At 41.8% G+C, this 57,671-nt stretch carries 61 protein-coding genes and 1 riboswitch (2 of these 62 cut by a window edge); of the genes, 21 read left to right on the plus strand and 40 right to left on the minus strand.

Features of this window, described 5'->3' with window-relative positions; all coding sequences use genetic code 11:
• On the minus strand, nt 1-218 hold the start of the coding sequence (locus NSQ52_RS17995; protein ID WP_039165390.1) for a glycosyltransferase family 2 protein. 553 nt of this gene lie to the left of the window's left edge; only the first 218 of its 771 coding nucleotides appear in the window; the start codon lies at nt 216-218; its stop codon lies beyond the left edge, outside the window.
• A gap of 175 nt (nt 219-393) precedes the next feature.
• Here NSQ52_RS17995 and NSQ52_RS18000 point away from each other — a divergent pair, with 175 nt between their 5' ends.
• The 3 genes from NSQ52_RS18000 (at nt 394) to NSQ52_RS18010 (ending at nt 2,642) form a co-directional block, all read left to right on the plus strand.
• Entirely contained in the window at nt 394-1,068 is a 675-nt protein-coding gene (locus NSQ52_RS18000; protein WP_024719479.1) for a YIP1 family protein, read from the plus strand.
• A gap of 282 nt (nt 1,069-1,350) precedes the next feature.
• Entirely contained in the window at nt 1,351-1,893 is a 543-nt protein-coding gene (gene gerQ / locus NSQ52_RS18005) for a spore coat protein GerQ (protein ID WP_007497781.1), read from the plus strand.
• Between the two features lie 131 nt (nt 1,894-2,024).
• Nucleotides 2,025-2,642: a cupin domain-containing protein gene (locus tag NSQ52_RS18010; protein WP_019743221.1), complete on the plus strand. Its 618-nt coding sequence runs from the start codon at nt 2,025-2,027 to the stop codon at nt 2,640-2,642.
• Between the two features lie 41 nt (nt 2,643-2,683).
• Here the strand turns inward: NSQ52_RS18010 and NSQ52_RS18015 are convergent, their stop codons facing one another.
• The 3 genes from NSQ52_RS18015 to NSQ52_RS18025 form a co-directional block, all read right to left on the minus strand.
• Complete coding sequence (locus NSQ52_RS18015; RefSeq protein ID WP_003215282.1) at nt 2,684-3,055, minus strand: DUF423 domain-containing protein; 372 nt, start codon at nt 3,053-3,055, stop codon at nt 2,684-2,686.
• A gap of 67 nt (nt 3,056-3,122) precedes the next feature.
• Nucleotides 3,123-4,433: a purine/pyrimidine permease gene (locus NSQ52_RS18020; protein ID WP_041507947.1), complete on the minus strand. Its 1,311-nt coding sequence runs from the start codon at nt 4,431-4,433 to the stop codon at nt 3,123-3,125.
• 33 nt (nt 4,434-4,466) lie between these two features.
• Nucleotides 4,467-4,799, minus strand: coding sequence for a YwdI family protein (locus NSQ52_RS18025; RefSeq protein ID WP_008343634.1), 333 nt, complete (start codon nt 4,797-4,799; stop codon nt 4,467-4,469).
• A gap of 172 nt (nt 4,800-4,971) precedes the next feature.
• On the opposite strand from NSQ52_RS18025, the gene NSQ52_RS18030 reads away from it, so the two are divergent.
• The gene (locus tag NSQ52_RS18030; RefSeq protein ID WP_144667599.1) at nt 4,972-6,330 is read left to right on the plus strand and encodes an aldehyde dehydrogenase; all 1,359 of its coding nucleotides are present in this window, start codon (nt 4,972-4,974) and stop codon (nt 6,328-6,330) included.
• 26 nt (nt 6,331-6,356) lie between these two features.
• Here NSQ52_RS18030 and NSQ52_RS18035 read toward each other — a convergent pair whose 3' ends face one another.
• Nucleotides 6,357-7,043: a uracil-DNA glycosylase gene (locus tag NSQ52_RS18035; protein ID WP_047945809.1), complete on the minus strand. Its 687-nt coding sequence runs from the start codon at nt 7,041-7,043 to the stop codon at nt 6,357-6,359.
• Nucleotides 7,040-7,867, minus strand: coding sequence for a glycosyltransferase family 2 protein (locus NSQ52_RS18040; RefSeq protein WP_024719483.1), 828 nt, complete (start codon nt 7,865-7,867; stop codon nt 7,040-7,042). The genes NSQ52_RS18035 and NSQ52_RS18040 overlap by 4 nt, the downstream gene beginning before the upstream one ends.
• 127 nt (nt 7,868-7,994) lie before the next feature.
• On the opposite strand from NSQ52_RS18040, the gene NSQ52_RS18045 reads away from it, so the two are divergent.
• Both NSQ52_RS18045 and NSQ52_RS18050 read left to right on the plus strand, forming a co-directional pair.
• Complete coding sequence (locus tag NSQ52_RS18045; protein ID WP_008343646.1) at nt 7,995-8,300, plus strand: general stress protein; 306 nt, start codon at nt 7,995-7,997, stop codon at nt 8,298-8,300.
• Between the two features lie 126 nt (nt 8,301-8,426).
• A complete protein-coding gene (locus NSQ52_RS18050; RefSeq protein WP_008343648.1) occupies nt 8,427-9,236 on the plus strand; it encodes a bifunctional hydroxymethylpyrimidine kinase/phosphomethylpyrimidine kinase in 810 nt (269 codons plus the stop codon).
• Between the two features lie 44 nt (nt 9,237-9,280).
• Here NSQ52_RS18050 and NSQ52_RS18055 read toward each other — a convergent pair whose 3' ends face one another.
• The 6 genes from NSQ52_RS18055 to NSQ52_RS18080 all read right to left on the minus strand — a co-directional run bounded on the left by NSQ52_RS18055 (nt 9,281) and on the right by NSQ52_RS18080 (nt 15,239).
• Nucleotides 9,281-10,357: a chitobiase/beta-hexosaminidase C-terminal domain-containing protein gene (locus NSQ52_RS18055; protein WP_342473708.1), complete on the minus strand. Its 1,077-nt coding sequence runs from the start codon at nt 10,355-10,357 to the stop codon at nt 9,281-9,283.
• 155 nt (nt 10,358-10,512) lie between these two features.
• A complete protein-coding gene (locus NSQ52_RS18060; protein ID WP_008359596.1) occupies nt 10,513-10,767 on the minus strand; it encodes a hypothetical protein in 255 nt (84 codons plus the stop codon).
• A gap of 187 nt (nt 10,768-10,954) precedes the next feature.
• A complete protein-coding gene (locus NSQ52_RS18065) occupies nt 10,955-12,412 on the minus strand; it encodes a sucrose-6-phosphate hydrolase (protein ID WP_058337070.1) in 1,458 nt (485 codons plus the stop codon).
• 19 nt (nt 12,413-12,431) lie between these two features.
• Entirely contained in the window at nt 12,432-13,820 is a 1,389-nt protein-coding gene (locus NSQ52_RS18070; protein WP_008345474.1) for a sucrose-specific PTS transporter subunit IIBC, read from the minus strand.
• Nucleotides 13,821-14,075: 255 nt separating this feature from the next.
• On the minus strand, nt 14,076-14,909 hold the full coding sequence (locus tag NSQ52_RS18075; RefSeq protein WP_041507953.1) for a PRD domain-containing protein: 834 nt from the start codon (nt 14,907-14,909) through the stop codon (nt 14,076-14,078).
• A 51-nt stretch (nt 14,910-14,960) separates the two neighbouring features.
• Entirely contained in the window at nt 14,961-15,239 is a 279-nt protein-coding gene (locus NSQ52_RS18080; protein WP_024719488.1) for a hypothetical protein, read from the minus strand.
• Nucleotides 15,240-15,740: 501 nt separating this feature from the next.
• Between NSQ52_RS18080 and NSQ52_RS18085 the strand changes: the two genes are divergently transcribed.
• On the plus strand, nt 15,741-18,164 hold the full coding sequence (locus NSQ52_RS18085) for a S8 family serine peptidase (RefSeq protein ID WP_024719489.1): 2,424 nt from the start codon (nt 15,741-15,743) through the stop codon (nt 18,162-18,164).
• 320 nt (nt 18,165-18,484) lie between these two features.
• Here NSQ52_RS18085 and NSQ52_RS18090 read toward each other — a convergent pair whose 3' ends face one another.
• The 3 genes from NSQ52_RS18090 to NSQ52_RS18100 form a co-directional block, all read right to left on the minus strand.
• Complete coding sequence (locus NSQ52_RS18090; RefSeq protein WP_326241849.1) at nt 18,485-19,489, minus strand: LLM class flavin-dependent oxidoreductase; 1,005 nt, start codon at nt 19,487-19,489, stop codon at nt 18,485-18,487.
• Nucleotides 19,490-19,543: 54 nt separating this feature from the next.
• Nucleotides 19,544-20,293, minus strand: a complete 750-nt coding sequence (gene nfsA / locus NSQ52_RS18095; protein WP_017368283.1) for an oxygen-insensitive NADPH nitroreductase — start codon at nt 20,291-20,293, stop codon at nt 19,544-19,546.
• Between the two features lie 110 nt (nt 20,294-20,403).
• Nucleotides 20,404-21,615 (minus strand): FtsW/RodA/SpoVE family cell cycle protein, encoded by a 1,212-nt coding sequence (locus NSQ52_RS18100; protein WP_008345489.1) that lies wholly within the window; start codon nt 21,613-21,615, stop codon nt 20,404-20,406.
• Nucleotides 21,616-22,090: 475 nt separating this feature from the next.
• Here NSQ52_RS18100 and NSQ52_RS18105 point away from each other — a divergent pair, with 475 nt between their 5' ends.
• Complete coding sequence (locus NSQ52_RS18105) at nt 22,091-22,354, plus strand: spore morphogenesis/germination protein YwcE (protein ID WP_008345491.1); 264 nt, start codon at nt 22,091-22,093, stop codon at nt 22,352-22,354.
• Nucleotides 22,355-22,431: 77 nt separating this feature from the next.
• Here NSQ52_RS18105 and qoxD read toward each other — a convergent pair whose 3' ends face one another.
• The 8 genes from qoxD to NSQ52_RS18145 form a co-directional block, all read right to left on the minus strand.
• Nucleotides 22,432-22,812, minus strand: coding sequence for a cytochrome aa3 quinol oxidase subunit IV (gene qoxD, locus NSQ52_RS18110; RefSeq protein ID WP_007497818.1), 381 nt, complete (start codon nt 22,810-22,812; stop codon nt 22,432-22,434).
• 1 nt (nt 22,813) lies between these two features.
• Nucleotides 22,814-23,431 carry a cytochrome aa3 quinol oxidase subunit III gene (gene qoxC, locus NSQ52_RS18115; protein WP_007497820.1) on the minus strand — a complete coding sequence of 206 codons (618 nt, stop codon included), beginning with the start codon at nt 23,429-23,431 and terminating at the stop codon, nt 22,814-22,816.
• Nucleotides 23,431-25,389 (minus strand): cytochrome aa3 quinol oxidase subunit I, encoded by a 1,959-nt coding sequence (gene qoxB / locus NSQ52_RS18120; protein WP_007497822.1) that lies wholly within the window; start codon nt 25,387-25,389, stop codon nt 23,431-23,433. Before qoxB ends, qoxC begins: the two co-directional genes overlap by 1 nt.
• Before the next feature lie 27 nt (nt 25,390-25,416).
• The gene (gene qoxA / locus NSQ52_RS18125; protein ID WP_089374137.1) at nt 25,417-26,373 is read right to left on the minus strand and encodes a cytochrome aa3 quinol oxidase subunit II; all 957 of its coding nucleotides are present in this window, start codon (nt 26,371-26,373) and stop codon (nt 25,417-25,419) included.
• Between the two features lie 513 nt (nt 26,374-26,886).
• Entirely contained in the window at nt 26,887-27,969 is a 1,083-nt protein-coding gene (locus NSQ52_RS18130) for an aminopeptidase P family protein (protein ID WP_035389879.1), read from the minus strand.
• A 7-nt stretch (nt 27,970-27,976) separates the two neighbouring features.
• Nucleotides 27,977-29,497: a UDP-glucose--hexose-1-phosphate uridylyltransferase gene (galT, locus tag NSQ52_RS18135; RefSeq protein ID WP_342473716.1), complete on the minus strand. Its 1,521-nt coding sequence runs from the start codon at nt 29,495-29,497 to the stop codon at nt 27,977-27,979.
• 31 nt (nt 29,498-29,528) lie between these two features.
• Complete coding sequence (gene galE, locus NSQ52_RS18140; RefSeq protein ID WP_017368288.1) at nt 29,529-30,521, minus strand: UDP-glucose 4-epimerase GalE; 993 nt, start codon at nt 30,519-30,521, stop codon at nt 29,529-29,531.
• Nucleotides 30,521-31,705 carry a galactokinase gene (locus NSQ52_RS18145; protein ID WP_342467662.1) on the minus strand — a complete coding sequence of 395 codons (1,185 nt, stop codon included), beginning with the start codon at nt 31,703-31,705 and terminating at the stop codon, nt 30,521-30,523. The genes galE and NSQ52_RS18145 overlap by 1 nt, the downstream gene beginning before the upstream one ends.
• A 175-nt stretch (nt 31,706-31,880) precedes the next feature.
• Between NSQ52_RS18145 and NSQ52_RS18150 the strand changes: the two genes are divergently transcribed.
• Nucleotides 31,881-32,726: an AraC family transcriptional regulator gene (locus NSQ52_RS18150; RefSeq protein ID WP_008345501.1), complete on the plus strand. Its 846-nt coding sequence runs from the start codon at nt 31,881-31,883 to the stop codon at nt 32,724-32,726.
• A gap of 34 nt (nt 32,727-32,760) precedes the next feature.
• On the opposite strand, the gene NSQ52_RS18155 is transcribed toward NSQ52_RS18150, so the two are convergent.
• Nucleotides 32,761-33,018: a hypothetical protein gene (locus NSQ52_RS18155; RefSeq protein WP_008345502.1), complete on the minus strand. Its 258-nt coding sequence runs from the start codon at nt 33,016-33,018 to the stop codon at nt 32,761-32,763.
• A 26-nt stretch (nt 33,019-33,044) separates the two neighbouring features.
• Complete coding sequence (locus NSQ52_RS18160; RefSeq protein WP_342474121.1) at nt 33,045-33,428, minus strand: GtrA family protein; 384 nt, start codon at nt 33,426-33,428, stop codon at nt 33,045-33,047.
• 455 nt (nt 33,429-33,883) lie between these two features.
• Here NSQ52_RS18160 and NSQ52_RS18165 point away from each other — a divergent pair, with 455 nt between their 5' ends.
• The 3 genes from NSQ52_RS18165 (at nt 33,884) to NSQ52_RS18175 (ending at nt 35,673) form a co-directional block, all read left to right on the plus strand.
• Nucleotides 33,884-34,024, plus strand: a complete 141-nt coding sequence (locus NSQ52_RS18165; RefSeq protein ID WP_008345506.1) for an anti-repressor SinI family protein — start codon at nt 33,884-33,886, stop codon at nt 34,022-34,024.
• Between the two features lie 298 nt (nt 34,025-34,322).
• Nucleotides 34,323-35,012 carry a class I SAM-dependent methyltransferase gene (locus tag NSQ52_RS18170; protein WP_342473718.1) on the plus strand — a complete coding sequence of 230 codons (690 nt, stop codon included), beginning with the start codon at nt 34,323-34,325 and terminating at the stop codon, nt 35,010-35,012.
• Nucleotides 35,005-35,673 (plus strand): glycosyltransferase family protein, encoded by a 669-nt coding sequence (locus NSQ52_RS18175; protein ID WP_342473719.1) that lies wholly within the window; start codon nt 35,005-35,007, stop codon nt 35,671-35,673. The genes NSQ52_RS18170 and NSQ52_RS18175 overlap by 8 nt, the downstream gene beginning before the upstream one ends.
• 341 nt (nt 35,674-36,014) lie before the next feature.
• Here NSQ52_RS18175 and NSQ52_RS18180 read toward each other — a convergent pair whose 3' ends face one another.
• Nucleotides 36,015-36,299, minus strand: coding sequence for a hypothetical protein (locus NSQ52_RS18180; protein WP_342473720.1), 285 nt, complete (start codon nt 36,297-36,299; stop codon nt 36,015-36,017).
• Nucleotides 36,289-37,416 carry an aspartate phosphatase gene (locus NSQ52_RS18185; RefSeq protein WP_342473721.1) on the minus strand — a complete coding sequence of 376 codons (1,128 nt, stop codon included), beginning with the start codon at nt 37,414-37,416 and terminating at the stop codon, nt 36,289-36,291. The genes NSQ52_RS18180 and NSQ52_RS18185 overlap by 11 nt, the downstream gene beginning before the upstream one ends.
• Before the next feature lie 741 nt (nt 37,417-38,157).
• On the opposite strand from NSQ52_RS18185, the gene NSQ52_RS18190 reads away from it, so the two are divergent.
• From NSQ52_RS18190 to NSQ52_RS18205, 4 genes are all read left to right on the plus strand, one after another.
• Nucleotides 38,158-38,829: a hypothetical protein gene (locus tag NSQ52_RS18190; RefSeq protein ID WP_047946595.1), complete on the plus strand. Its 672-nt coding sequence runs from the start codon at nt 38,158-38,160 to the stop codon at nt 38,827-38,829.
• Nucleotides 38,830-39,164: 335 nt separating this feature from the next.
• The gene (locus tag NSQ52_RS18195; protein WP_342473723.1) at nt 39,165-39,479 is read left to right on the plus strand and encodes a DUF485 domain-containing protein; all 315 of its coding nucleotides are present in this window, start codon (nt 39,165-39,167) and stop codon (nt 39,477-39,479) included.
• Nucleotides 39,476-41,014 carry a cation acetate symporter gene (locus NSQ52_RS18200; protein WP_327871989.1) on the plus strand — a complete coding sequence of 513 codons (1,539 nt, stop codon included), beginning with the start codon at nt 39,476-39,478 and terminating at the stop codon, nt 41,012-41,014. Before NSQ52_RS18195 ends, NSQ52_RS18200 begins: the two co-directional genes overlap by 4 nt.
• A gap of 302 nt (nt 41,015-41,316) precedes the next feature.
• A complete protein-coding gene (locus tag NSQ52_RS18205; RefSeq protein WP_017360152.1) occupies nt 41,317-41,655 on the plus strand; it encodes a DUF4288 domain-containing protein in 339 nt (112 codons plus the stop codon).
• A gap of 25 nt (nt 41,656-41,680) precedes the next feature.
• Here the strand turns inward: NSQ52_RS18205 and NSQ52_RS18210 are convergent, their stop codons facing one another.
• The 4 genes from NSQ52_RS18210 to NSQ52_RS18225 all read right to left on the minus strand — a co-directional run bounded on the left by NSQ52_RS18210 (nt 41,681) and on the right by NSQ52_RS18225 (nt 44,574).
• Nucleotides 41,681-42,055 carry a nuclear transport factor 2 family protein gene (locus NSQ52_RS18210; protein ID WP_008345523.1) on the minus strand — a complete coding sequence of 125 codons (375 nt, stop codon included), beginning with the start codon at nt 42,053-42,055 and terminating at the stop codon, nt 41,681-41,683.
• Nucleotides 42,056-42,168: 113 nt separating this feature from the next.
• Nucleotides 42,169-42,858: a thiamine phosphate synthase gene (gene thiE / locus NSQ52_RS18215; protein ID WP_058337078.1), complete on the minus strand. Its 690-nt coding sequence runs from the start codon at nt 42,856-42,858 to the stop codon at nt 42,169-42,171.
• Nucleotides 42,845-43,669 (minus strand): hydroxyethylthiazole kinase, encoded by an 825-nt coding sequence (thiM, locus tag NSQ52_RS18220; RefSeq protein WP_135009544.1) that lies wholly within the window; start codon nt 43,667-43,669, stop codon nt 42,845-42,847. The genes thiE and thiM overlap by 14 nt, the downstream gene beginning before the upstream one ends.
• Before the next feature lie 17 nt (nt 43,670-43,686).
• On the minus strand, nt 43,687-44,574 hold the full coding sequence (locus NSQ52_RS18225) for a LysR family transcriptional regulator (RefSeq protein ID WP_008345526.1): 888 nt from the start codon (nt 44,572-44,574) through the stop codon (nt 43,687-43,689).
• A 165-nt stretch (nt 44,575-44,739) separates the two neighbouring features.
• On the opposite strand from NSQ52_RS18225, the gene NSQ52_RS18230 reads away from it, so the two are divergent.
• Both NSQ52_RS18230 and NSQ52_RS18235 read left to right on the plus strand, forming a co-directional pair.
• A complete protein-coding gene (locus NSQ52_RS18230) occupies nt 44,740-45,123 on the plus strand; it encodes a CidA/LrgA family holin-like protein (RefSeq protein ID WP_008345527.1) in 384 nt (127 codons plus the stop codon).
• Nucleotides 45,117-45,797 carry a CidB/LrgB family autolysis modulator gene (locus NSQ52_RS18235; protein ID WP_096882026.1) on the plus strand — a complete coding sequence of 227 codons (681 nt, stop codon included), beginning with the start codon at nt 45,117-45,119 and terminating at the stop codon, nt 45,795-45,797. Before NSQ52_RS18230 ends, NSQ52_RS18235 begins: the two co-directional genes overlap by 7 nt.
• 37 nt (nt 45,798-45,834) lie before the next feature.
• Here NSQ52_RS18235 and NSQ52_RS18240 read toward each other — a convergent pair whose 3' ends face one another.
• Nucleotides 45,835-47,016 (minus strand): class I SAM-dependent rRNA methyltransferase, encoded by a 1,182-nt coding sequence (locus tag NSQ52_RS18240; RefSeq protein ID WP_019743483.1) that lies wholly within the window; start codon nt 47,014-47,016, stop codon nt 45,835-45,837.
• Between the two features lie 117 nt (nt 47,017-47,133).
• Between NSQ52_RS18240 and NSQ52_RS18245 the strand changes: the two genes are divergently transcribed.
• The gene (locus NSQ52_RS18245) at nt 47,134-47,517 is read left to right on the plus strand and encodes a VOC family protein (RefSeq protein ID WP_008345541.1); all 384 of its coding nucleotides are present in this window, start codon (nt 47,134-47,136) and stop codon (nt 47,515-47,517) included.
• An 86-nt stretch (nt 47,518-47,603) separates the two neighbouring features.
• Here NSQ52_RS18245 and NSQ52_RS18250 read toward each other — a convergent pair whose 3' ends face one another.
• The 3 genes from NSQ52_RS18250 to NSQ52_RS18260 form a co-directional block, all read right to left on the minus strand.
• On the minus strand, nt 47,604-48,332 hold the full coding sequence (locus NSQ52_RS18250; protein WP_007497858.1) for an amino acid ABC transporter ATP-binding protein: 729 nt from the start codon (nt 48,330-48,332) through the stop codon (nt 47,604-47,606).
• The gene (locus NSQ52_RS18255; protein ID WP_024719504.1) at nt 48,329-48,973 is read right to left on the minus strand and encodes an amino acid ABC transporter permease; all 645 of its coding nucleotides are present in this window, start codon (nt 48,971-48,973) and stop codon (nt 48,329-48,331) included. The genes NSQ52_RS18250 and NSQ52_RS18255 overlap by 4 nt, the downstream gene beginning before the upstream one ends.
• Nucleotides 48,974-49,043: 70 nt before the next feature.
• The gene (locus NSQ52_RS18260; RefSeq protein WP_007497862.1) at nt 49,044-49,808 is read right to left on the minus strand and encodes a transporter substrate-binding domain-containing protein; all 765 of its coding nucleotides are present in this window, start codon (nt 49,806-49,808) and stop codon (nt 49,044-49,046) included.
• Between the two features lie 529 nt (nt 49,809-50,337).
• Between NSQ52_RS18260 and NSQ52_RS18265 the strand changes: the two genes are divergently transcribed.
• The gene (locus tag NSQ52_RS18265; RefSeq protein ID WP_212359576.1) at nt 50,338-51,423 is read left to right on the plus strand and encodes a tetratricopeptide repeat protein; all 1,086 of its coding nucleotides are present in this window, start codon (nt 50,338-50,340) and stop codon (nt 51,421-51,423) included.
• 19 nt (nt 51,424-51,442) lie between these two features.
• The gene (locus NSQ52_RS18270; RefSeq protein ID WP_017368302.1) at nt 51,443-51,592 is read left to right on the plus strand and encodes a hypothetical protein; all 150 of its coding nucleotides are present in this window, start codon (nt 51,443-51,445) and stop codon (nt 51,590-51,592) included.
• Nucleotides 51,593-51,642: 50 nt separating this feature from the next.
• Here the strand turns inward: NSQ52_RS18270 and NSQ52_RS18275 are convergent, their stop codons facing one another.
• The 5 genes from NSQ52_RS18275 to NSQ52_RS18295 all read right to left on the minus strand — a co-directional run.
• Complete coding sequence (locus NSQ52_RS18275; protein ID WP_007497867.1) at nt 51,643-52,275, minus strand: GTP pyrophosphokinase family protein; 633 nt, start codon at nt 52,273-52,275, stop codon at nt 51,643-51,645.
• 93 nt (nt 52,276-52,368) lie between these two features.
• Nucleotides 52,369-53,382, minus strand: coding sequence for an ABC transporter permease (locus NSQ52_RS18280; RefSeq protein ID WP_017368303.1), 1,014 nt, complete (start codon nt 53,380-53,382; stop codon nt 52,369-52,371).
• Nucleotides 53,379-54,875 carry a sugar ABC transporter ATP-binding protein gene (locus NSQ52_RS18285; RefSeq protein WP_056704098.1) on the minus strand — a complete coding sequence of 499 codons (1,497 nt, stop codon included), beginning with the start codon at nt 54,873-54,875 and terminating at the stop codon, nt 53,379-53,381. Before NSQ52_RS18285 ends, NSQ52_RS18280 begins: the two co-directional genes overlap by 4 nt.
• Before the next feature lie 72 nt (nt 54,876-54,947).
• Nucleotides 54,948-56,066, minus strand: a complete 1,119-nt coding sequence (locus NSQ52_RS18290) for a sugar ABC transporter substrate-binding protein (protein WP_007497873.1) — start codon at nt 56,064-56,066, stop codon at nt 54,948-54,950.
• 173 nt (nt 56,067-56,239) lie between these two features.
• A riboswitch (SAM riboswitch) is annotated at nt 56,240-56,349 on the minus strand.
• 117 nt (nt 56,350-56,466) lie between these two features.
• On the minus strand, nt 56,467-57,671 hold the 3' portion of the coding sequence (locus tag NSQ52_RS18295) for a right-handed parallel beta-helix repeat-containing protein (RefSeq protein WP_342473727.1). It continues 223 nt past the right edge of the window; the window shows 1,205 of its 1,428 coding nt (coding positions 224-1,428); the start codon falls outside the window, past its right edge — the gene reads right to left on this strand; its stop codon occupies nt 56,467-56,469.

Here is a 57,671-nt window from a genome sequence, read left to right on the forward strand (position 1 = left end):
GCCGTTCTTTCCTCCAACGTTTTCACCCCGCTTTGGATAAAATGGATGCGTGGATCTTTACGGAAAGGCTCAATAGCAGCAAGGGTTTGTTCGTTTGATCCATCATCCATGATAAAAAGTTCAAAGTCTGACAAGGTCTGCTGCAGCACCGCTTCAATTGATCTGCCAACGTAGGCCGCTTTGTTGTAGCTCGTCATAATGACCGTTACTTTCGTCAATGTTTTCACCTCGGTCTCTTTTAAACTATGGTTATCATATGTGTCTCCTCTTAAAGAGACTGTAGAGTGACCTATTTTTTATAAAATTGGATTTTTTTCATGATCTATCTTTGAAAAACGTAAAAATTTTGGTAATATAAGTAATCATTTATGTGTATTAAAGGAGTAAAGAACATTGGAGTATATGAAGAGTGATCTCTCCCAAGAAGAGGAAGCAAAAGGTTTTTTTCGATTCTTTAAAATTTTTGTCGCGACAAAAACGATTATTCGCTCATATGAACATACCTCTATTCCCATGTGGCTGATGATACTCCTTGCAAGTATCGCTGGTACTAGCTGGATGTACGAAGGGTATTTTAGTGAGTATATGGGCAATCATATTCCATATCCTTTTATTCTGTTACACGGAGCAGGTTTTGGTATTTTAGTAGGCAATTTCCTTCTATTTTTCGGTTCATTCATTTTACAGTGGTTAGGGCGACTGTTTTTTGGCAGTAAAGCGCCGTATCGAGATGTGCTCAAAGCTTGCACACTGACGGTTATTTTTCCTTCCACCTTATTTGCTCTTACTTGGATTTTTACTGTGGGGTTGCTTGGTCCGTATACATTTGTGAAAATCTCACCCTATTTAGACCAGCACTATGAATTATGGTATTATCTCAGTGTTTTACCACTGGTTGATGCGTATACCAAGACATGGATATTTGGGATGGCTGTTTTAGGCCTTGTCGCTGTGATGAAGCTGAGAATATGGCAGGCCTTTATCATTGCCATCACACCGATCGCCTTATTTTTTCTCATCATGACCCTTCTCTATGACGTCCAGCGGGCTATGAATTGGTTGATGTAAACAGGCATTCCTTAGATTGTTGGAAACCTTTGCAGTCTAGGAAGGACGAGCATCGGCGCGGAGCGAATTTGACATTCGTGAGCACCGAAGCGCAGGACTGACACCGAATGCGAGGGTTTGTCTACACGCTGAGGAACTGCACAAAGCAGTTCCTTTTTTTCGTTCAATGTACATATTCTCTCTTCCTGTCTCATAGTGTGAAAGAGAAAAAGAATGCTATGGAAACAACAGGCGCTTTTCTGCCTTCTGTTTAGAACACCATGAGGAAAGAGGAGGAACGTTATGAAATTGAAAAATCAATTTGGGCAAGGTTCGGGTTTCGAAGGTCAAGATTTTCGCCAGCAACAATATGGAGCAAATCCGTATCCTGCGCAGCAGATGGGTTATTCAGTCCCTCCCCAAACGCAGGGTCAAATGCAAGGTCAAATGCAGCAGGGGTATTCGCCAATGCCGTCTACTGGTACTTCACAAGGAGGCCAAGGTGGGCAAAGTGGCGGGCAGCCCTATCAAATTCCTTCGGGACCGATTTATCAGCAGAACGTCACCGGTCAGCTGCCGCTTGAGCAGTCCTATATTGAAAATATTTTACGATTAAACCGCGGCAAAGTAGCCACGATCTATATGACGTTTGAGGCAAGTAAAGAATGGAACTCTAAGATTTTTAGAGGGGTCATTGAGGCCGCAGGACGTGATCACATTATCATTAGTGATAACAAAACTGGGACACGATACTTATTGTTAACAATCTACCTTGATTACATTACGTTTGATGGGGAAATTCAATATGACTATCCATACTCGATGTCTACGTATTCTCCGAGATAACCTCAAGGTCCTATCAGCAGCAAGGTGCAGACGCCCTTGCTTTTTTCTTTTGTCTAGGTTTTTGACACACCTTCGGGGGAAGGCTCATAAGATGCCTAGTAGTTTTTATTAAACGCCTAGAGGTGACATCAATGACTGTTGAGCTGGATTATACATCGCCGAATGTCAAATATTCATTTGATCTGAACCAAAGCCCCCTTGTGAAATATGATCAACACAACCTGATTAATGTTTTAGGAAAAAAACAATTAAATTCGCTCGATCAAGTATCTCTACTGGATATATATTTGAGTAAAAGCAAAGTAGTAGAGCCTCATTATCATCAAAATGCCGCCGAGCTTGTTTATTGTATCGCCGGCTCTGCTGCTGTATCCATGTTGAACCCTTTTACAAAAAAGCTGTCCACCTACACCATTACCCCTGGGCAGGTAGCCAATGTGCCACAAGGCTGGTGGCATTATGAAGTCGCCTTGCAGGACAAAACCCATTTGTTAGCCATTTTTAACGCATCGACGCCAGAAGTCATCTTAGGTTCAGACCTTCTAACCCTCACGCCTTCACACATCATGGCACATACTTATTGCATGAACGAAACGCAGTGGAAGCAGGCGACGCAGCCTGTGAAACCTGGTGTGTTTATCGGACCTTTCTGCCACCGGGAGGAAGAGACACAAACGCACCCTGTCCCCCCTTCCCACTATGTACCTTATTATCAAGCACCTCCGAACTATTCTCCTTATTGGAGTTAAGAAAAAAACCGATGCCCTTATGAGAGCATCGGTTTTTTATCTTATAAATTTTTTGCTGCTGCAATCACTAGCATGATCCAAGAAGCGATAAATGCCACTCCGCCAATTGGTGTAATGGCACCTAGAATCTTCACCTGAGTCAAGGCAAGCACATAAAGGCTTCCTGAGAAGAAAAGAATGCCTGCCAGCATCACCCAGCCAGCGGTCGGCACTAGAGAAACACCTGACAGCTTATCTGCCAGAAAGGCGACAATAAATAGGCCAATTGCATGGAACATCTGATATTGAACCCCTTTATTCCATATCTCAATATACTTTTCAGGAATTTTCCCTTCCAATCCATGTGCACCGAAGGCTCCAAGACCAACCGCAAGCATGGCGTTAATGGCACCTAATATGAAAAATAGTTTCATTCGTCATTCTCCTTATCTCATCAATTATGTTTATCATAGCGCGGGTCTTATCCAACATTCAACTTTCCTATGATGCTGACACGAGATTGTCGGATTTCTTCTTCTTTCGCAGTAGCACTTGATCGACCACAATCGCAATCAGTGTGCCAAGCACAAGACCATTGCTCAATAAAGAAATCAGCACAGGATGCATGCCTTTCAATGCCCCCTGCGGCACAAACATTGCGCCCACACCCGCTAAAACAGCGATGCCAAGCACAAATCGAATGCGCGGGATGTCTTCTTTTTCATACTGATCGAATTCAGACATAGCAATCCCAATCATAGAAGAGAACACCACAAAGTTCACAGCCAGCCCCACAGGAGAAGGCAATGCAGAGAAAAAGCTCATCAATAATGGAAATAAACTAATGAGGACAATGAGCAGACTGCCAATAAAAAATGGCTTTCTCGATGGAATTTTGGTTGTTTGTATAAAACCCGCTGCCCCTGAAATAGGGACAGGCGCAATCGCACCAATCAGTCCGCTTAGCAAATGACCAAATGCGGCGACAAAACCAGCCGGTCTGGCTCGTTTCCGCTCACGCAGTTCACCAAATGCCTTCACGGAACTTTCCACAATTCGAATACTTGCCAGCATATTCACAATGAGTAAGATCGTAATAAAAAAGGACGTGACAAGCAGTCCACTGTCAAAGACCGGCATGCCAAACGGAAACAGTTTTGGAAACTCAATGATCTGCTCAGGAATGCGAACTGGCTTCGCTAGTCCGAGTAAAGCAAATAACAGCCAGCCGCCTGCAAGTGCGAATAACACAGAAAACTGTCTTAAATAATGCCATTTTGAGCGGCTGATCATGAAGGTGATGACAATAATCAAGATCGATAGACAAAAGACAAGCCCATCTACCTGATTTCCCCGATAGCCGATCCCCATTAGCCCTTTCATGATTGGCTGACTTAACTGCACAACAAGTAGCAGCAAATAAATACCTGTGACAACCGGCGTAAATAAAGACGCAAGCCAATTAATGATTTTAAAGAGACTAAAAATAAAAAAGAACGCAGCACTAAAAATTAACGCCCCTTGTAATGCTTGCAAGGTTTCAGGATATGTGGCAAAAATCGTCCCTGTCATGCCTGCATAAAGGGTATATACCCCCCACCACAGCCCTGCTGGACTTTCATTGATCGGCAGCATATGACCGCATAAACACTGCACCATCGCCACAAGTCCAAGTGAAAAGAATGTACTCTGAATCAGTTCAGCCGACTGCACTTGATTTAATTCAAATGCTTGTGCAATCGCAATCGGCACAGCAATAGAAGCTGCGATAAAAAATGCCATCCACTGAATGGCGCCCAAAAATAGTTTCAACCCGATCACCTTCCCTTTGTCGTGACAAGACCATTAAAAATCAAAAATAGAGTCACCGTTGCCATCTTTCTCTTGTTGACCCTCTTCTTTATGCTGAAATTTCTTTGCACCGCTAGTGCCCATCAATTTCTCTAGCATGGCTTGATCCGTAGACACAGCCGGTGCAGATGGTGTCTGTATAGATGGAGGTGGTGAAATGACCGAAGACTGCGGCATTTGCACCTGTGATGATGTGTCGAGAATGACATCACATAGTGAAGAGATGACCGCCGCTTGACGTTTCACCTCTTCATCATTTCCACTTTGTTTTGCTTTTTGAATGGCTTCCTCCATTTTTTGAAGCAGACTTGATATATGAATATTCAAGGGTAGACCCTCCAATCTAAAAAATTCGTTTTCCAACATTATTTTACCAAATGAACAAACCGAATGGGTTCCTTTTTTCAAAGCTGTGTGCTTCTGATCCTCTTATTTGACCCTTACCCAAGATTCACACATAATAAAAAAGAAACAATATCGTCTTTGAAAGGACTGAAAGATGAGCAAACTCACTGAACTCATTCACAAACAAAAAAACGTGCAAACACCAGCGGTTCAAGATCGAATCCGCCTTCTTAACGATTTGAAAAAAGCCATTAAACATCATGAAAAGGACATATTACAAGCCTTAGCCCATGATTTACATAAATCCGAGCAGGAAGCCTATACAACAGAAATTGGCATGGTATATGAAGAGATCAATCATACCGTCAAACATCTTCACAAATGGGCCAAACCATCTCGCGCGAAAACACCTCTGACCCATATCGGATCGAAAAGTATGATCATTAAGGAACCGTACGGAAGTGTTCTGATTATTGCCCCTTGGAACTATCCTTTCCAATTGGCCCTTTCGCCATTAGTTGGAGCCATTTCTGCCGGAAATGCCGTTACTTTAAAACCGTCAGAATTAACGCCGCACGTCTCAAACGTGATTGGCACGATTGTGGAAAGCGTGTTTCAAGAAGATCTTGCAGCGGTCGTTGAAGGCGGTGTGGATGTCAGCACAGAGCTTCTGAAACTGCCTTTTGATTATATTTTCTTTACTGGAAGTGTAGCCGTCGGCAAAGTCGTCATGGAAGCGGCCGCAAAGCACCTCACACCTGTCACACTTGAGCTCGGCGGAAAAAGTCCATGCATTGTCATGCCTGATGCAGACATCAAGCTCGCTGCGAAGCGAATCACCTTTGGTAAATTCACGAATGCTGGTCAAACATGTATTGCACCAGACTATTTACTTGTTCATGAATCGATCAAAGAGGACCTATTGCGTGAAATGACTACCTGTATCCGTGACTTTTACGGGGACCAGCCTGAAACAAATCCGCATTTCGGAAAAAATGTCAGCCAGCGTCATTTTGATCGGCTTTCACAATTTCTCTCAAATGGTACGATTGTGACAGGTGGACAGCGTAATGAACAAGAGCTCAAAATCGCACCGACCATTCTAGATCACATTACATGGGAAGATCCTGTGATGCAGGAGGAAATTTTCGGACCTATTTTGCCTGTCATCACATTTGACTCTCTTCAAGAGGCAGCTGACATGATTAAGGCAAGACCGAAGCCGCTCGCTCTTTACTTATTTACAACCAATAAAGAAACAGAAGACTATATTCTAGACAACCTCTCATTTGGCGGGGGCTGCATCAATGATACACTGATGCATGTCGCCACTCCATATTTACCATTTGGAGGCGTTGGTGAAAGTGGTATCGGACGATATCATGGAAAAGAAAGCTTTTTCACCTTTACACATGAAAAAAGTGTCCTGCGCCAGACCAATCGCTTTGATTTTTCTTTCCGATATCCAAATGCGAAAAACGGACTCGACATTGTCCGCAAATTTTTAAAATAAACAGGACGAAGGGATTTTCCCTCGTCCTATTTTGATTCGATGTCCTTGATACACCAGTTGATTTCATCAATCCCCATTTGCTTTAAATAGGCGTTTACTTTTGAGAACGGACGGCTGCCAAAAAAGCCGTTTCTTGCAGAAAAAGGACTTGGATGAGGTGACTCAATGATGTAATGCTTGCTTTGATCTATTCGTTCTTTTTTATTTTGCGCATGTCTGCCCCAAAGCACAAAAACGACTGGCTGTTCTCGGTCATTCAGGACGTCGATGACGCGGTCTGTCACACGTTCCCAGCCTTTGCCTTTATGCGAGTTCGCTTCCCCTTTTCTTACAGTGAGCACGGTGTTTAACAGCAAGACACCCTGCTCTGCCCAGCTGACAAGCGAGCCATGGTTAGGGACCGGACAACCGAGGTCATCCTTTAGCTCCTGAAAAATATTTCTCAAAGATGGCGGATGTTTGACACCAGGCTGAACAGAAAAGCTTAATCCGTGTGCCTGTCCTGGACCATGATAAGGGTCTTGTCCCAAAATCACGACTTTCACATCTTCATACGACGTCAAATGGAGGGCACGATAAATGTCATCTGGCTTTGGAAACACGATCTGCGTACGATATTCTTCCTTTACCCACTCACGTAATTCCTGATAATATGGCTGTTCAAATTCACTTTTCATCACAGCCCACCAGCTATCATTTAAAAATGGCTTCATTGCGGTTGTCCTCCTTCTGTCTGCTGTGCCAATCTTGAGATCATCGGTTTTCCATCCCATACAATCTCACTCTCTGATTCTCGTTTTTTCATCGCTGGTTCTTCTAATAGGACAGCAAAGTTTGCTGTCGGCAAATCACCCAGCCCATGCTTTTCACTCAGATCATCTAAATAGTTCTTCCTTGTTTCACCAAGATCACTCGACTGATTGCCCCCACCATCAAAGAACGCATAGATCACACTGGCAGTCGGCACTCGTTTGGCTCGTGCATGCTGCGTAACACGCAGGAAAAAGTCCCAGTCCCAGTAGTGATGCATCGCTGGATCAAAATAGCCGATCTCATCGTGAATGCGGCGTTTGTACATACTACCAGAAGGAACATATGTAGAAAAAACACGCATGTCCTCAATGTCCGCTGTATAAGCAAACAAACGTCTTGATACTGGAAAACGAGTCGCACCTCGTTCTTCAAACGAAACAATTTCCGCATCCGAAAAGACAAAATCAGCGTCTTCCAGCGCCTTGCTCATACGTTCAATATGACAAGGTGTAAAATAATCATCGTCATCACTCAGCATAATGACGTCACCTGTCAGCTCCCGCACCCCAACATTTCTTGCGTTCACATGCTGGACATTCTCATCTAAATGAATCAAGCGGATTGGCAGCTCTGGATAGAGTTCCTGAATCACGTCCACTCGCTCTCCTGCATCATTTACGACCACAATTTCAAAAGGCTGTACGCTTTGTCTCGAGATGGATTCAAGCAGTTCACACAATGCGCTCAGCCGGTTATGTGTCACAATTAATAAAGAAATCTTCATATCGGCCTAACTCCTTTAATAGATTCGTCTTTTTCATTAAAACATAAATCGGCTTTCTTCTCATGATATAAAAGACGGTTTGATTGATCGAGAAAATGGGAATTTTTGATGAAAAGGAGTGATGATGATGGAATTTTTCACAGTTGAGAATAGTAAAGAAGCCAAACAGACGATCGAACAGATACAGTCAGCAAAGGACGATGTGTTTGTTTTTGCGTATGACCCCGAACGCTCTGATACCGTTACTGAGTATACGGAAGCAAAGAGCATGACAGCTGTCGATCAAGGGATTTTAGATCAGATCGCCAATGTCATTCGCACCAGGGATGATGAACTGATGGCCAAAATGATGTCGACCGGCGCCGATCAAGAATTAGCCTTAACGCTTTTAGAGGAGCTGAAAAAAGGGAAATTGGTGATTTGTAAAAGATAAAGAATGAGGCGTTCCTTGAAGAGTGGAACGCTTTTTTATGCCGTTTCATTGTGATAAATGGAAAAGCTGATTATAATAAGGGATAGAACAGTAACTGTTACACATCACATTGGAGGTTCAGCAACTATGTCTATGAATAAAGCACTCACCATCGCAGGTTCGGATTCAAGCGGCGGTGCAGGTATCCAAGCAGATTTAAAAACGTTTCAAGAAAAAAACGTCTACGGGATGACAGCTTTAACCGTTGTCGTTGCAATGGATCCTCATAACAACTGGGATCATCAAGTGTTTCCAATCGATACATCAACCATCCGCGCGCAACTCTCGACGATCGTGGAAGGCATCGGTGTAGATGCGTTAAAAACAGGTATGCTGCCAACAGTTGACGTCATTGAACTCGCAGCTGAAACGATCAAAACATATGAGCTGAAAAATGTCGTCATTGATCCTGTTATGGTATGTAAAGGTGCGAACGAAGTCCTTTACCCAGAGCACGCTGAAGCATTGCGCGAAAAGCTCACACCACTTGCAACAGTTATCACACCTAACCTTTTCGAAGCAGGTCAATTAAGCGGCATTGGCGAGATCAAAACGATGGAACAAATGGAAGAAGCCGCAAAACGCATCCATGAACTTGGTGCAAAGTATGTGGTCATCACTGGCGGCGGTAAGCTAAGCCCAGATAAAGCGATTGACTTGCTTTATGATGGACAAACCTTCGAACGCCTTGAAACAGATAAAATCGACACAGAATACACACACGGCGCAGGCTGCACATTCTCAGCCGCAGTCACAGCTGAACTAGCCAACGGCTCAGACGTGAAAGAAGCCATTTATGCAGCAAAAGAATTCATCACAGCTGCCATTAAAGGCTCTTTCCAACTAAACGAATACATCGGACCAACGAAACATTCCGCACATCGTTTGGACAAATAAAACAATAAAAACCGATCCGCCGCTTGGGTGAATCGGTTTTTTGTTTATCGTAAGCTGAGTCTCTGTGCGAATAACCAATCTGTTAAGCCTGGCGTCTCATAAGCAGGCGTCCATGATGCATGATCATACCCATACTTGCTTGCATACTCGGTATAAATCGGTCTTCCACCAGCTTTTTGAATAGCTTGAATTGTATTTCTCGCATAACTGATAGGAATAATGGAATCATCCTCTGCATGAAATGCCCATATTGGCTTGTTCGCTAAAATTCCTGCCTTACTTGGATCTGCACCCCCCGCAATAGGAATCATCGCTGCAAACAAACGAGGATATGTGATGTTCAACTGATACGAGCCAAATCCGCCTTGAGATAAACCAGTCGCATAAATCCTTTTCTGATCAATCTTATAAGAAGTTAACACATGCTGAAGCACTTCATACGCTTTGTGTAAATCTGGTGAAAATTGAAACACATTTGTCAGGTCGATTTCATTTTGCGCGTTTCTTGTTAAAGCAAAACCCCCATCCACAGCATTTCGAGCCTGAGGTGCTAGTACGTATGCAGGATGTTTCTTTTGAACTTCAGGAGAAGCCCATAAAACTGCACCATCATTTGCAAGTAACTGCTTTTGATTATCAGTCCCCCGCTCCCCTCCTCCATGTAAGAACAGGACGAGAGGATAAGCTTTACCCCTCTTATGATTTTTCGGAATGTATAACCGATAAGGCATTCCTTGATATTCAAAAGATAAAAAAGATGAGGCAATGTCCTCTCGTGTGACAAAACGATAATTATACGTAGACGTAGCAAGGCGATGCCTATTTTTGTAAACGCTTACTTTTAAAGTCGTATCGGTATCAATTTGAATAGGCTTTGTATATCGCTGACTTTGAGTTGTCGGCTGGCTGCCATCTGTTGTGTAATAAAGAGAAGTTTTTGGCACCTGAGAATGGAGTGCCACCTCTTGTGAGCGATAATATTGACCAGATGGTACGGAGGCAGTAGGTGTAAAAAATGATGTGTGTTGCGTTCGGGCAGATGAAACGGAAGGATGAAGAAAACTCATAGAAAATAGCACAATGATAAAGGTGATCAGACATTTCTTGGTTGCATGGTTCATATCGTTCCTCCTGTATATGCTCAGATGAATTTTTATTTATTTTGTATCATGACAAAAGAAATGTCAACGCTTTCATTTAATTTTTCTGAATGATCTGACTAAAATAAAAAAAGCATACCCGCACCCAGGTACACTCTTTCACCATACTTTTTTACCTACTTTTGCTGATCAGATTCTTTCGCCATTTTTCGAATAAAGGCTTCAATGGATTCAACAAATAAGGCATATTCTTTCATTTGTTTATACGTATCTGACAGCTTCTCTTTTAATTCTTCCTGCTCTAGAGAAGGTTCACCGAGAATAGATTGGACTTGAATCAGCAATTCTTTATATTCTTCACGTTTATCTTCAACATGATCTGCCATTGTCTCCAAGCGTTTTCTAGTCGTCGGCTGCTGTTTTGAATTCAAGTAAACAACCCCTTTTTGTCCTACCGCATTTGGATAAACGTCAGCCTCAGCTGTATATATTTTAAAATGATACCATAATCGAACCTGTTATCATATATGTAAAACGTCATCAAACCGCTTCAGGCCAACCTTGTATATACATGATATAGGCTTTAAGATACAGGCTGATCTCACTAGAAAAAGCAGATCAATGATCTGCTTCTTTTTGCAAATGCCACGTCTTCAATTTAAGCTTCGTTTCATTTCTACCACTGATGGAGATTGATTTATTTCCCGGGGAAGGAAAGTAACGTGCAGTAAATACTTCCCGGCCTCCGTTGACAAAAATCTCAATCGATGATGCATCAATAAAGATATGCAAATCCTGTAATTCATCAATTTCTACTTCACGAACTTCCTTTGTTCGATCTTCAAATCGATCTCGCTCTAACGTTAGTTTGCCTTCATCTTTATCATAAATGATACGAGCAGCAGCACGGATACAGCATTCAAATCCTTTTTGTGTTTCAATTTGATCAATGAATACCTCTGCGCTCGTCAAATCTTCAACAGGAATGGAGTGAACAGATCGTTTAACGTGAAAAACATGCTCCTGCTCATTTGTCCGCATAGATCGAAGTTCACTTACCGGCTGTTGAATAAGACGCCCTTCATCATCTAAACGAAGCTCTCTCGGAATCGTCAAACAATGGATCCATTGATAAGAGACAGTTGGGTGATGCTCTTCCCCTTGATCTGGTACACCCATCCATCCCATTAAAATGCGTCTGCCCGATTCATCTTGGAAAGTCTGCTGTGCATAAAAGTCAAAGCCACGATCCAGCTCCTCAAACGCTCCATGCGTATATTGGTAGGTACGATCATCCAATGTACCAACAAAATAACCAGATTGATGTGTATTGTTGTATTTGAATCCATCAGGCTTCAGCCCCTGTGGTGACACGATCAATACATCCTGACCGTCTAATTCAAACAGATCTGGACATTCCCACATGTATCCGAAATGATCTAATCCATTCTTTCCACTGCCTGCAATAATGCCTTGAAACGTCCAATTGTCTAATGTATCAGATGTAAATAAGACAAGATGTCCTTTGAGATCTTCACTTTGTGCTCCAAGGACCATGTACCACTTTCCATTCCGCTTCCACACCTTCGGGTCACGAAAATGTGCAGTGAATCCTGCTGGCAAAGTCGCCACGACACCTTTTTTCTCAAAATGAACCCCATCCTCTGACACAGCTAAACATTGATATGTCTCACGGTTCCCTTGCTCGTCACGGACATTTCCGGTATACATCACGTACATACGACCATCATCAATGACTGCACTGCCAGAATAACAGCCATTTTGATCAAACCAATCACTTGGCGTGAGGGCAGCCTCTTCATGCTGCCAATTCACTAGATCGGTTGATGTGTAGTGACCCCAAAATTTTGCCCCATGACCTGTTTTAAATGGCTGCCACTGATAAAACACATGGTAGACTCCCTTCCACTGAATCAATCCATTCGGGTCATTTAAAAGACCGACTGGCGGCATTAAATGGAAGTTCTGACGGTACACATCTTTTTTCACCAAATGCTCATAGTTTCGAATACGATCTGTTACCTTTTGACGAAGTGCTGCGTCCGTTGTTGTCATCACTGTGACCACTCCTTGATTATTTTTCGACTTCTTTGACTTTAAAGATGATGGTAAGAATAAATGAAACAGCAACAGCTATTAACATACCAATAACATAATTTACCACATTTTGTAAACCAAATGGGGCTGCAATTGCAATCATCGGAATCCCTGTTAAACCATAAGCGTTGGCGGCTACCTTCGTGAAGACGACAAACGCCCCGCCTAATGCACCTCCGATCATTGCAGCAATAAATGGCTTACGATAACGAAGATTCACACCGAATATGACCGGCTCAGTAATACCTAAGAAAGCAGAAAATGCTGCTGGTAAAGCAATTTCTTTCGTTTTTGCACGCTTTGCTAAGAAAAAGACCGCTAGCCCTGCTCCGCCTTGAGCGACGTTAGACATGGCCCAGATCGGCAGCAAATAATTCCGTCCAATATCATTTAGAAGTCCTGCCTCAATCGCATGGAAGCTGTGATGAACACCTGTCAGTACAATTAAAGAATAAGCGCCTCCAAAAATAAGTCCAGCTAAGAATCCTGCATGGTCATAAACATAAGTGAGTGCATTTGAGATTCCTGTACCGAGCATTCTCCCTAGCGGTCCTACAGCAATAAACGTCACAAATCCAGTCACAATCACCGTCACAAACGGTGTCACAAGTAAATCAATACTGTTCGGCACAACTTTTCTTAAATTCTTTTCAATCACGCACATGATATACACAGTCAATAACACGGGAATGACCGTTCCTTGGTAACCAAGAAGCGCAATATCAAAGTTGAATAGATGCATATATTCTGGTTTTGCGTCTGTCAGTCCCCATGGATTCAGCAAGCTCGGGTGAATCATAATGCCCCCAATGACAGCTCCTAAATATGGATTTCCACCAAACTCTTTGGCTGCACTAACCCCAATTAAAATCGGTAAAATGATAAAGGCAGCACTTGAGAACATATCTAGCATTTGGAAGATGGCAGAGCTTGGATCAGCCCATTTGAAGGCTTTCATCATACCTAATAGACCCATTAATAAACCGCTTGCTACAATCGCTGGAATGATTGGTACAAAAATATTCGATAGCGTCTTGGCAAAACGTGCAAGTGGATTCATTTTTTGCTTCACGGCTTCATCATGGCTGGCAGGTTTTTGATTCTCGTCGTCTGCCTCAAGACCCGCCTCACGAGCAAAAGGCTCATATACTTTGTTGACAGAACCTGTTCCAAATATGATCTGGAATTGACCCGAGCTTGAGAAGGCACCCTTCACACCCTCAAGTTCTTCAATGGCATCTTTGTCAATCAACGCCTCATCTTTCATCACCAATCGGAGTCGTGTGGCACAATGTGTTGCGCTAATGACATTTTCTTTGCCGCCTAATAATGTTGTTAATTCTTTGGCTGTTTTTTGATAATCCATGTTGTCTCCCCCTTTTTTTAAAACAAAAAAGACCTAAAATTCACTAACGATTAAAGGACATACACGTCCCCTCGTTACGCAAATTTTAGGTCTTGCCTGCCTGACAGTCACAATCCCACGATATTGGTTTTTGATTACGCTTTCATCATAGTATAAGAGCGTGACCTGCGTCAACCTATTTTTTCGAATCAAATGACCCATATACACTAATTAGAGTAGTGTGCATAAAAAAAAGCCTGCGGACAGGCACAACCTTTACACCAATTCGGCATCCTGCAGACGCTGGACATGCAGCGTGATGTAGCCGATCTCCGATTTAGGGAGATGAAGTTCATATTCTTTTTTCAGCAAATCAGCCAGTCCAAGTGCACACCGGTAAGCCGAATCATACTTTGTTTGGATAAAAGTCAGCATGTCATCGTCCATGATTTGAAATGCTTCATTCGATTCCAACCTGCCTAATGCATACCTCAAATGTGTCACAAGCCGCTGATATGAAATACTATCCTCATCAATCGAGCGCTCAAAAACGCTTTCGATATGCTCGATCATTTCTTTGATCATCGTTGTGTATTTGACCGTCTTCTTCATGGACTCCGTATTCATTTTGGCCGTATGAATATGAAGTGCCACATACCCTGCCTCATCGTCCGGCAGGTCAACCCCAAGCCGCTCCTTTACATAACGAATGGCATACTTTCCAATATCATATTCCTGCTTATATAAGACTTTGATCTCACCAAGCAATTTATTATATAGCACAATGCCTTTTTGAACGCGTTCAATGGCAAAGGATAAATGATCTGTCAGTGAAATGTGGATATGATCACTGAGCGGCATCATGAGTTCACCCTCTGCATAACTAATAATATGCTCTGCCACCTCAATATGCGCTTCTGGCAATGTCGCAAGAATTTGTTTGAATTTCTCATTTTCTTCACGCACAACAAAAATCTTCTCTATTTTTTGAACGGGAACGACGTCATTTTTCCCCTTCTGAAAAGCAATTCCGGGCCCCATCACAATTTTCTCCTGATCACCCTCCTTTACAACCACTGCATTGTTATTCAATATTTTATATATCTTCAAGGGGCATCCTCTCCCACAGATAACGTGTCTTATGTGGGATTTTACCCTGTTTCAACTTTTCTGTAAAGATAAGAACGGACCGGCACGCGCCTCTCTCGTTGTCTTTTCATAAAGCATCATCAGACTTTCTTGAAACGGCTTTTCTGTCCTGCGCTTCTTCTTCTTTTCATCTGCCAGTTTCTCTAGCTTTCTCTCATTCACCGCAAGAAAGAATCCTCCATCCACTGCTGCCACTTTCACCCCTTGCTTCTTCAGCAGCTCACCAGGATTCACAAGCACATTCATCACAAAACCAAACCATACACTCAACCAGTTCTTCCATTTCTTCACTGAACATCCCTCCGATTTCCTTAGAATCTAGCAGTTCTAGCAAATTAACTGTTCCTATCATATCCCGAGAAAAAAGAGAGGTTTGTCACAATCTGGGTGAAAAAACGAACTAGTTTTCAGAAGTTTTGTTGAAAAGTGCAGAAGATGATCATGTTCCACAATGTTTCTATGAAAATTTTATACACACACTATCCCAAAGATAAGCACATCTTATCAACAGGGTTTATCCACATATCAACACCCTCTTACTAGATTTTGTGTATGAGATTTTTTTATTTTCCATATATATATCTGAATAATTGAGTTATCAACAGATTATTGTGCATAAGTGTGACTTTATAAACAAAATAGTTCTTTATGACTATGTAAAATAAGACCATTTCAGTAAAGGAATTGGTTTCATCGTATGGAATACTTAATAACGGGCAGTGAATCTTTCCTATTTATCCACAAAAAGAAAGGCTATCTCCCTAAATACACAGCTAGAAAGGGGAAAATTAATTGAAAAAAGTAATCTCTCGTTCTTCTGTTCTATTGTTCTCCACTATTTTTACCTTATCCACATTCTTTTCAGGTCAGGCTGCTGCCGCTCCATCGAACAAACAGGTGGAACTGGAAAAAGCAGAAATCTTCGGCGAAATCAATGTTAAGTCTAGAAAACACACCACTGTCATTGTTGAATTAAAGGAAAAATCCTTAGTTGAAGCCAAGCAAGAAGGCGAAGCACAAACAAAAGCCTCCCTCAAAAAATCTCGAACTAAAGTAAAGAATGCAGCACTCAAAAAGTTAGATAAAGCGAGTGTTCGTCAAGAATATGAAAAAGTCTTCTCTGGTTTCTCTATGAAACTTCCTGCAAACGAAATCCCGAAACTGCTCGCAGTTGACGGAGTAAAAGCCGTTTATCCGGATGTTACATATCAAACAGATGAAGTGAAAAAGAAAAGCGTCCAGCTTCCTCATGAGGATGTCTCTCCACTCATGGATAAAAGTGCTCCATTTATCGGTGCCCCAAAAGCTTGGGATGCCGGCTACTCTGGAAAAGGAGTAAAAGTCGCTGTCATTGATACTGGAGTAGATTATACCCACCCTGATTTAAAAGGAAACTTCGGATTATACAAAGGCTATGACTTTGTTGATAATGACTATTCTCCACAAGAAACACCAAAAGGAGATCCTAGAGGCGAATCGACAGATCATGGTACACATGTCGCAGGAACAATTGCGGCAAATGGACAAATTAAAGGTGTCGCAAAAGATGCTACCCTTCTCGCCTATCGTGTCCTTGGACCAGGCGGATCAGGAACAACTGAAAATGTCCTTGCAGGCATCGATCGGGCTGTCACTGACGGAGCCGATGTCATGAACCTTTCTCTTGGAAACAGTGTGAATAACCCTGATTATGCAACAAGCATCGCACTGGATTGGGCCATGTCTGAAGGGGTTGTCGCTGTGACATCAAATGGAAACAGCGGGCCGAACAGCTGGACCGTTGGATCTCCTGGGACATCAAGAGATGCTATTTCTGTCGGAGCCACTCAGCTTCCGTACAGTTTATACAACGTGAAATTCCCGAACTATTCAACAGCAAAAGTGATGGGCTACTATCAAGAAAATGATTTAAAAGCACTTGACCAAAAACAAGTCACACTCGTCCAAGCAGGCATCGGTGACGAAAAAGCTTTTGAAAACATCGATGTCAAAGGAAAGGTGGCAGTGATTGAACGTGGAGCCATTGCCTTTGTTGATAAAGTGGACAATGCGAAAGCTGCTGGTGCGATCGGCGTTGTCATGTACAACAATACCGATGGAGAAATCCCTGTGGATGTACCAGGTCTAGCCCTTCCGACGATTAAGCTGTCAAAAGCGGAAGGAACAGCACTTGTTAAAGCCATTGAGGCTGGTAACAATACAACGACTTTCTCGATTCAATTTGTGAAAGAGTTAAGTGAACAAGTCGCTGACTTCTCATCTCGCGGACCTGTTGTCGATACGTGGATGATCAAACCAGATCTTTCAGCACCTGGCGTGAGTATTGTCAGCACCATTCCGACACACGATCCTTCTCAGCCATACGGCTATGGATCGAAGCAAGGAACAAGCATGGCATCTCCTCATGTAGCCGGAGTAGCAGCGATTATTAAACAAGCAAAACCATCCTATTCTACAGAACAAATTAAAGCGTTGATGATGAATACAGCAGAAACATTGTATGACCCAAATGGTAACCCGTTCCCTCACAATACGCAGGGCACAGGCAGCGTTCGAATCATCGAATCACTTCAAGCGTCTTCTATTGTGTCTGATGCAAGCTATTCGTACGGCACTTTCTTAAAAGAAAAGGGCGTTCAAATCAAAACGAAGAAGTTCAAGGTAGAAAACCTGTCAAAAGCACCGAAAACCTATACCATTGATTACAAGTTCGATGGCAACGGCATTAGCACAAACGGCACGAAAAAAATCACAGTGAAAGGGAATTCCACAGGGTCCTTTACTTCCGCAGTACAAGTGAATTATGGGAAAACGAAAAAAGGAACGTACCAAGGCAGTATCACCATTCGCGAAAATGGCAGAAAGGTCACTGAAATCCCTACTTTATTGATTGTAAAAGAGCCTGATTACCCGCGCGTCACTTCGGTTTCCGTAGAGCCGGATAACCGTGCTGGAAGCTATGTTATTAGCAGCTATCTCCCAGGCGGTGCTGAAAATCTTGCATTCCTCGTCTACTCGACAGATGGAGAGTATTTAGGTGAAGCAGGAGTTTATCAACATGTTGATAAAGGAGAGCATCGTGTGAAATGGAATGGCACGATCAATAAAGGACAGAAGTTAGAAGCAGGTGAGTATACAATGCTTGCGTATGCGAGCCTGAAAGGTAAATCAGATACGGTTCAAACGAAAGAACCATTCGATATTTATCCTGAATAAACAAGAATCACATAAAAAGCCTTGTATGAGCCCATCAGCTCAACAAGGCTTTTCTATCATGTATGGAGGAAAGAGAAATTCATGTTGATATGGCTATGGATCGTTTCTTTTATGACGGCTTTTTTTCTCACGATCACCTTGGTTTATTTTTTTACCTTTTTACATGCAAAACAGCCTCGTCCTTTTCATCAAGCATGTGAACTGACTGTCTATACCACCTGCATTTATCCTCTTAGCTTGGCGGTGACAGCTGCCTTTATTCTCACCATGATGCTCCTCTATCCCTTTTATTGGTTGCGCAAATGGTAAAATGACATACGTTATGCATCAAAAGCTTCTTTTAATAAACGATACGATGTGAGACGGTCTTGCATGTGATGTGTGATGGTCACAGCGATCACTTCATCTGTACGATACGCCTTTGCGAGTGCTGTCAGCTGCTGCTTCACAGAGGACGGCGTGCCAACAACCATCCTCTGTCGATTGGCTGCTACTCGTTTTTGTTCATATGGACTGTAGGAATAGGCCTTTGCCTGTTCAAATGAAGGAAAGCCGCCAAGGTCCTGTCCTTGTTCGTTAGCTAATAATGATAAATCTAAGCTAACAGCCAATTTTTCTGCCTGTTCCTCTGTTTCTGCACATAAAACGAAGACCGCAAGACTGACACGCGGCTCATCACCAAATTCTGAAGGTTCAAATCGGCTGATATACTGCGACACAGAGTCTTCTCCGCCTTCTCCATTAATGAAAAGAGCAAACGTATAGCCTGCACCTGCTTTTGCGGCAAGCCGTGCACTTCCTCCAGAGGAACCTAACATCCATACCTCTGGGGCAGTATCTACTTTCGGAGAAGCGGTCAGGTGAGGCAGCGGATAAAATTCATCGGCTAAATCATGTAAATACACCCTTAATTCTTCTACCTGCTCAGGGTATTGATCACCAAGTCGCTTCCGTTCTCCATGATGAAGGGCAATGGAGGAGATCGGCATACCTCCAGGAGCACGTCCAATGCCAAGATCAATTCTGCCCGGAGCCAAGGCTTCGAGCACTCTGAAGTTCTCTGCTACTTTATAGGCACTGTAGTGGGGCAGCATGACGCCGCCTGAACCAATACGGATATGTGACGTCACAGCTGATAAATGACCGAGAAGCACCTCTGGACTCGATCCTGCGAGCCGGTTTGAAAAGTGATGCTCTGATACCCAAAAACGATGATAGCCCCATTTCTCTGCCTGCTTCGCCAGCTCGACTGTTTGCTTCAGTGCCTCAGCAGGCGTCGCATCTCCAATCAAAGGAGATTGATCCAGTATACTTAATTTCATGATGTCGCACCTCTTACACAAATCCCCCTCTCTCACTCGAAAGGGGGATTTCCTGATTTATTTTCGATTAAAGCCCTTCTCTTTCACAAAATCTCCGAGGAAAGCACGTTTTGGCTGGCTAAAGCCTCGAAGCATTTGCTCAGACCATGTATCTTTTCTCTCACCGTTTGTTCGTTCTTCATAATATGATGAAATACGATCATCGTATTCTTTTAAATAACGATCCACATGAGCTTCGTCTTGCTGATATGTGTTTTCATGGTAGATCAGCTCAACGGGCAGCCGTTCCTTTTGAGATGATGGATTGGCAGGATGTCCTATGGCCAGACCGAATAGCGGCAGCACATAGGAAGGCGTTTCAAGTAACTCGGATACTTCCTTCAGCTGATTACGCAGTCCGCCGATATAGCAGATGCCAAGTCCCATAGATTCTGCGGCGACACTGACATTTTGCGCAGCGAGCGCCGCATCAATCACACTGATAAGAAAGGCTTCAGTATTCTCAAGCGCTTCTTGATGGTTCTTTCCTGCTTTTTTTGCGATATAGTCGTGGCGTTTCAAGTCTGCACAGAAAACAAAAAAATGCCCATTCTTCTCAACGTATGGCTGATTTCCAGCCAGTTCAGCAAGCTTCGCCTTCTTCTCCTGATCTGTTACACCAATGATACTATACGCCTGTACATAGCTTGATGTCGAAGCAGCCTGTGCACTTTTGATAAGTGTCAGCACTTCTTCCTCTGTCAGACGCTCATCTGTAAACGAACGGATGGACCGATGATTTAAAATGGTTTCTATCGTTTTATTCAATTCGAAGACCTCCTTCACTCCTACTATCATAAGTCAAATGAATATTACTTTTCAAAAGTTAGAACTCACGCCAAAAAGGCAGCCTACGCTTAGACTGCCCTTTACCCGTTTTATTTAAATAAATAACTTTGATATTTCGTTAATTGAACACTTGCATTATAGGCGATACCAAATCCAATAAGAACAGATAAAACAGAGCTTCCCCCGAAGCTGATGAATAAGAGCGGTATCCCCGTTACAGGCATGACGCCTATGTTCATACCAATGTTCTGGAATGTATGGATGACAATCAATGCTGTATATCCTACACAGAAAAATGACGCAAACCGGCTATAAGGGTGGATACGGTCAATCAGCACAACAAGCCGATAAATCAGGAAGAAGAACATGATGACCACAAATGCGCAGCCGACAAAACCAAAAGCTTCCCCTATGATAGAGAAAATCATATCTGTCTGAGCTTCTGGAACATACACTTTTAAGTTCTTAACACCGTTCCCGAAAATTTGTCCTGCCCCAATTGCCATAATGGCTTGCTCAACTTGATATTTATCCGATCCAGATGCATCCTGTGTCTGGGCTTGGTTGGCTGTCGAAGAACTATCAGGAAGCCAAGCGGTAATCCGGTTGATCTGATACTGCTGAATCCCGATCTTTTGTGCGAAATCAGGGAATAGAATAATCACGGCTAACACAGCGGCAACTAAAAGCACAACCACTGAACCAATGAGAGAGATCAATTTCCAGTTGACCCCTGATAAAAAGACCATGACAACGACAATAAACATACATACCGCAGCCGTACCTGCATCTTGCAAAAAGATGAGTCCGACTGGTACAGCAGCCACGCCGGCAATTTTTAATAGTAGGAAAATATCATCTTCTAATGTTCGTTTTCCTCTTGGGGTTGCCTTCCCAATGACAGAGGCGAGCATCATAATCAAACCAATTTTCATGAACTCTGAAGGCTGAAATGTTCCAATTCCCGGTAACACAAACCAACTTTTTGCACCATTTTTAATTGGAGCAAAATCATGACCTGCAATTTGTGCAGGAGCAATTTTCAAAAGAATTAAGAGCATAATGCCGCCTATAAAAATATATAAGCTTAACTTTTCTAATTGTTCCAGATCGAAGTAATTAATAGCCACAATACAGATGACCCCGACCATGTAGTAAATGATCTGTCTGGTCCATGCATTAGATCCATATTGCCCAAACTGTCCCGCAGCATAAATAGCGATGACACTGATGGCAAAGAAGGCTAAAAATATAAAAATCAAATCTCCTTGATAGTAAGGAGATGTATTCTGCTTGTTCATGAACTAACCACCCTTATTACAAAACATAAAAGCCCTTATTTATATTAGATTGAAATTTTCACAAAAGCAACTCACCTTAAATATGACGGAAGTGACACCTGAAAGGTTCCATTCTAATTTCAAAAAATGAAATACTTTTCATCCTAATAATAGGAAAAAATCCCTTTCTACTCTATCATGACAACCGATCATAAGTCCTTTAAAAAGATTATTTTACAGATTTTAAGGGGAAAATTCAATGACTTATGTGGCGATATGAAAGGTTAACATCTTGCCAGCATAAGCTTAACTGAGGTATAAGAAAAAAACAATTTCTGCGGAATAAGGCCCATTTTCCAATTATTGAGTTTACTTCAAAGTCAATTGTGGTATAATATTTGTAACAAAATGTTCACAATATCTCCTAAAAACAGACACAATTGCATCCTGACCTCTCATTTGAATTGAACATCAACTTACAAAGGAGTTGGATACGATGGATATGTTCTTTGCGTACCTATGTATTGCAACAGCTACACCCCTGTTTTTATGGTTGGAAAACAGAAAGATTGCATTAGCATCTATTCCACCCATCATGATTATGTGGATTTTCTTCGGTCTTTACATGACAAGCAGTTTATCTCCAGCAGGACATACCTTCATGATCGCATTCTTTGCCATTAACGTGATTCTGGCTCACATTGCAGCATTCCTCATCTATGGACTTCCATTCATTCGCAAAAGATTCAGCAGCAGATAGATATTGCATCATCAATTGGAAGCGTTATCACAATCAGCATAAAAACCACTCACCTATGAAAGATGAGTGGTTTTTTATTATTTCTCTGAATGCTCAGACTGCTTTGGCGCAGATGGTGAATAACCGTCTTTGCTGTTCTCTCCGTGGCTGTAGTGAGCCGCGAAGATCCAAACAGACCCGATGACGAAAATGATCGCACAGAACAGACCAAACAAAGTATTTCCGACTTGAACAGTCCCGTTCTCACTCTCTGTCATGTGCATAAACATGAACAGCTGCAAGAATGCTTGAATGAAGGCAAAACCAAAGATAATCCATAGTTTTGCGGAACTGCCAATTTCAGCTCCGATAGCAATCCAGAATGCTAAGATGGTTAGCACAATGGAAAGGATGAAGCCGACTACATGTTTCCAAGGGAAGTGTTCGTGCTCTGCTGAGGAATGTGTTTTTCCAGCCATATCACAAAAGCCCCCCTAATCCAATCAAGTACACAGCTGTGAAGATGAAAATCCATACAACATCAAGGAAATGCCAGTATAGACTTGAGATAAAGATCTTCGCTGCTGTTTGTGGTGTTAATCCACGTTTTTTAATTTGGAACAAGACACCTGTAATCCAGAAGATACCGATGGATACGTGTAATCCGTGAGTTCCTAAAAGAACAAAGAATGCAGACCAGTATGCACTTGTATGGATGCTCGCACCCTCATGTACATAATGGAAGAATTCGAAAATCTCAAAACCAACGAAACCTGCACCTAGAAGCAGTGTCAGAATCGTCCAAATGACAACCCCTTTTGTACTTCCACGGCGCATTTCATGAACGGCAATCCCACATGTAAATGAACTCACCAATAGCAGGAATGTCATGATCAATACAAGCTTCATATCAAATAGCTCAGCTGGCAAAACGCCGCCAGCTGTTCTGCCATGAAGAACAAAGTAGGTCGCAAAAAGTGTTGAGAATAACACGATTTCCGCGCCAAGGAATATCCAGAAACCAAGGATGTTTAAACGTCCTGTTTCAGACTGATATTCAAGCGGTGCATTTGCATAGCTGCTATCATTATGTCCCATTACTTCTGCGCCTCCTTATTCTTTTTCTCTGTTTCAATCACTTCTTCAACAGGAATATAGTAGCCATCGTCATATTCAAATGAACGTAAAATCATTGTTGCGAATACACCGATTAAGCCGATAACGCCAATCCAGTACCATTCAAATACAAGACCGAATGCACCAAGTCCGAAGAATGCAGACATGATCAACGGTCTGCCTGAATTGTGCGGCATGTGAATTTTCTTGAATTCTTTTTCAGGATGAACGTCTACATTGTTTTGCTTCCAATGATGGAATGCATCTGGTGTCGTCACTTCTGGAAGTGCTGCAAAGTTATAATGCGGCGGAATTGCAGAAGATGTCGCCCAGTCAAGTGTACGTCCTTCTCCCCAGCTGTCTCCAGACACTTCACGTTTCGCGTGTCTCCAGCTGTAGTAAATGTTATAGCAAAGGATGATGAATCCGATACCCATCATGAATGCACCAATTGTTGAAATAAAGTTTAGTGCAGTCCAGCCATCTTCTGGTCCATACGTATAAATACGTCTTGGCATTCCTTGCAGTCCTAAGAAGTACTGCGGGAAGAAACAGATGTTAAATCCGATCATGAATACCCAGAAGAACCATTTGCCGATTCTTTCGTTTAACTTGTAACCAAACATTTTTGGATACCAGAAAACAAGACCAGCAAAACATGCAAAGACAGTACCTGCGATTAATACATAGTGGAAGTGGGATACAAGGAAGTACGTATTATGGTACTGGTAATCCGCAGCTGCCATCGCAAGCATAACCCCAGTCACACCACCGATTACGAAGTTCGGGATGAAACCAAGTGCCCAAAGCATTGGTGAAGTAAAACTGATACGGCCTCGATACATTGTAAAGAGCCAGTTAAAGATTTTCACACCTGTTGGTACAGAAATCGCCATTGTTGTGATCGAGAAGAATGAGTTAACCGCTGCACTGTTCCCCATTGTAAAGAAGTGGTGAACCCACACAAGGAAACTAAGAACAGAGATTGCCACAATCGATACAACCATCGCTTTGTAACCAAACAACTGTTTTCTTGAGAACGTCGCAAAGATTTCTGAGAAAATACCGAAAGCCGGCAGGATAACGATATATACCTCAGGATGTCCCCAAATCCAGAAAAGGTTCGCCCAAAGCATTGGCATACCGCCCGCTTCGAGTGTAAAGAATGCTGAACCGAATAAACGATCGAATGTCATAAGTGCTAAAGCAACTGTTAAAACAGGGAATGCGAAAACGATAATGACAGACGTGATCAATGTTGTCCATGTAAACATCGGCATACGCATAAGCGTCATACCTTTTGTACGCATTTTTAAAATGGTCACCATGAAGTTAATACCTGTCATTAGTGTACCAATACCTGCAATTTGGAGCCCGAGCAAGTAGTAGTTCTGTCCAGGTCCTGGTGAGAAATCATTTCCGGCGAGCGGCATGTAACTCGTCCAGCCTGCACTTGGTGATCCTCCAATAACGAAGGAAATGTTGAACAGCATTGCTCCGACCATAAATGTCCAGAAGCTCAAGTTGTTCAAATACGGGAATGCAACGTCACGTGCACCAATTTGAAGAGGAACCACGACGTTGATTAAACCAATTAAGAATGGCATCGCCATGAATAAAATCATGATCGTACCATGCGTTGTGAAAATTTCATTATAGTGGTTTGAATCTAAAAACGTATTATTAGGAAGCGCCAGCTGCGCGCGCATCATCAGTCCGTCTACCCCACCGCGGAAGAACATAATCACAGCAGCAAGGATATACATGATTCCAAGCTTTTTATGATCAACTGATGTCAGCCATTCTTTCCAGAGCCATTTCCACTTTTTGAAGTAGGTTAAAACAAACACAATAGCAATGGAAGTAAGAGCGATAGAAATTTGCGCACCAAGAATTAATGGGTCTCCAGTTACAAAAAACTCATCCCATTTTAAATGCATAACGGCCTCCTCCTTTCCTTAGTCAGTTTATTCGTTTTCTAGTTTTCTTTTATAGTTCTTCACATTCTCGAAAGGATCTGTCTTGGAATGCGGAGAAACTGATTGGTAACCTAAACGTTTGCGTGCTTGGAGTGCATATTCAGAATCCTCTCCGTGCTTCGCAAAAGATAAATGTGTTGATGAGAATGTCTGCACATCTGCAGCATCAGGAAGCATCAAGTAGTCATACGTTTTCTTCGTTAACTTTGGTGCTTCTTTTTTCGTTTTATTTACCCATTTATCATAGTCAGACTGCGTCATCGCATTGACTTTGAATTTTTGCTGAGCAAAGCCTTCGCCTGTGAAGTTGGCGTTTCTTCCTTCATATGTGCCTACTTCATCAGCTTGAAGATATTGTTCCATTTCCATTCCAGCCATCGCATACTTCTCCCCGCCTAGCTGAGGAATCCATAGTGATGCCATTGTATCAGCGGAAGTGATTTTGAATAAAACCGGCTGATCTTTTGGAATGTTTAAGTAGTTCACTGTTTCAATATTTTCCTCTGGATAGCTGAAGATCCATTTCCAATCAACTGCTGTAGCATAAACGACAAGTGGATCTTTATGACTTGTTGCTTGAGGCGCCTCTTCCAAAGAGTAAATGGTTTTTACAGTTGGAACTGAAAGGGCAGCAACGATTAATATTGGGATCACTGTCCAGACAACTTCTAGAAGCGTATTCCCGTGTAGTTCTGGGTTATAAGAGGCGTTTCCAACGTCCTTACGCTCACGGTATTTAACCAAAATGATGGTAAACAGTACAAATACCGCACCAACGATAAAGAGCATGAATCCAATAGATAATAGGATTAAGTCTTTTTGTTGTGCTGCGACTGGTCCTTTAGGATCTAAAACAGCGATATTGCTGCAACCTCCTAATACAAAAACACTCACGAGCATCGCTAATAAAAGCATAGGTTTAATGGCTCTGAACAAGAAGATCACCATCCTTCCTTAAATAATGTATAAATTGCTGAATAATTGTGAAAAGCCATCTGCCTTCGAAAACTTTTCTTCCCTTTGTAATGCTATCAAAATCTGTTGGAGTTAGCTCCCCTTTTTTCAAAAGTTCATTTATTTTTCAACAGATTTCTATTGAAATGTCATAAATTCGCCATAAATTTATATTATTGCACACACAATAAATTTCTAGGATTTTGAAAAGTTGAGAGTTGAAGGCAAAGGACATACAATCAAGAACTTTGTCAAATTTAGGTTTACCACAATAAAAAAGTTTGGTCAAATTTCAATTTAACTTTATGAAATTTTATCTAGGTAAACAATTCTGAAATAGGTATCCCCATATTTAACAAAAACCTTACTCATTTTAACGCAAGTCGACAAGAAAAGAAAGTATCGATCCTCCGCCTATGCGCTGTAATGATTGGTAATGGTGAAAAATGAGTGGAAACTCACTAAAGACTTCCAGCAAAAAACCGGCTCATCGCCGGCTTCTCATTATTCGTCTCTCACCAAAATGTCTGGTCGTCTATAGATGCTTCCTTCATGTTCTATGTCTATATACGTCCACTTGCCTGTATAGGTTAAAAAGCGATTTCCTTCTTTCTCGACGACCATCGTATCTTCTGATTTCAATCCTGGTAAGGAAGGATTCCAAGTGAATACTTGATGAAGCTGGATCTCTTCCACCGATGTAGGAACTGCAATGATCTCTCTAGACACAAATCCAGTCTTGCCACCTTGGTGAAGCTTTTTCCAGCTATCAGGAAATCCTTCTTTTTCATATTGAGCAATGCCGGCCTTCAATACATCTCCAATGGTGTTCCCTGGACGAGTAGCCGCATTCATGACCGTGTCAATTCGCGCAAGCCTTTCCTTGTTTTCTTCAAGCTCCTTTGGTAGCTGTCCAAAGTAAACGGATCTTGTGACATTTGCCACGAGTCCATGCCGTTCAGCACAAAGGACAACCAGTGCATGCTTTTGAAGTGCTTTTTCTGTTGGGATCGGGTGGCGATATTGATGAATCCGGTCATCTGTCGCCACAAGCAGCACTTCTATCGTCATCCCCTGCCCGATCGCTCTTTGAGCAACAAGCGAAGCAATTTCATGCTCCGTCTGTCCTGGAACGATTTCTTGACAGACACTTTCTACAATAACAGCTGTGTCATGACAAAGGGTTTCATATTGGCTGAGCTGTGGCGCTGAAAGGATCGATCGAACACGAGACAAATCAGGTTCGATCCATTCCACTCCTTCCATTTGAATGTCCGCACCGATTCGTTTGTCTTTTATGAGTGTTTGAATGTAAGGAGTCTCATCCTCAAACCAATCCATTGTGACGACTTGAAAGGGATGGTCAAAATACGCCATTTCTTCTTCAATGATTCGTTTTTCTTCCATTTGATTCACAACTAGGACAATATCGTCTTTCAACACAAGTAGCTGACAAACGCCCTCTGGCGTGTTTAACACAATGTGGTTTCTTCTTCCTCCTGTAAGCCAAGAAAAGTTATTACGCTTTTGAATCAGAACACCGTCGAGTTGTTTTTCTTCCATTAAAGTTCTTACCTGTTCAATCATCAACTCATCACCTGCCTGTATGGAGTGTTTGAATGAAACGTTTAAATGCTGTTTTCCCTTGCTCTGTTCTTTTAAACACACCCGCCTGCGCGAGTATACGAGAAAAAATGAGGCCGATTTCTTTTTGTAAAATGGCTTCTACGTTGTTCTTCGTAAAGGTATTCTCTTCGATCAGACGCTCTGCCCATGACTCGTGCTTCATGATAGACGGGCAGGCTTTGATTTCTTCAAGAGGGTGTTTGGATAGCAACGCCGCTTTTAGCAGGCTTAATTCCTCTGCTAATCTTCCAGGAAGCACGGCGAGACCCATGACTTCGATTAATCCGATATTCTCTTTTTTAATATGATGAACTTCTTTGTGCGGGTGGAAGATTCCGTCGGGGTGCTGCTTGTCTGTACGATTATTTCGTAGCACGAGATCTAATTCGTACTCATCCCCTTGACGACGTGCGATTGGTGTAATGGTATTGTGCGGGGTCTCTCCTGTATGAGAGAACAGCCCCGCTTCTGGATCTGAATACATTTTCCACTCATGTAATATAAAATCCGCTGCCTCCGCAAGCGTCTGCTGGTCGCTACTTTGAAGCCTGATCACTGACATCGGCCATTTCACAATACCCGCCTTCACCCTCGGAAACTTTTCGAGAGAAAACACTTCTTCCATCTTTGCTTTCGCCATCGGAAATTCATGAGCACCACCTTGAAAGTGGTCATGACTTAATATGCTGCCTCCAACAATGGGAAGATCCGCATTTGATCCTATGAAATAGTGCGGATATATAGATATGAAGGAAAGCAGACGCTCGAAGGTCTTTTTAGATATCTGCATTGGTTCATGCTCGCCCTTGAACACAATACAATGTTCGTTGTAATACACATACGGCGAGAATTGCATAAACCACGACTCATTTGTAAGTGTCACCGGAATAATCCGGTGATTCTGTCTTGCTGGGTGATTGATGCGTCCCCCAAACCCAACGTTTTCTTTACAAAGGAGGCAAAGAGGATATTGCTTTTGACTAAGCTTTTTGGCTTCAGCGATCGCTTTTGGGTCCTTTTCCGGTTTCGATAGATTAATCGTGATCTCAAGCTCACCATCTTCTGTCGGTGTAAACCACTGCACATTTTTGGCGATTCTGCCTGTATGAATATAGTGGGCATGCTGCTGCATTTCATAAAACCAGCTTGTCGCTGCCTTTGGTCCGCAATGCTTGCGTTTCTCTTCAAACTTTGCATAGATGACACTCGGAGGTGCCACCAAACAGCCCATGATTTTGGCATCTAATAAATCACGATACGTATCTGTCCCGTCAGGAATAAGACCTGTTTCAACTGCCCAATCGAGCATCGGCATTAAGATGTCTTCAAGGTCGCTGTCTCCTGAGACTGTTCTTGGCTCAGCATCATCGAGACCAAGCACCTCTAGCAGCCGGTTCCTTGTATAATCCATATCTAGTGGTGATATTAGCTCTTTATTGATCCCGTATTGAATCAGCTGTTCTAGCTTTTCAAAAATATCAATCGCCATTCCCTTTGTCTCCTCCCCTGCCTGCTACACGTTACTCACTTTGATAGCCATCTGGATGTTTCTGAAACCAATCCCATGCACTTTGAATGATGGTGTGGAGATCTGCATATTGCGGCTTCCATCCTAGTTCTTTCAGCGCTTTTTCTGATGAAGCAATCAGCTTAGCTGGATCACCCGCACGTCTTTCTGCCACCTGTGCTGGAATGGCATGACCCGTCACTTCTCTTGCGGCTTCTACGACCTGCTTCACAGAGAAGCCTGTGCCGTTCCCTAAGTTGTACGTCGCGCTTCCTTTTCCTTCACGCAGACGCTCAACCGCTAGAATGTGCGCCTCTACTAAATCCATAACATGAATGTAGTCTCTAATGCATGTGCCATCCTCTGTTTCATAATCCTCACCGTAAATCATGATTTGATCACGTTTTCCTAAGGCCACTTGCAGAATAATTGGGATTAAATGCGTTTCTGGCTGATGATCTTCACCGACAATCCCTTCTGTATGAGCACCGGCTACATTAAAATAGCGAAGCACAACGTATTCGATACCATATGCCTGCTCAGACCACTTCAGCATTTTTTCAATTGCGAGCTTCGTTTCCCCATAAGGATTTGTTGGGTTCGTCTCATCCGTTTCAACGATCGGTACACGCTTTGGTTCACCATATGTCGCAGCAGTTGAAGAGAATACAATACGTTTCACATCAAATTCATTCATCACCTGAAGTAAAGCCGTTGCCCCTCCGACGTTGTTGTCATAGTACTTCAGCGGGTCTGTTACACTTTCTCCAACAAGTGAATCTGCCGCAAAGTGCATGACCGCTTCAATGTCATGTGTTTGAAAAACACGTCTTAAAAAAGCGTGATCCCTTAAATCTCCCTCTTCTAATACGGCACCCTTTACGACTGCCTCTTTATGACCTGTCTGCAAATTATCCACAATCACCACTTGTTCTCCTTTAGCCAAAAGAGCCGCTACCGCATGACTGCCAATAAAACCTGCTCCTCCACATACTAAAATTGCCATCAAATGTCCTCCTTCGTTAATTCTCTAGCGCCGCCTCCAATTCCAGCTGTGTAAAAAGAGGCTTGAATGCCTGTTTTTTCTTGATAAATCGCACCTGTTTCTTCTATAAATGAGTCCAGCAGCTCTTCTTTCACAATGCTGACGGTACAGCCCCCAAAGCCAGCACCTGTCATACGAGAACCAATCGCTCCTGGATGTTGCCATGCGGCTTGAGCCAGTGCATCTAGCTCAAGCCCAGTGACTTCATAATCATTCTTTAAAGAAAGGTGAGATGCCTTCATGAGTGCACCTAGTTCTTCCATTTTATCATCTTTCAGAAAATTTACTGCTTTCATGGTCCTCTCGTTTTCCGTGATGGCATGTCTTGCACGTCTTCTACACGTTTCATCTTGTATCAAATGTTCATGCTTAGCGAATTCATCCATCGTGAGCTCACATAAATGCGCAATATCTCGTTCTTTTCTAAGATCGTTTAAAGCAGATTGACATTCTGAACGGCGTTCATTGTATTTGGAATCTGCAAGTGTTCGTTTTTTATTTGTATTGGCAATGACAAGTGCCAGACCCTCTTGCCGAAATGGGCTGTATTCAAAGGAAAGCGTGTCACAATTGAGCAAAATAGCGTGACCTTCTTTTCCAAGACTAATTGAAAATTGATCCATAATGCCGCAGTTCACGCCAATAAACTCATTTTCAGCACGCTGCGCAAGAAGGGCTAGGTCGATTTGCGTTACGCCGAATGACGACCATTCATTGATCAAGACAGCCGTGACGAGCTCAATAGAGGCAGAGGAGGACAGGCCTGCACCATTTGGGATATTGCCGGCATACACAATATCAAAGCCTTCTTTCACATCCATACCTGCTTCGATAAACTGTTGGAATACTCCCTTCGGATAGTTCGCCCAGCCGTCCGATTCTGAGAAAGCGATTTCAAAAAGGTCGAACTCTTTCACACCTTCTTCTTCAAAATTCAAGGAATACATTCTGACGCGTCCATCTGATCGTCTTGCTCCCGCAGCATATGTACCAAGGGTAAGTGCACATGGAAAGACATGGCCCCCATTATAATCTGTGTGTTCACCAATCAGATTGACTCTGCCTGGGGCGAAAAAATAGCGGAGTTCTTCCTGATCTCCAAATTGCTGGTGAAATGCTGCTCGTAATGTGTCGATCATATCCATTCCCCTTTTCTCTTCTGATAATCTTATTTTAGTTGCCCCGTCAGCTGAAGTTCAATGGTAAAAAAATCGTTAAAAAATACCCTTTTTTTGCTGTGAATGGTACGATGTGATATGAGGTGTACCATGATTCAAAATAGAAAAAGGTTGTTTTTTGCTGTGAAGGAGGGTTTCCAATTTGAAGAAAGAAGCATTTGCATTTCGTTTTCACCATTCTGATGTGACATTGCCGGCCCAAATCTGGTCTGTTGGCTGGGAAGTTCAATCATCTTCGTTATACAGCTGGAATGGCGTAGAGCGGAAGGATCAGGGCAAGTGCATCTTTCAGCTCACACTGTCTGGACACGGCATGATTGAAATCGGACAGAAACGATTCAAAGTATTGCCTGGACAGGCCTTTCTGGTGAAAAGCCCCAGTGCTTATCAATACTATTTTCCAGAAGACAGTGAACATTGGGAATTTCTCTATTTAACACTTTATGGGGAAGCCTGTGACCTTTGCTTTGATCAATTTATCGATCAAGGAAAGCAGGTCATGCGTTTTCATCCGAATTCCAAACCGATCCGCCTGCTAAAGAAGATTTATGATGAAGCCAGTGAAAGACGGATTACCAATCCATTTGAGGGGTCTAGCCTTGCTTATCAATTTGTCATGGAACTGTATTCATATTTGCCAAAGCTTGAGGGACAAATGGAGAAATGGCCTGAGCCCATCGTCCAAGCGGCCTTATTTGCAAGCCACCATTTTCACGAGGAGATTGGGCCTGACGATATGGCAGCTGCGGCACGTTTATCCAAAAGTCATTTTACGAGGGAATTCAAAAAGGCAACTGGCTTCACACCGATTCATTATTTAACCAATATTCGTTTAGAAAAGGCGGAAACGTTACTGAAAACAACGAAATACTCGATTGAAGAAATCGCCACACAGTGCGGCTACCGAAATGCGAATTACTTGAATAAAGTCTTTCGAAAGAAAATCGGCATGTCTCCAAAGCAACTCCGGGAAACAAGCGATGCATAATAAAAAGCAGCCGCTTTTCAATTGGCTGCTTCTTTTACGCTTTCGTTAGGTCAACACGAATTCTCCCTTGTCTTAAAACAATGGTCATTTGCGTATCAGGGGTCATTAAATTTTCTAAAATGTCCGTTGCTGTTTGAAGCGCAATGTCCATTCGGTTGATCTTTTCCTTTTCTTGTTCAGAAAATGCTTCTGGATGTGCGGTCATTTCTTTGACTAGCCTCAACACTTGTTCATGCTGCTTTTCTGTTTGTTGATATATGGCATCATATAATTCGTCTGGCCTGCTGCTCATTTCACATCACCTATCTTTTTCATGTGTTAAATCGCATCTTCTTTTGTTTTCTTGAAGACGAACCATTTACTGGCGACATAATTGACCACGACAATCACAAAGTTAACAAGAATTTTTGCGACGGTTTCGTTGAGCGCCATTTGGCTCACAAATAAAATCATCAGCCCCAGATCTACACCTAGAGACATGAGACGGACACTAAAAAATGAAGAAAGCTCACGCATCAGGCTTTTTGTGTCATGAGCCTTTTGCTTGAAGACATACTTCTTATTGGTGATATAAGCAAAGAGCACAGCAAATACCCATGAAACAACCGTTGCTGTTTTGTAATCCATAGAAAACATCTCAACGAATAAATAGAAGCTGACTATGTTGACAATGGTTGTACCCACACCCATGATCAGATACATGACAACTTCTTGATACTTTTGAAAAAGGCTATACATGTCTTTCTTCATTCCTTCTTGGTGAATTCTGTTTCTTTTAGAATACCATCTTAAGAAGAACTTCCCAAACGAACAATATGTGCGTCCTGTAAAGATGAAATTTGTTCACGCTGATGGCATATGTCAACCTTATTGGTTTATATGAGTCAAATGATTTAGGTCTTTATCATTATTTTAATTTATAATCTTTTAACTGACTTTACAATTGTTTATTATGAGAAGTAAGAATTCAATATTTATGGGTTTTTTAGTCATTTTTTTAGGGACGTGGTAGGTGATAGATTTTACAAAATAGGTTAAATGTCATCATTTTTCGACAAAAATCTATTTTTGTACTCTATTCACCACGTACAGTTACTAGACGGTTTGTTCAAGTCATTGGTTGCAGATGAATATGTCTTATTGAACTGGAGGATATTATGGATACGCAAGTGAAAAGAAGAGTTGACGAAGAGTGGGTTTATTTGATTCAAGAAGCGAAAAAAATTGGACTAGGCATCGAGGAAATACAAGCTTTTTTAACATCCAACGGTGATCAGAAGATGATAAACAAACCGTAATCAACGCCGTTATCCTTTGTCTTTCAGATTGCTTTGGCTAAAGTTCTAACCTGTCAATTGACCTTTTAAACATCCTTTCATGACGATACGCTACAATAATTGAACACCTCATCATACCAATCCCTTCCACTCAATGGGGTTCTGTCTTTCTATTTTTAGGAGGACAGTCCGTTCCCTGTTCTTTATATGACCCCTTTTTAGCTGTCATTCATGAAAATTGCCCATTTTCGTTATAAAACCAAGCTCCCCACCCATATATTAAGCATAAGACACAAGAAAGAAGAAAGGTGGGTGGCGCGTGAGTTCAGATTCCCTATCTTATTATCATCAAAAGAAGGATCAATATTATCACGGTGTGAACCCTGTGATTGTCCATCGTATTCGCAAGGAATGGACGTCTATCTTGGATATCGGATGCGGCACAGGCCAGCTTGGCAAAGTCCTAAAACAACAAGACCGTACCATATATGGAATTGAATCTTTTGAAGATGCGGCAAAGCAGGCTGAGCAGACGCTGGATCATGTTTTATGCGGCAATATTGAACAGATGGCGCTGCCTTATCAGCATGAACAATTTGACTGCATCATTTTCGGAGATGTTCTTGAACATTTATTGGACCCTTGGGCCGTTTTAAAAAAGGTCAAACCCTTTCTAAAAAGGGAAGGGGCCATCTTGTCTTCCATTCCGAATATTGGTCATATTTCAACGGTTTTAGAATTACTGGCTGGGAGATTTTCTTATACAGATGCAGGATTAATGGATCAAACACATTTACGCTTCTTTACCCTTCACGAAATTCATGCGCTCTTTCAGTCAGCCGGGTTTCATGTTCGTGAGCTTGAAACCATTCGTGTACAACACCCTTCCTATACGGGCGTCATGAATGAGTTACATGAATTACTCGTAAAACATGGCATCCGTTTTGATTTTAACGAGGCAGCGACAGCCTATCAATACGTGGTTGAGGCGGTTCAACTCAATGAGTAGCCCCACCATCTTATTTGTTTTATGTGTAAATGATGAGTCGATGTTCCAAGCTTGCTTCCGGCAGCTCGCTTCACTTCCTGCTCCGCACGGGTATCATGTAGAGGTTTTGCCCATTAGACATGCATCAAGTATGGCCTCTGCATACAATGAAGCTCTCACTCATCCTGCACAGTTTAAAATTTATCTTCATCAAGATACACTCATCGTCAAACAGCATATGCTTCTCGAGCTGATTCCACTTTTCTTACAAAATCCGTCACTTGGCATGCTTGGGGTAATAGGTGCAGAAAGTGTGCCAGACAATGGAATCTGGTGGGAGAGCCATGATTGCAGAGGGAAAGTCATTGAATATCGGCACGACACCTATCAGCTGCTAACGTTTGAATCTGGTCATCCACAGACAGAGCCCCAAGTTTATATCAAAGCTTCTGCTATTGACGGTCTTTTTATGGCAACACAATATGATATCAAGTGGCGTGAGGACCTCTTAGACGGCTTTCATTTTTATGATGTGTCACAATCTTTTGAGTTTGCACAGCAGGGATATGAGGTTGGGATTGCAAGGCAAGTGGAGCCCTGGTGTATTCACAAATGCGGAGATCATTTTGATGCAGAAGCATATGAAAAAGCAAGACAAACATTTCTTGCGCATTATCGGTAGAAAGCACCTTTTCGGGTGCCCAGAATGTAGAGAAACTCATGTTTTTCTACATTCTTTTTTATTTTCCACTTCATGATGTTAGGTGAGAATGAATGAAAAAGGCCTCCCACACATGTCTTGAAATGGCCTTTTGGTGCTTTTGAGATCTTGTGCAGCTTTCAAGAAAAGGACACGGAGCTCATACTTTCGGATCTGATTTGTAGAACCGATAACCTTTCCGATCCGTTGTTGTATATGCTTTTCTCTATTATAAAATGGGGAGATGTAAGTTTTAATGGGGACAATAAAGCTGTCGAGATTTTCTCGACAGCCTGACAGACCCTAAAGGTCTGTTTGATTCATCAAGTAGATAATCTAGAATCACGGGTTCCAAAACGAACATCAGGATTTTCACTAGAACGGGTTCCATTCCTCACAGCAAAATCGTTATCTTGTTGAGATAAAGTTTTAAGAGGAAAATCCTCAGTAGTAACGCTACTGCCTGTAGCATTTCTTACAGTCAGATCAGTGGATTCTGGAGAAGTAGCATTTCTTGAATTCACATCAAAATCGACAGATGATAATGAGATCACACCTAGCAATGTTGAAGCACTCAAAAAACCAGTAAGAACCGTTTTAAAATTCATATGAACAGTCGCCCCTTTGGATTTGTTTTCGGGCGTACATCACTTTTTCATACATTTTTACAGATTCATCCATACGCCCATTCTCATTATAGTACCGAGCCGCTTCGAACGCTAGGTCTTCCATGTATGGATAACCCCTCTCATTCTCTAATTTTTCCAATGAGCTCATGACTTCACTTAAGTTTGCTGTTTTTAAAAATAAATTTTCCAATACCATCAGTAACGATAAAAATAGATCATTTTTTCTATTCTTCGCTTCTTCCCAGCCTCTTTTGAAAAATCTTTCACCCTCAATAAATTCCTTTTGACTCAAATGAAATAACGATAATTCATAATAAACCAAAAGCAACTCTGTAGCATTAATAGGCTCTCCTTCTAGAATAACCTGATTAAAATAAGCTAGTGCCCTATTAAAATCACCTACTCCTTTATAACAACACCCAATATTAAATAATGACTTTACAATCATTGGCTTATTAGACATTGCCTTAGATTTTTCTAAAGCTGACAATAAATGAGGAAGCGCCTTTTCTCTGCATTCAAAATCAATGAAATTACCTGCCATAACAGTTAGACAATTAATTTCTCGAATCATATAAAGGGAATTGCTCTTATGTGCCTTATAAGTATCATAAGAAAGACCAACGTAATACATAGATACGTGTGTCTGTTTCATGTGATAAAACACTTCTGATAATTTGTAATAAAATTCAGCTCTTTCTAACTCATCCCCTACTTGCTCCAGGCGCTTTTCCGCGCGCTTATAGAACACAATAGCTCTAATAAACTCACCTTTTTTAAATTCATACATTCCTTGAAAAAAATTAAAATAGTATTCAAGAATGGCTGACATCTTCTTGCCTTGTCCTTCTACAGCTTTCAAGTAATCCGATTTTTCAAGTGGTTCTTTAGAAGGCTGCACATAGTCTGTCATCAATTGATGACGGAACTCCATCAACTGAAAATAAAGAACCGCCTGTTCATCTTCTTCCATGACATCGATTTCTTTTCTAACCTCTTCTCTTAGCTTCTGAGCCTCTTTAACATTGAATCTTTTTATTTGCTTATACCATTCATTTATCTTGATCGCTACAACTGGAGACGGTATAGACGCCATCTACAATCCCCCCTAGAAAACCAATTTTTAATAAATGTTAGCACAATAACTCCTAATAAAACCCTATTTACCCATTTATATGTAAAATTTTCGGCATAGCGCAAGCACTTTTTAAGCAAGTAGGGCACAAGACATATCGGTTTTTATACGCAATCGCATTGGTGTTTTTGAAATAGGCGCCATGTATTTTAAATAACAAAAAAACAGGCTCTTCAGCCTGTTCTTTATTATCCAGTGATGACCATATTGATGAATGGGACACTTAGTAAAAAGAAAACAACAGCAAAATAACAAGCACCATTTAACATCATCAATACTGATATTACCGTCATCATACATTCTCCTCCTAAAAAGAACCTAAGTTGCGGTCACCGCAACCCAAAAAGAAATTTTCCAACGAATTCCCAAATGTAAATCAATCAATGATAGGATGAAAACATGTCAAAAAAGGAGGGAGCACTATGAATTATTATGCTGTTGTATTTTTTTACGCCGCCACTTAATAAAAGCCACTGAAAACACAAGAAGTAAAATCGCAATAAGCTTGAAAATAAAGCGAGTGAAGAAAGTAGCATCTTCGAACTCCGTTGCAAAGATACAAGCCCCTATGATTATCCCGATCATGCCTACTACCCAATTCCAAAACACATCAATCACTCCTCAATTAACTTTTTTTAAAAGAAAAGCATTTTTTATCCATATGTTTATTATTGCACAAAAAACAAGGGGGAAATATCCAAAATGAAAAAGTTCATAATCGGACTTTTAGGCCTGACGCTATTTTTAACAGTTCCATTACAAACCGTAGCCGCAGTAACCCTAGAACCTCAAGAAATTAAAGAATCTTATCAAACTGAAATTGAAGGCAAACTACATACTTTCAATTCTGTAGTGAAAGGCAGCACTCAAACAATAACGATTGATAATGGTGAACAAATAGATAGCGTCTCTTATGACCGGGCAAAAGAAGAACTCCGTATTAACAATGAACTAGTAGAGTTAGAGGAGTTTAAAGAAGCTGGCAAAGAATTGATCAATGATGACGGTGAGGTTAGCTCAAAGTCAAACAAAGATTACCAATGGAGACTTGTAAAAAACTTTAAAAATAAATTCAACATCACTGTTGCTATCATAGTTGTTGTGACAGGTGCGATCTTAGCAATACCAACAGGGACCGGTGCTATAGCTGGCGCAGTCTTGACACTGAAAGCAGTAGCTTTAATCGCTTCAGCAGTAACTTCAGCTTCAGGATCAACAGGTCAAAAAGTCTTTCATTACACATTCAAAACATACTACAGCCCGAAAAATGGTTACTGGAACAACAAATTTGTCCTATCTGTCTACAAAGATTCAAAGCGTAAAAAGCATGTTAAAACAGTTACACATACGACACGTCTCGGGAAAAAATATTAAAAAAGAAGCAGGTTCCATCAGCCTGCTTCTCTACATGTTTATGTAATGTAATTCTTGATGTTAATATGCCAACGTATCATGACCTCAAATGTTTCATTTGCTAAATCGAATCTACAGACTATGTGACAATGGATATCACAGAGTTTTTTTCTTTGATCTTATATTTGATTTCCAGCTTCTTGTGTTTATTTTCATTTTCCCAATATTTATATCCACAATTGATCAGGCTAATCACCCTTTTCGGGTGCCTTTTTTATGATATACTGTCATAAACAACCAGATCGGCTCATATGCATTGGAGTACCTTGTCCCTAATTCGTACAAAGGAGGAAACAATGGCAGACAAAAACGTTCATTATAAGAAGGTTGCCGCTTCAAAGGATTTTCGAAAACTTCTTGAGGAAAAACGCAGATTTATCGTACCGATGACGATTTTCTTTTTTCTCTTTTACTTTTCACTTCCGGTTGCTACATCCTACTTCACCTTTTTGAACAAGCCAGCAATTGGAGCGATCACGTGGGCTTGGTTATTTGCCCTCACGCAATTTGTGATGACATGGGTTTTATGTGGGCTTTATGCAAAAAAAGCAGCTCAGTTCGACAAATATGTAAGCGCTTTAAAAGTTGAATCCAGAGGTGATGACGAATGAGTATGACCGCTTTTATTTTATTCATAGCGATCGTAGGGCTCACATTGGTCATCACGTATTTTGCTGCGAAAAAAACAAGCAATGCGAGTGATTTTTACACAGCAGGCGGCGGTCTGACTGGGTTTCAGAACGGCCTTGCCATTGCCGGGGACTATATGTCTGCTGCTTCATTTTTAGGGATCGCCGGCATGATCGCCTTAAATGGATTTGACGGCTTTTTCTATAGTATTGGTTTTCTTGTAGCGTATCTTGTCGTCCTTTATGTCGTGGCTGAACCACTGCGAAATCTAGGAAAATATACGATGGCTGATATGATTGCTGCACGATTTAAGCGTCCTGCCATTCGAGGGGTAGCCGCATTTAACACAATCACAGTCTCAACTTTTTATATGATTGCGCAGCTTGTTGGGGCAGGTGCATTAATCAAGCTGCTTCTTGGCATTGATTACTGGATTGCGGTGCTGATCGTAGGTGTCTTGATGACCATTTATGTCGTGTTTGGCGGCATGATCGCAACAAGCTGGGTACAGATCACGAAAGCTGTGCTTCTCATGCTGGGCACGCTGATTATTTCGCTGCTTGTGTTTGCCAAGTTTGATTTTAGTCTGCTGAAGATGTTTGAACAGATGAAAACAGCGACCCCGCTTGGTGAAGCTTTTCTTCACCCGGGAAATAAATATGATGTGCCTTTAGAGACCCTGTCTCTGAACCTTGCACTTGTGCTTGGAACAGCAGGTTTGCCGCATATTTTGATCCGTTTTTATACGGTAAAGGATGCCATTTCTGCGCGTAAATCTGTTCTATCCGCTACGTGGATCATCGGGATTTTTTATTTAATGACGGTTTTCCTCGGCTTCGGTGCCGCTGCTTTTGTCGGAACAGATGCAATTACGGCAGCCGATGCAGCAGGAAACATGGCAGCACCACTGCTTGCACAGGCCCTAGGGGGAGATTTATTATTTGCCTTTGTTTCCGCTATTGCCTTTGCGACTATACTGGCAGTGGTCACCGGTCTCGTTTTATCCGCCGCGTCTGCCTTTGCTCATGACTTTTATAGCCAGATTATCCGCAAAGGGAAAGCGAGTGAACAGGAACAGGTGAAGGCGGCACGCTTTGCTTCTATCGGCGTGGCCATCCTTTCCATCATTCTTGCATTATTTGCCCAATCCCTAAACGTCGCTTTTCTTGTGTCACTTGCCTTCGCAGTGGCAGCAAGTGCGAATTTACCGTTGATTATCTTCACTGTCTTTTGGAAACGATTTAACTCAACAGGTGCTATCGCAGGAAGCTTAACAGGTCTTCTGAGCGCACTCCTGATCGTGTCACTCAGCCCAAGCGTCTGGGACCCCTCAGGGGCAGCCATTTTCACAGGAGAGCCGCTTATCCCACTATCGAACCCTGGGATTATCTCGATCCCGCTCGGATTCCTTGCGGCTTACTTAGGCACCATTTCCTCCTCTGAAAAAGCAGATGAAGACACCTTTACAGAAATTCAAGTAAAAGCACACACAGGTATGCATATGGATACAGATTGATGAGAAAAAGCCGGCTGCTCTGCCGGCTTTTTCAGTGTTCTTGCTATTTCAAAACTGTACTCAATATGGGATAAATTGGCCTTTTAATCTCTCTTTATATCTTTCTAACTTGTCACATTTCCTCAACGTGATCAACGAACAGCATGTGATGATGATCAGCAGAATTTCATGAACTTCTCCTCTGTTATCAATGATTCTTTTCAACCCTATTACCCCCATAGACTTCAATCCTCTTGTTATTCCTATGTTATCATTTTAAACATATACTGGGAAAGTCACCCCACAAGGAAGAAGTGAAACATATGCATAAATTGTACTCAGCAAAATTATTATTTGAATCTAGTTCCTCACCAAAGGTGAGACCGGATAAAATCTTTGAGGAACGAATCATTTTAGTGAGAGCAAAAAACAATCGAAAAGTGAAACAAATCGTCAAAGACCATTTTCCAGATGAGACATTTGAAAATGGAGATCATGGACAAACAACCACAAAACTAGTAGCCGTACTAGATATTTTTGAGCTAGTTGAAAACTTAGACGAAGGTCCCCTGCATTTAAGCGAAGTGTACAGCCGATATCTTCTTTTTGATCAAGAAACATCTGCTAAAGAAGCGATTGACGCTTATTCGTTAGACAAATAAAAAAGCCGGCTGCTCTGCCGGCTTCTTAATATCGCTGGAATAACTCTGGGTTTTTCGGAACGTTTTCTAAATAAACGATCTTTCCTTGATCATCCAGCTCCGCAATATCAATGCCTTCTGCTGTATATACACGACCGTCTGTTAACTTTCCGCAAACAGCCCAGTTTGTTTCATACTTTCCATCTTCACGTTTCACCCAGCCATCCCACATATGCTTAATGTCTTCATGTACGTGGAAAAATGTGTTCAAAAACTGTGTGAACGCTTGGATGCCAGGCTTTTCAGCACCATTTAAGACAATCATGACATCATCTGAAAACAATGCCAACAATTCGTTCATTTGCTCTTGCCCTTTTCCCGCTTCATCATATCGGCGAAAATACGTATCGAGCACTTCCATCATTCATTCTCCTTTATTTACCTGTCATTTCGAAAACAATCGAACAATTAGATTGTACACAATTGTATCTCTACTGTCTATTTTTCACGCAGATAAAAAAAGACATGGATGAGTCAATCCATGTCTTTTACAGATGAAAGAGCTGCTTTCTCTGACCCGACAAGAGATGTTAGTTCTTCCGCAGCTTTTTTCGGATCAGCGCTTTGGCTAATGGCGCTGATGATGCTAATGCCATCGGCTCCCGCTTGGATGACTGGTGCCGCATTTTCATACGTGATACCGCCGATGCCCACAATAGGAATGTGAAGACCGTGTTGACGTACTTCGTTGATTAAAGAAACACCCTGGACACTGCGTGTATCCTTTTTTGTTTCTGTAGGATAGACTGGACCCATCCCAACGTAGTCTGCCCCGTCCTTCATCGCTTGCCTCACTTCATCTAGATTGTGCGTGGACACGCCTAATATTTTATTCCCGATTCTTTGCCGTACATCTTGTGCAAGTGTATCTTCCTGCCCAACATGGACACCATCTGCATCAAGATCTATTGCAAGCTGTACATCATCATTTACGATAAAGGGGATATTCGCTTCTTGGCAAAGTGCTTGAATCTGTTGAGCGATTTTTTTCTTTTCTTCACCTTGCAGAGCACCTTCACCCTTTTCACGAAACTGAAACATCGTGATCCCGCCTTGAATGGCCTCTTTCACCACATCAAGCGGATGCCGGCTTGTATTCGCTGTTCCCATAATAAAATAAACCGATAATTGCTGTTTGATTAGCTGCTGATCAACCTTCGTCATGCAAAACTCCCCCTATTTTCCCTAACATGATCACATCTTGACCATTTGTATTGGATAGCGTGTTTAACAATTCGATTTGAAAGGTGCCTGGCCCTTTCTCTTCTGTCTGCTGAGCTGCCTTTTCTGCAGCGACACCATAAAACAGCAGAGCTGATGCCGACGCATGAATTGGCCGTTCCCCTGTTGCACAAAATGCCCCTATGACAGAGGTGAGTAAACAGCCAGTCCCTGTCACCTTGGTTAACCATTCGTGTCCATTATGAATAGATAGAACCTCTTCTCCATCTGACACGACATCCACTTTTCCCGTAATCGCCACAACGGTTTGAAGGGCTTTTGCCGCCTGCTTTGCTAAAGACGATACATCTCCATTTGCCCCTTTTGCATCAACCCCTTTTGACTGCCAGCCATTCACTCCAATTAAATGAGCTATTTCAGCAGCATTCCCTCTGACAACAGTGATGTCCACTTGCTGTAACAGCTGTTTCGCCGCACTCGTCCGAAACGTTGTCGCACCAACACCAACAGGATCTAATAGAACCGGTACACCTTTTTCATTGGCCGCTTGTCCAGCAATGACCATCGCCTCCACCGTATCCTTTGTTAGTGTGCCGATATTCAGCACAAGTGCATCCGCTAATTGCGCCATTTCTGCCACTTCTTCTTTGGCATTTGCCATGACTGGAGAAGCACCTAAAGCAAGCAGTCCATTCGCTGTAAAGTTCGTCACAACTTGGTTGGTGATATTATGGACAAGCGGATTTTCCGCTCGAACCTTTTCCAAAAGATGAGACACGCAGCTTAATTTCATCTGTATCGTCCTCCCTTTTACTCTGCATCCCACACATAGGATTTTGTATGCTTTAACCATTCTCTTGCAGCAAAGGACAAGTAGCGGTCCTTTCGCCAAATGACACCCAAATGCCACGGAATAGACGGATTTAAGGATATGATCCTCACTTTATCAGGATCTAGATCACGGCAAATCCGTTCAGGTAGAAGCCCGATTCCAAGGTTCTCAGCAACCATTTCACTGATGAAATCCCATTGTGACGTTTCATAAATAACGTTCGGCCTGAATCCCGCATTCATACATTCATTTAAGATTCGGCTGTGCAGAACGAAATCTTCTCGAAAGAAAATAAAAGACTCTTCCTTTAAATCAGCCAAATGAACCTCATCACGTCCTGCCATCGGATGTGATGGATGGGTGACAAGCTTCATATTCTCTTTAATGATGGTGTATGTATGAAAAATTTTATCATTTGCAGGCAGAACAATGACACCAATATCTAATGATCCATCCTCTACCCCTTCCTCTACTTTAATGGAGCCGTGCTCCACCAATTGAAAGGTGACATCTGGATACTGCTGGCGGAATTCCCCCATCACATTTGGGAAAAAGCTTGATCCAATCATGGGAGGCAGTCCTATTCGGATATGTCCTTTTTTCACATTCATTAAATCATTTAATTCACTCGTTAAATTCTGAAAGGATTGTGTGATTTCACTCGCCTGTGTATACATGGTTTGTCCAGCATCTGTCATTTCAACCTGTCTGCCATTACGGTAAAACAACTGCACACCTAGCTCATCCTCTAGGTTTTTGACCATCTTGGAAATGGTCGGCTGCGACACATAGAGCGATTGCGATGCTTTCGTAAAACTCTTTAACCGTGCCACTTCTAAGAAATATGTTAAATGTCTGATGTCCACATGGTTCACCCTTTCTATAGACAAAAGGAATACTAACTATTCGATATATGTATTTTACCTATAATAGAACGTGCTGTACACTTTAAAGTAAGCTCACCGATTAGAACGTTGTGTTGTTTTTGTGAAACAGTGAACAATTTATATAGAAAAAGGAGTGAACAGAAAGTGCAATTGCTCAAAACGTCGCTGATTGCTACCCTTCAGATTATGGCTTTATTTGCTTTTGCGAAATTGATGAATGTGCTGGCGGCCTTTTTGCATTTAAGAATTCCGGGCACGATCTTAGGCATTCTTGTCATTTTCTTATTACTTCATTTTAACATCATTAAATTAAAATGGATTGAACTTGGCGCCGTATGGCTGCTCGGAGAACTGCTGCTCTTCTTTATCCCTTCAGCAGTAGGTGTGATTGATTACGGAACATTACTTTCTCAATCTGGCACAAGTATTGTCCTTGTGGTTTTACTTAGTACCTTTGTGGTCATGCTCTCGACTGGCATGATGACGCAGATGATTGCGAAAAGAAAGGAACGAAAAAAGCTATGTTAGTTGGCGGACTATTCTTGATCCTAACCATTCTGATCTATATCGGATCAAAAGCGGTTTATAAACGTCATCCGAAAGTCTATGTCTCCCCTTTACTTGTGACACCAGTTGTTCTTGTGGTCTTGCTGTTAATCGTGAACATTCCTTACGATGCTTACAATCAAGGCGGAAAATGGCTGACAAATATGCTTCAACCTGCCACTGTGGCATTTGCCATTCCTTTATATAAGTATTTTCACATTCTGAAGAAGCATGCAGTAGAAATTATTTTGAATGTGGCTTGCGGTTCTATCGTTGCGATTTTATCAACAGCGTTTATCGCCAAATTGTTTCATTTGGATACGAGCCTGATCGAGAGCCTCGTCCCAAGATCCGTCACAACACCTGTTGCGATGAGTGTGTCTGAAATGATTGGCGGGATGCCGTCCGTTACGGCTGTCTTCGTCATTTTAACAGCATTATTTGGCTCAATCATTGGGCCATTGGTTATCCGTTATTTCCGTATTGATAATGACATTGCAATGGGCGTTCTGCTTGGTACAGGAGCACATGGTGCAGGCACATCGAAGGCCTTTGAACTGAGCTCGGTCTCAGGCACGATCTCAAGTGTGTCCATGATCATTTCGGCCATTATTACATTATGTGCAGCGCCTATCCTGATGTCGTTTGCCTTATAGAAAAAGCCATTTCCCCTTATCGGAAAATGGCTTTTTCTTATGCTTGGATGAAGACAACCTTTAAATAGTTCCCCTCAGGATAATTTTTCGTTGTACGGAAGTCCTCAGGAAGTGTATATTCCTCAAGAATACGATACGTTTTCCCAGATTCTTTAAAGGCCTGCGCAATAAATCCTTTAAACTTTTTCATCCCAAATGCACTGCTATTGGTTGACGCCACAATGACGCCGTTCTCAGCTGTGATCTGGATGGCTTCTTTTAATAGTTTCTTATAATCCTTCGCTGCACTGAATGTGTGTTTCTTCGTTCGTGCAAAGGAAGGTGGGTCCAAGATCACGACATCATAGCTCCAGCCTTTTTTCGCCGCAAACGGGAAATATTTAAAGACATCCATGACTTTGATATCCTGCCCGTCTACATCAATGCCATTCACTTCAAACTGCTCAGATGTTTTTTTCAAACTGCGGTTTGCAACATCTACACTTGTCGTACGGCTTGCCCCGCCAAGCGCTGCTGCTACAGAGAAAGCGCCGGTATAAGAGAACGTATTAAGGACGGTCTTTCCTTTTGCATAGCGATCTCGAATTGCTTTTCGCACATGACGCTGATCAAGGAAAATACCTGTCATCGCACCATCATTTAGATAAACCGCCACGTTCATCCCATTTTCTTTGACGATAAGAGGAAATTCACCTTTCTCCCCTTTTACAAAATCGTCATCTTCGATATATTGTCCAGACGTATCAAATCGCTTCTTTTCATAAATGCCTTTATAGTCAGGGTACACCTGCTCAATCGCAGCCAATACATCTTCTTTTAATGTATAAACACCTTCGCTATACCATTGGATGAGATAGAATCCATCATAATAATCAATCGTGATTCCACCAATTCCATCCCCTTCCCCATTGAACACACGGAAAGCCGTCGTCTGTGCATCACGAAATAGATGCGTTCTGCTTTTGGATGCCTGTTCAAGTTTAGAAACAAAAAAGGCCTGATCTATTTTTTCGTTAGCGTCAAAGGAAAGCACCCAACCGATGCCTTTATTTTGCACACCATAATATCCTTTCCCTAAAAAAGAGCCTCTTTCATCTACCCATTCAATGAGTTCGCCTTCCTGTACACCGTTCACACGCGACACAGCATCTTTTGAAATAAGCGGATATCCCTTTTTCACTTGTTCTGCAAATGTTTGTTTTAATGAGATTTTTTTCATTTGTGTCATCCTTATCCTAAATTGACTCTCTCTATCCTACCATATGAATGTATACGTTACTTCTATTATGATAAGATGAGGAGAAAAATATCAACTCGACATAGAGGAGGCTCTTTTTTGACAACATTACGCTTAGATCATACAGGGATTATGGTGACAAATATTGATCAGTCCATTGATTTTTATGAAAAAGTGGTGGGCATGAAATTAAAGGATCGCATCACTCATACAAACGGAGTCATTGAACTTGCCTTTCTTGGCTTTAAAGACGAAGCGGAAACGGAAATTGAACTCATTCAAGGGTATAGCAGCGACCTTCCATCTGAAGGAAAGGTCCACCACCTCGCCTTCACAACAGATAATATTCACGCTGAATTCAACCGTATTCAAAAGCTGCAAATTGAGCTAATAGATGAAGAAATCACAACATTACCTAATGGCTATTGCTACTTCTTTTTCCGAGGGCCAGACCAAGAGTGGATTGAGTTCTTCCAACGATAATATTTCCTAGGAAATGCATGCGAATCGGTATATTCATTCTCGTCACAAAGAAAAAGAGTAAGAGCATACCTGCTCTTACTCTTTTTTTATAGCACCTTACTAAGAAACAATTTGGTACGTTCATGCTGTGGGTTTCCAAAGAGTGCTTCTGGTTTGTCTTCTTCGACGATATATCCACCATCCATAAAGATCACGCGGTCTCCCACTTCTCTTGCAAAGCCCATTTCATGTGTGACGACAATCATCGTCATTCCTTCGACTGCTAATTGTTTCATAACAGCTAAAACATCCCCAACGACCTCAGGGTCAAGAGCAGATGTCGGCTCATCGAATAAGAGCACTTTCGGGTCCATCGCCAAAGCTCTTGCAATGGCAACACGCTGTTTTTGTCCACCAGATAATTGGTTAGGGTAACTTTTGGCCTTGTCTTTCAAGCCGACCTTTTCAAGCAAGTCTAATGCTTTATCGACTGCGGCTTTCTTCTCCATCCCTTTTACTTTCACCGGTGCGATCGTGATATTTTCTAACACGGTTTTATGAGGAAATAAATTAAAGTGCTGAAACACCATACCAACTTCTTGTCGTACTTTATTGATATTCACTTTTGGGTCTGTAATCGTATGTCCGTGGACAACAACTTCCCCAGCCGTAATATCCTCTAATTTATTGAGACATCTTAGAAATGTGCTTTTCCCTGATCCTGAAGGACCAATGACACATACAACCTCTTTTTCCTCGATGACTGCATTAATATCCTTTAAAACTTCGTTGTCACCAAAGGATTTCTTTAAGTTTTTCACCGTAATCATACTCATTTCACATCAAATCTCCTTTCTGCGTAGCTAGCCAGTAGAGAAAGTAAATAAATGATCACGAAATAAATGACACCGACAATGAGCCAGACATTCAAAGGATCAAAGGTAGCCGATGCTTGAACTTGTCCCCGCTGCATGATATCAGCAATACCGATAATCGATAAAAGAGAGGTGTCCTTCAAACTGATGATGGCTTGGTTAGTAATGGCTGGAAGCATACGGCGAAATGCCTGTGGAAGGACGATAAAGCGCATGTTTTGTCCACCTGTGAATCCTAAAGAGCGTGCGGCTTCAGTTTGTCCTTTATCGATGGACTGAATCCCTGCACGAATAATTTCTGAGAAATAAGCTCCTGCGTTAATCGCTACTGTAATAATCCCTGCCGGCACTCGGTCAAGTGAAATGAATTCAAGTGTATTTAGCCCAAAATAAATGAAGAATAGCTGTACGATAAATGGCGTACCTCGAATGGCATTGACAAAAACGAGTGAAATAAAGTTCAAGATTTTAAATGGTGACAGGCGGAATAGCGCCACAATCAACCCGATGATAAAACCTAAAATGATAGCAACAACAAAGATATATAAAGTGGTTTGCAAACCCTCCATTAAATACGGAAATGCATTAACAATCGTATCCATGTTTCTCCCTCCCTAATTCACATACGGTTGACACATAAAGAAAGCGCGCTCTGAGCGCGCCTCGCTTGTGTTATGACTTCAAATATTTCTCAATAATTTTGTCATATTCACCGTTTTTCTTTAGGTTTTCCAGCCCTTTATTGATTTTCTTCAATAAGTCCTGGTTTTTCCCCTTCATCACTGAGATCCCGTATTGGTCTCCATTCAAGCGATCTCCAACTGTTTTCAATTTCAAGTCTTGCTGTGCGATCGCATACGTAATGACAGGGTAATCCTCAATTAAAGCATCTGCATTTCCGTTAGATACTTCTTGGAACATAGATGGACTGTCATTGAATTGAACTACTTCATACCCATATTTGTCTGCGTTATCTGTTGCAAATTTTGCACCTGTTGTCCCATTTTTAACAGCTAGCTTTTTCCCCTTTAAATCATCAATCGATTTGATGCTGCTGTCCTTTTTCACAACAACTGTCAGACCAGCGTCGAAGTATGGATCTGAGAAATCCACTTTCTTTTTACGCTCATCTGTAATACTCATACCACCCATTCCAACATCAAGCTGACCTGCTTGCATCGCTGGAATAATCCCTGAGAAATCCATTGCTTCAAGCTTCACTTTGAAGTCTTGGTCTTTCGCAATGGCGTTAATTAAATCAACGTCTATTCCCACAGTTTTACCGCCCTTTTCAAATTCAAATGGCGGATATGTTACATCTATCCCGATTTTATATGTGCCTTTGCCTTCTCCCGAACCGCTGTCTGATTTTGAACCACAGGCTGCCATGACGAGCACAACAATTAGTCCCATGATCAGTAGCATCGATTTCTTCATAAAACACGACCCCCAATTGTCAGTTTTGTCTAAATATTCGCAACAACAATCTTACTATACCACGCTAAAGCTATACTGTGTGATATTTTTTATCAATACCAAAGATCCATACAATTCTAGATCGATAGTCTCTTTAAATTTTACTTTTTTGCGAATAACTCATTTTATTCTGAAAGAAGCATGTTTCACAATATTCATGTGATATAATCTCACAAAAAACCGCGAACACTCCTTTATTAATACCACTTCTTTCTCACCTATGAAAAAACCCTCTTTCACTGTCTCTCTTCCTCTATTGATATTCTGATATATTTTTTTCAATATCCTCTTTTTACCTAAAAAAATGTAAGCGTATACAATTCAATCGTTACTCCCTAATTTTTTCACTACTGGTTGAATTTACATCAAAAAACATGTTTTACAAATTGAGATAGACCGCTTAAAATATAAGAAGATACTTAATATGGAAAGATGATTCAGACAAATAAGAATCAGCAGAAATGAATAGGTGAAGAAAGGAGGATACCAATTGGCAGAAACAGGTGTTTTGTCATCCGTTGATGTAGCAAATATGCTAAATGACTGGTATGTCTTGATGAAAAAAAGAGACATACAAGAAGCAATACAGCTAAAAGAAGAGATTCTTCAAGCATTTGATCGAATGGAAGAGAATCAAGACGTCTTACTCTACTATCAACTTTTAGAATATCGTTTCAAAGATTTAGTCGAAGATACAGCTTCGTTAGATCACAGTCTTTTTGTGGATGAAAATGCGATTCGTACAGATGATATGCTCAGCTACTATTTCTATTTCTTTAAAGGCATGTATGAAATGCGCAGAGGGAATCAAGATACAGCATTTCACCATTTGAAATTGGCCGAGGATAAATTAGATCTCGTACATGATGACATTGAAAAGGCAGAATTCCATTATAAAACAGGATGTCTATACTATAATATAAGATCCACACTTCTCTCCATCCACCACTTAAAAAAGGCTTCGTCTATTTACGACGCAGATCCATGTTATGTGAAAAAATCAATCAGCTGTCAAATGATGCTTGCTCTGAATTATGCGGATCAATCGAAATATGAAGAGGCAGAAGCTTTGTTTGGACAGGTGATTCACTCACTCGAACAGATGGAGGATCCAGATTTACTTGGTCACGCGTATTGCAATGCAGCCTTTATTAAAAGTCTAAGAAATGAATACAGTGAAGCTGTACCGCTCCTAGAAAAGGCTTTATTGATTGAGGCATTCGAAACTTCTTCTCCAGGCGGCTATTTACTGGCCTTGTATGCCTACACGAAAGCGCTGTTTAAGCTGAAAAAGCCTGGTTTGTTCCACTATTATGTACAGCTTTCACTTCAAAAAGCAGAAAATTTAAAACAACGAAACATTTCACTTAAATTATCCATTTTAGAAACATTGATGCTCCAGCCAGACAACATGATTGAGCAGATCATTTCTTATTGTGATCAATTAGAATCTATGAATTTCCTTGTTGATCTTGAGGCTATCTGTCAGGATGTAGCCGCCTACTTAACTGAAAATGGTCTTCCGAAAGAAGCGATTTATTTTCAGAACAAGGCATTGTCATTCAAAACTTGTTAAGAAGATGGAGTGATGTATGATGAAAAAATGGCTGATCTCAAGTGCGATTTTTGCGCTCTTGTTCACAGGTGTTTGGATTGGCACTTCTACACAAAAAGGCAGCCCGTCTGCACAATCGCAAGATGACGGTACGATCATTCAAAAGAGAGATCGAGGCACCAACCCTTAATAAGACTGAAAAGAGTAGCTGTCATTCAAAACAGCTACTCTTTTTATTGGTTAATCAATTTCTCGTTTGATATTTTGCATTTTTTCATCTAAGTAGTGAGCGATATCTGCCGCTTCCTTTAGTTCATCGGTGAGCTGATGAGGAACATCGTTTTGCAGTTTATAATAGATTTTATGTTCGAGACTCGCCCAGAAATCCATCGCAATGGTCCGCACCTGAATTTCAACCTTCACATGCTCCACACGATTCGTTAAGTAAACAGGAATCTCAACAATTAAATGAAGACTTCGATAGCCATTTGGTTTCGGATGCTGAATGTAATCCTTCACTTCAAGGATCTTTAAATCCTCTCTTTGCCTCAGAACATCAATAATGTTATAGATATCTTGAATAAACGAACAGATGATGCGGACACCAGCAATATCATGTATGTACTCCTTGGCACATTGTGTGGTGATGTCACATCCTTTTCTCGCTAGTTTATTCACGATGCTTTCAAAGGATTTGATCCGTGATTTTGTATGCTCTATTGGGTTGTGTCCATGGATTAAATTATATTCCTGACTAATAATCGAAAACTTTGTATCCATTTCATCTAATGCAAATTTATATACTAATAATTCATTTTTCCAGTCTTCCATGACACTTTTCAAATCTTCTACATGAGTTGCTGACATATTCATTCTTTTTGTCATCTCCTTTTGGCAAACAGCTGTTACACTGCTTTCCGTTTACTAGACGGAGAGAGGACGTAAATGGTTTTAAAAAAATACATCTTAGCCACGCTGTTTGTAATAAGTCAGCGCGAGTGCCAGTGCAAGCACAGATCCTTTCACGATATCCATTGCATAATACGGGACAGACATCATCACAAGTCCATTTTGCAAAATACCGATGAGTACCGCACCAATAAACGTACCGAATGCGTTTGGTTTACCTGCTCCCATGACTGAAAAACCGATAAAAGCAGCAGCTACCCCATCCATTAAATATGGCGTTCCTGCGTTAATTTCTGCTGTCATCACCCTTGATGCCAGCACGATACCACCGATCGCCGCAAATAAAGCAGACAACAAATATGCTGCGATTTTGTATTTGTTCACATGAATACCAGATAATCGAGCGGCTTCTTTATTTCCACCAATGATATACATCAATCGCCCATGCTTTGTGTAAGTCATAAAAACATGGGCAAAAAGCACAATGGCCGCCATAATCAAAATGATATAGGGGACCTGCCCAATCTTGCTGAAAAAGGCAGGGATGGTGCCAGTTGAAAAAGTGCCATCAGGCAGCACCATATTTTCAGAAATGGTCGCACCTTTCGTATAGGTTTGTGCGAGCCCTTGAATGATAAACATCATGGCTAGTGTCATGAGCATATCTGGAATCTTCATTTTGACAATCATCCAAGCATTCAGCAAACCGACAATAAGAGAAGCCGCCAGCGCAGAAAGGATCGCAATGAGTGGGTTTTGCGAGAACCATACAAACATGGAGATCACAATTGCATTTGATAACGTAGCAACTGAGCCTACAGATAAATCAAAGCCGTTCACTGCTAGGGAGATCGTCAGCCCTACCGCAATGATGGTTACAATCGAGATCGATCGTAAAATGTTGATGATATTTCCTGACTGTAAAAATGCCGGATTGGCTGCCGCAAAGACAACAATCAATACGACAATCGTTAAGATGGTGCCATATTGATAAAAGAAATCAAACAGATGAAAGGATGGCCGCTGTTTCTTGATTTGTTGAACTGGGGCTGAAACTTGTCGTTCACTCATGATTGTCCTCCTGTTGAATGATATAAAAGCTCTTCTTCAGTCATTGGTGCCGTCATTTCCCGGGCAATGCTGCCATCATATAAGACGTATACTCGGTCGGCAATTCCTGCAATTTCTGAAAGCTCACTTGAAGCATAAATAACCGCTTTTCCTCTTGCAGCTAGTTCTGCAATGAGGGAGAAAATGTCCTTTTTGGCTCCAACGTCTACACCTTTGGTTGGTTCATCAAAGAGATAGACATCCGCCTCAGCCAACAGCCATTTTCCAATAGCAATCTTTTGTTGATTTCCACCGGATAGATGCTTCACCTTCGCTTCAAGAGAAGGTGTCTTGACGCCAAGCCGCTTGACGATTCCATCTGCTGCCTTCCGTTCCTTAGAACGATGTAAGAAGCTGAACGGCCGTGTAAACGAACGTAGACTTGCAGCTGTTACGTTCCATCCAACAGTTTCTTCTGTTAGAATCCCTTCTTTTCTCCGTTCCTCAGGCACAAGGGCAATACCCGCTCTCACAGCGTGATGAGGCGACTTGATATGAATGGTTTGACCATGCAGCTGCACAGTGCCTGACTTTTTTTCTGAGGCGCCGAATAGGGCTTTGCACAATTCTGTTTTACCAGCACCGACTAGTCCTGCAATCCCGAGAATTTCTCCTTTTTTCACATGAAGATGAATGTTGTTTAATTTATGCTGGTCATGCAACTCTTTCACGTCAAGCACAATCGGTGCATCCTCTAGCGGTGTACGGAATGGGAATTGATCCTCTAATGGCGCGCCAAGCATTTCTTCAATGACCTGCTTTGGATCTGTTTCTTTAATGAGGTGCGCCGCCACATCAGTTCCATTCTTCATCACAGTCAGTTCATCACAGATGTTGAAAATCTCCGGCATGCGATGCGAGATAAAAATGATGCCTGTGCCGTTCTTTTTCAATTGATGAATCATTGAGAATAACTTGCTTGTTTCTGCATGACTAAGTGGAGCGGTTGGTTCATCTAAAATTAAAATGCTGCATTTGATCGACACAGCCTTGGCAATGAGCACCATTTGTTTTTCTGCCAGTGTCAAATCACTCACAAGACGCTTCGTTGAGATGTCAATGTCCATCTCTTGTAACAGCTGTGCTGCCTTGCGGTGAATCTCTTTCCAACGGACGAATGGTTTTTTCTCCATTTCATGAATCATCATATTTTCGCCAACACTTAAATATGGCACTAGAGCTGTATCCACTTCTTGATGGACGGTCTGCACACCGTATGAGGCCGCATCCTTCGGTGTATGAATGGTCGCCGCCTCGCCATTGATGTGGATGGTTCCTTCAAAATGTGAATGAGCACCAGAGAGAACTTTCATTAACGTTGACTTCCCAGCGCCGTTCGCCCCAATCAGGGCATGGACTGTGCCTTTTTTTAATGTGAAATTTGCTTGATCTAACGCTTTGACTCCTGGGAATTCAATCGAAATGTTTTTCATATGAACAAGCGGCGTTGTCATAGGTGTCCTCCTTCTCTCCTGATCGTCAATTGAAAAACGAAACACCCTCTATGAAAAGAGAGTGCACGTTGTTTATTTTGCATAATGCTTCTTCAAGGTCTTCATCCAGTCTTCTTCAAAAGCAGTCGATGATCCGAATCCTTTTACTTCATCTGCAAGATTGACCATATTGATGGCCTTTCCTGCATCCTGAAGCTGCTTTTGTGAAATGAGAGAGGCCTCAAGGTCATAGGAAGATGGCGTTTTCTCGCCAGCTAGTTTCTTCGCAAGAATCCTTACGTCGATTGCACCAATGAGCTTCGGATCGACAGCGGCAGTGTACTTCCAAGGACTGTCTTTCGCAGTCATTTCTTGCAGATCGGCATTAGACACATCAATACCGTAAATCTTCACTTCGGTTCTCCCTGCTTCTTTTAAAGCTCTTGCGGCACCAATCGCAAATGCATCCCACGTGGCAAAAATCGCATCCAGTTTCCCCTTTGGATATTTATTTAGCATAGCCGCAACCGCATTTTGTGTTTGAACTGATGTATCAGAGGCCGCAACGCCAAATCGGTCAAGTTCCTTGATTCCTGTATGCTGTTTGAGCGTTTCTTGGTACACCTTGTTTCGTCTCACCATTGGAGGGAATCCGTCTACCCAAAGATACGCAATATTTGCTTTCCCTTTAAAATCAGCCACGAGTGCATCTAATGATTTTTTCGCTAATTGCTCGTCATCTTGAGACGTCACTGTGACCCCTTTGATGTCCTTCAGCTTCGGATTTGAATCAAACGCCACAACTGGAATGCCTTTCGCTGTGATCTTCTTCACATCAGCGACTGTCGCCTCATCATCCCCATGAGAGATGATAAAGCCATCATAGTTTTCTTCTAGTGCTTGAGAAATGGCATCATGAAACTTCGCCGTATCACCATTTGCCGTGTAGACATCTACTGTAAAGCCTAACGCTTCACCTTCTGCCTTCGTTCCTGCTAAAAACTGAGCAGTATGATCGTCTCCGCCAATTTTACGGATGACTTTAATTTTTGCTCCCTGTCCTTTTGCAAATCGCTTCGGGACATTGTCAAAGGAGACCTTTTCGTTTGCATTAGCCTTTGAGCCTGCGCTTGATCCCGTACCGCAACCAGATAATAGCACGGTCAGGACCGTCAATAATACAAGAGATGATGTCCAATATTTACGTTTCATTGCTGTTCCTCCTCAAGTTGTTTTATTTTTCACATCGGAAAACTAGGTAAAGAAGTGGAAATATGCCTGTGAACCCAGTCGTTTGATTCTAAAAAAAGAGATCAAAAAAAGCCTCTCTTGATAAAGAGAGGCTTGATCACCGTTGCATGAAACATGTATCGGGAAGTCTTCCTCTCTTATCTGTCAAAGCTGTAACAGCTTTGCAGGAATTAGCACCAATTTCTTAAATAGAAACGGTTGCTGGGCGTCATAGGGCCAGTCCCTCTGCCTCTCTTGATAAGAGATCCGTTATGAAATTTGTTTTAGTTGAAATGTCTTCTTTACTTTAATGTGATGTCTCATCAATGTCAATGACTTTTTTGAAAATTTCTAAAATGATCATTTGCACCGAATGCTTTGTTTAACTGCCGATGATTTTCTTAGCAGGTGATGATGCCTTAAGACGGAAATCATATTTTTTCTCATTCACAAATTGGGGATTAAGGTGTGCTGATCCTTTATCTTGACCGCTTTTCGAGCGATACGTTTTGTAGCCTTCCAGCCATTTCCCGCGCCATACCCACTGTGAGGCTTTTGCACCTTTGCGGTCATCGTAGACATTCTTTTGGAATGTATTCGTCTTGTTCACTTCGTAAAGATTCACAACTAAGTAATGCGAAGCACTGGCTGTCATGATATTATTCGTGATTCGATTGTTCACCGATTGATATTGCATGAGCAATTGACCGCCTTCTAAGCCGGCTGTGTCATTTTTGTACAAAATGTTATGGGAGATGGTCGCGTTTGTGGTTCCGCCCCGCTTCTTGTCATAGCCGCCAATGGAGATGCCTGTATAACGATTTAAATATACTTGATTGTGCTCAATGCGAATGCGTTCGGCCATCTTCCCTTTATGTTCACTTGTGACCTCAATCCCAAGATCATTATGATGGCTGATGTTATGATCAATCACGATGTCTTTCCCGCCATCCACATAGATTCCTCCTGCGGAGATGTCCTTGCCGTACGCTGGATTCCCAACACTCGTAATCTCATAAACTTTGTTTCTAGATACGACACCATTTCGCACTTGATCATACTTTTTAGAAGGTGCGACATTCTCAAAACCAATTAAATCAATCCCGATATTGTCCGTATGCCGGACTGTATTATGTGTCACACGGAATTTTTTAACGTTTCCGTTTAGCACAAGGGCTTCACTAAAACCTAGCTTTAACTTTTCCACAGTGTTTCCTTTGATTTCGATGTCTTCAATGGCTGCAGGTGCTTTCGTTCCATAGACCGCAATGCCATGTGCATTCCCATTTTGATGTGTCGTCTGAATGTCGTACACACGGTTGTTAAGCAGTTTGACGCCTTTGCCGCTTCCTGTGATGAATATACCGATGGGTGTCACATCTTCTTGATTCGTTTTAATATGACCGATTGTCAAACCTTTCAGGGTGATATAGCTCTTTTGATCAATCTTCACAAGACCACCGTCTGCTTGATTTCCTTTAAGAGATGCTCCGCTAATGACAGGCTTCTCTTTTCCATACGCTTGAAAAACAACTGGTGCTTTCTTTGTTCCAGAATGGCGGACAATCAATTTCTCTTTGTATGTAC

Origin of the sequence: Bacillus sp. FSL W8-1141 (assembly GCF_038593205.1) — a bacterium.
Classification (GTDB): Bacteria; Bacillota; Bacilli; order Bacillales; family Bacillaceae; genus Bacillus; species Bacillus altitudinis.

Bases quoted from the DNA above. Each gene is read 5' to 3' on its own strand.
- gerQ (WP_007497781.1), top strand. From the start codon at position 1,351: ATGAAATTGAAAAATCAATTTGGGCAAGGTTCGGGTTTCGAAGGTCAA.
- NSQ52_RS18010 (WP_019743221.1), top strand. From the start codon at position 2,025: ATGACTGTTGAGCTGGATTATACATCGCCGAATGTCAAATATTCATTT.
- NSQ52_RS18015 (WP_003215282.1), bottom strand. From the start codon at position 3,055: ATGAAACTATTTTTCATATTAGGTGCCATTAACGCCATGCTTGCGGTT.
- NSQ52_RS18030 (WP_144667599.1), top strand. From the start codon at position 4,972: ATGAGCAAACTCACTGAACTCATTCACAAACAAAAAAACGTGCAAACA.
- NSQ52_RS18035 (WP_047945809.1), bottom strand. From the start codon at position 7,043: ATGAAGCCATTTTTAAATGATAGCTGGTGGGCTGTGATGAAAAGTGAA.
- NSQ52_RS18040 (WP_024719483.1), bottom strand. From the start codon at position 7,867: ATGAAGATTTCTTTATTAATTGTGACACATAACCGGCTGAGCGCATTG.
- NSQ52_RS18045 (WP_008343646.1), top strand. From the start codon at position 7,995: ATGGAATTTTTCACAGTTGAGAATAGTAAAGAAGCCAAACAGACGATC.
- NSQ52_RS18050 (WP_008343648.1), top strand. From the start codon at position 8,427: ATGTCTATGAATAAAGCACTCACCATCGCAGGTTCGGATTCAAGCGGC.
- NSQ52_RS18055 (WP_342473708.1), bottom strand. From the start codon at position 10,357: ATGAACCATGCAACCAAGAAATGTCTGATCACCTTTATCATTGTGCTA.
- NSQ52_RS18065 (WP_058337070.1), bottom strand. From the start codon at position 12,412: ATGACAACAACGGACGCAGCACTTCGTCAAAAGGTAACAGATCGTATT.
- NSQ52_RS18070 (WP_008345474.1), bottom strand. From the start codon at position 13,820: ATGGATTATCAAAAAACAGCCAAAGAATTAACAACATTATTAGGCGGC.
- NSQ52_RS18100 (WP_008345489.1), bottom strand. From the start codon at position 21,615: ATGAACAAGCAGAATACATCTCCTTACTATCAAGGAGATTTGATTTTT.
- NSQ52_RS18105 (WP_008345491.1), top strand. From the start codon at position 22,091: ATGGATATGTTCTTTGCGTACCTATGTATTGCAACAGCTACACCCCTG.
- qoxD (WP_007497818.1), bottom strand. From the start codon at position 22,812: ATGGCTGGAAAAACACATTCCTCAGCAGAGCACGAACACTTCCCTTGG.
- qoxC (WP_007497820.1), bottom strand. From the start codon at position 23,431: ATGGGACATAATGATAGCAGCTATGCAAATGCACCGCTTGAATATCAG.
- qoxB (WP_007497822.1), bottom strand. From the start codon at position 25,389: ATGCATTTAAAATGGGATGAGTTTTTTGTAACTGGAGACCCATTAATT.
- NSQ52_RS18130 (WP_035389879.1), bottom strand. From the start codon at position 27,969: ATGATTGAACAGGTAAGAACTTTAATGGAAGAAAAACAACTCGACGGT.
- galT (WP_342473716.1), bottom strand. From the start codon at position 29,497: ATGGCGATTGATATTTTTGAAAAGCTAGAACAGCTGATTCAATACGGG.
- galE (WP_017368288.1), bottom strand. From the start codon at position 30,521: ATGGCAATTTTAGTATGTGGAGGAGCAGGTTTTATTGGCAGTCATGCG.
- NSQ52_RS18145 (WP_342467662.1), bottom strand. From the start codon at position 31,705: ATGGATATGATCGACACATTACGAGCAGCATTTCACCAGCAATTTGGA.
- NSQ52_RS18155 (WP_008345502.1), bottom strand. From the start codon at position 33,018: ATGAGCAGCAGGCCAGACGAATTATATGATGCCATATATCAACAAACA.
- NSQ52_RS18160 (WP_342474121.1), bottom strand. From the start codon at position 33,428: ATGTATCTGATCATGGGTGTGGGTACAACCATTGTCAACATAGTCAGC.
- NSQ52_RS18165 (WP_008345506.1), top strand. From the start codon at position 33,884: ATGGATACGCAAGTGAAAAGAAGAGTTGACGAAGAGTGGGTTTATTTG.
- NSQ52_RS18175 (WP_342473719.1), top strand. From the start codon at position 35,005: ATGAGTAGCCCCACCATCTTATTTGTTTTATGTGTAAATGATGAGTCG.
- NSQ52_RS18180 (WP_342473720.1), bottom strand. From the start codon at position 36,299: ATGAATTTTAAAACGGTTCTTACTGGTTTTTTGAGTGCTTCAACATTG.
- NSQ52_RS18185 (WP_342473721.1), bottom strand. From the start codon at position 37,416: ATGGCGTCTATACCGTCTCCAGTTGTAGCGATCAAGATAAATGAATGG.
- NSQ52_RS18190 (WP_047946595.1), top strand. From the start codon at position 38,158: ATGAAAAAGTTCATAATCGGACTTTTAGGCCTGACGCTATTTTTAACA.
- NSQ52_RS18195 (WP_342473723.1), top strand. From the start codon at position 39,165: ATGGCAGACAAAAACGTTCATTATAAGAAGGTTGCCGCTTCAAAGGAT.
- NSQ52_RS18200 (WP_327871989.1), top strand. From the start codon at position 39,476: ATGAGTATGACCGCTTTTATTTTATTCATAGCGATCGTAGGGCTCACA.
- NSQ52_RS18205 (WP_017360152.1), top strand. From the start codon at position 41,317: ATGCATAAATTGTACTCAGCAAAATTATTATTTGAATCTAGTTCCTCA.
- NSQ52_RS18210 (WP_008345523.1), bottom strand. From the start codon at position 42,055: ATGGAAGTGCTCGATACGTATTTTCGCCGATATGATGAAGCGGGAAAA.
- thiE (WP_058337078.1), bottom strand. From the start codon at position 42,858: ATGACGAAGGTTGATCAGCAGCTAATCAAACAGCAATTATCGGTTTAT.
- thiM (WP_135009544.1), bottom strand. From the start codon at position 43,669: ATGAAATTAAGCTGCGTGTCTCATCTTTTGGAAAAGGTTCGAGCGGAA.
- NSQ52_RS18235 (WP_096882026.1), top strand. From the start codon at position 45,117: ATGTTAGTTGGCGGACTATTCTTGATCCTAACCATTCTGATCTATATC.
- NSQ52_RS18240 (WP_019743483.1), bottom strand. From the start codon at position 47,016: ATGAAAAAAATCTCATTAAAACAAACATTTGCAGAACAAGTGAAAAAG.
- NSQ52_RS18250 (WP_007497858.1), bottom strand. From the start codon at position 48,332: ATGAGTATGATTACGGTGAAAAACTTAAAGAAATCCTTTGGTGACAAC.
- NSQ52_RS18255 (WP_024719504.1), bottom strand. From the start codon at position 48,973: ATGGATACGATTGTTAATGCATTTCCGTATTTAATGGAGGGTTTGCAA.
- NSQ52_RS18260 (WP_007497862.1), bottom strand. From the start codon at position 49,808: ATGAAGAAATCGATGCTACTGATCATGGGACTAATTGTTGTGCTCGTC.
- NSQ52_RS18270 (WP_017368302.1), top strand. From the start codon at position 51,443: ATGAAAAAATGGCTGATCTCAAGTGCGATTTTTGCGCTCTTGTTCACA.
- NSQ52_RS18275 (WP_007497867.1), bottom strand. From the start codon at position 52,275: ATGAATATGTCAGCAACTCATGTAGAAGATTTGAAAAGTGTCATGGAA.
- NSQ52_RS18280 (WP_017368303.1), bottom strand. From the start codon at position 53,382: ATGAGTGAACGACAAGTTTCAGCCCCAGTTCAACAAATCAAGAAACAG.
- NSQ52_RS18285 (WP_056704098.1), bottom strand. From the start codon at position 54,875: ATGACAACGCCGCTTGTTCATATGAAAAACATTTCGATTGAATTCCCA.
- NSQ52_RS18290 (WP_007497873.1), bottom strand. From the start codon at position 56,066: ATGAAACGTAAATATTGGACATCATCTCTTGTATTATTGACGGTCCTG.